We start from the raw sequence: 51,239 nt of genomic DNA, 5'->3' as shown, positions 1-51,239 counted from the left end.
GGTGGGGTGGCCGGGCCACCCGGGGCGGGATCAGCCGGAGATCTTCAGCCGGGGGAAGACCGTGCGCGCGTTGGTCTCGAAGATGGCCTCGCGGTCGGACCCGCTCAGGAAGTCCATCGCCTCGATGACCGGCTTGAGGTCGTCGAAGGACGCCCCGGTGTCCGGGTTGATGGCCGAGCCGCTGCCCGGCTTCTCGGTGCCGAACAGGCACCGGTCGGCACCCACGGTCTTGAACAGCAGCTCGAGCGAGAGCGGGTTGTGCAGCACGGTGTCGAAGTAGAGCTGGCGCAGCCGCACCTCGAAGCGGGTGCCGTTCGGGTCGCCACCGAGGTTCGGCGACAACGCCTCGGCCTGCCACCGGCCGATCTGGTAGGGCACCGAGCCGCCGCCGTGCGAGACGATGATGCGCAGCCCCGGGAACCGGGCGAACACGTCGCCGCGCAGCAGGCCGAGGATCGCTATCGACTCCTCCGTGACGAAGTGCTCGCTGTAGCTCTCCCGGCCGTTGTTGCAGCCCGAGGAGTGGATGAGCGCGGGCACGTCCAGCTCGACCATGCGCTCCCACAGCGGGTACCAGTACTCGTCGTCGAGTGCGGGGGAGTCGCCCCGGCCCTCGTACGGGTCGGGGTTGAGCGACACCCCGACGAAGCCCAGCTCGTTGACGGCGCGGTCCAGCTCCGGCAGGGCCTCGGTGACCGGGCTGCCGGCGCACACGGGCAGCCCGGCGACCCCGGCGAACCGGGTGGGGTGCATGGCCACGGTGCGGGCGATGAGGTCGTTGTTGGCCTCGATCCACCAGTGCACCACCCGGTCCGGCTTCTCGGACTGCATCTGGTGGAACGGGCGCGGGCACAGCAGCTGCACGTCGGTGCCCACGCTGTCCATGGTCTTGACGTTGCTGGCGGCGGACGCCGCGAGGGCCTCGTCGCTGATGCCAGGGTTGCCCTTGTAGTAGCCGCCGGAGGCCAGCAGGTTGGCCCGGTAGCCGTAGAAGGCGGGTGGTGCGACCAGATGTGCGTGGCTGTCGATGATCACGCCTGTCTCCCTTTGCGTCGAAGTCCGTCGCGCCGAGGCGTCGGCGAGGGCGCTGCCTCGGTGTCGGCGAAGCCGCTACGGCGGCGCGGTCGGCGGGGCCTGGCGATCGGCGGTGCGCCGCTCGCGCGGTTGGCGCCGACGGACGCTGGCCGGCTTCGGCGCCGGCCGCGCGGTCGACCAGCCGGTCGGACCCGCGGTGACCGTGGGGCGGCGCGGTGCCGACCGCGAACCGAGGCATCGTCTCCGATGTCAACTCCCTCTATAGGCTACAGAGCAATGGCGGAAGGTCAATGGCCCCGTGCCGTGGATTCCGCCGCCACCCGCGGGAAACCGTCGCGTCCGGGCGGTGGCCGTCGCGGGCGGCGGAAACCGGCCGTGAGCTGCCAACCGGGCTCGTCGCGCCGGCGCGGCGCACGGTACGGGCGACGGGTCGTTACAACCCTTGCGCACAAAGCGGTTCTAGATAGCCACAGGTGAACTGTGTAGACTATACGGAACGAGAGCCCCCGATGGCTCTCGCCTGAGACGCGCGGGTGGCTCGCACACGACGAGCCCGGCCCCGGACTGTGCGATGTGAATCTGTGAACGCCCGCAGCCAGACGTCGGAAGGGTGGTTACATGCATATCTCTGCGGAGCTCAACAAACGCCTGACCCAGGTGGGACCCGGCACCCCGATGGGTGAGGTGTTCCGCCGCTACTGGATCCCGGCCTGCCTCTCCTCGGAGGTCGGCGAGCCGGACGGTGCGCCCATCCGGGTTCGCCTGCTCGGCGAGGATCTCGTGGCATTCCGCGACTCCGCGGGCGACGTCGGCCTCGTCGACGCGTACTGCGCGCACCGGCGCGCACCGCTGTTCTTCGGGCGCAACGAGGAGTGCGGCCTGCGCTGCGTCTACCACGGGTGGAAGTTCGACACCCTCGGCAACTGCGTGGACATGCCGTCCGAACCGCCGTTCAGCAAGTTCCGGCTGCGGGTCTCCATCAAGGCGTACCCGACGCACGAGGCGGCCGGCGTCATCTGGACCTACATGGGCCCGACCGAGCTGATGCCGCCGCCACCGGACTACGAGTGGATGCGGGCCGGCGCGGACTACTTCCGCATCGACAAGACCGGGGAGCCCTGCAACTTCCTGCAGGCCATCGAGGGCGGCATCGACACCGCGCACTCGTCGTTCGCGCACAACAACGACCTGTCGAACCCGCGGCTGCTGCGTACCCTCGACCCGCACCCGCGGCTCGAGGTTGACGTCAAGGACTACGGGTACACCTACGCGAGCCTGCGCAACATCAGCAAGGACACCACGTACCTTCGGGTGTACCAGTTCATGATGCCGTTCCAGCAGTTCCGCGGCGGCCTGCTGGACATGGAGGGCAACAGGCCGAAGGTACCGGCGATCAACGGCCACATCTGGGTCCCGATCGACGACACGCACACCTGGGTCTTCAACTGGATGTACGTCGCGGACTCCTCGGTCAAGGTCACCGACCAGTGGTGGGACGACCACGAGCACGCGATGGGCCGTGGGCCGCAGGACTTCGTGCCCGGCACGTTCTGGTTGAAGGCCGCCCCGGAGAACGACTTCTTCATCGACCGCGAGGTCCAGCGCACCAAGACGTTCACCGGCATCGAGGGCGTGAACACGCAGGACTACGCGGTGCAGACCGGCATGGGCGCCATCGTGGACCGCAGCAGGGAGGCGCTGGGCAGCACCGACCACGCCATCCAGGCCGCACGCCGGCTGATGATCGAGGCCATGGAGGACGTCGAGGCGGAGCGCCCGCTGCGCGGCACCGACCCCACCACGTACCGGAAGGTGCGCGCCACCGACATGATCGTGCCGCGCGGCTCCGACTGGCGCGACGTGTCCAAGGAGGCGGTCCAGGCGTACTGGTGAGGCACGGTCACCGGCCGGCCGCGTCAGGATGGGCGCGGCCCACGCCGGCGACGGCCCGCCCCGAGGTTCCGACAACTCCCGCACCGGCACGGGAGCATCCGCCCGGTGCGGGTGGCCCATGCCGTCCGGACGGCCCCGGTGGCCGCCCGAGTGACGAGTCGTGAAAGGAAGCGCATGCCCGATTCCGTTGACAAGGAAGGCATCCTCGCCGGCAAGGTCGCCATCGTGACCGGCGGCACCGAGGGCATCGGTCGCGGCATCGCCGAGGCGCTCGGCGCCGCCGGCGCCGGGGTCGCGGTGGTGTCCCGGCGTGAATCGGCCGTCGCCGAGGCGCAGAAACAGCTCGCCGAACTCGGCATCGACGCGCTGGGCGTGGCGACCGACGTGCGCGACGTGTCGTCCGTGGCCCGGATGGTCGACGCCGTGCGCGACCGGTTCGGCGGCATCGACATCCTGGTGAACTCGGCCGGAGGCAGCTTCGGCGACTCGTTCGAGCGCGGGCCCGTCCTCGACCTGCGCCCCGAGGACCTGATCGAGGGGTACCGGCTCAACGTCGTCGGCACCTTCATCTGCACCAAGGCGGTCGTACCCGAAATGCGGGCGCGCGGCGGTGGTTCGGTCGTGAACATCGGGTCGATGGCCGCCTACTCCGCCGCCCGCGGCATGGCCTCCTACGGCGCGACCAAGGCCGCGCTCAACAGCCTCACCAGGTCCATGGCCCGCGAACTGGCGCCGGACATCCGGCTCAACGTGGTCGCGCCCGGGCACATCGACACCCCGCGCACCAACGGCCGCCGGGACGAGGCCAAGCGGGCCCGGCAGCTCGCGGAGACGCCGATGGGCCGCTACGGCACCCCCGACGACGTCGCGGGTGCCGTCCTCTACCTGGCCTCGCCGGCCGCGTCCTGGGTGACCGGCGAGGTCATCCGGATCGCCGGCGGCATGGGCGGCGAATGAGCCCGACCCGGCCGCCGGGACGCGATACCGCCGTTTCCTCAGCAACAAATTTTCCAACCACGACAGGCAGGAGCCGGCATGGCTGAGACGTTCTACGACAAGTGGCTCGGGCTGTGGGACAAGGCCGAGCAGGAGCGCAGGGACGGGCGCCGCAGCATCCACGAGGAGGATCTCGACTGGGTGGAGACGGTGCAGGATCAGCGCGCCGCCCTGCTGGTCTCCCGCGACACCGGGTTCCGCACCTGGGGTGGCACCACCATGGTGGCCGAGATCCCGCCGCACTCGCACACCGGCGCCCACAAGCACGGTGAGGAGGCCATCTTCATCATCCGGGGCACCGGCTTCAGCATCGTCGACGGAGTCCGCTACGACTGGGCCGACCACAGCGTGGTCGCCATCCCGTTCGGCTCGGTGCACCAACACTTCAACACCGGTGACACCGTGGTGCGGTACCTGTCGGTGCTGACCGTGGACCTGGAGCACTACGCCGGGCTGCACCGCACGATGCAGCTGGAAAACTGGGGCCCCACCATCACCGAGCCCAAGGCCGAGGTGTCGCCCGACGGGATGGCGCCCGATGGCCAGTGGCGGGTCGTGCTGCGCGGCGAGGACGCCATCATCAAGCGCGGCGAAAACGACGGCGTACCGGTGCTGCCGGCGGACATGCCGGAGTTCGACCCCGAGCACCCGCTGATTCTGGGCGACGTCGACGGCATGCACGCGCTGCCACCCGGCTTCCACAAGTCGGAGACCCGCAACTACATGCGCATCAACAAGGACATCAACGACTTCAAGCTGAACACCGTCGAGGTCAGCGGCCTGCTGATCGATCCGCCGCACGAGTTCGGCGGCATGCACGCGCACATGGAGGCGCACCTGTACATCATCCAGGGCCACGGGTACTCGCTGGTCAACGGCGAAAAGGTGCCGTGGAAGCCCGGCACCTGCTTCCAGGTGCCCGGTCCGCAGACCCCGCACCGGCACGTCAACGAGTCCGACGAGCAGGCCATCATGGTCCGGGTCGCGTACGGGTTCCGGTACTTCTGGGAGAAGGCCGCCAAGCGCGAGTTCCCGTACCTCTACCTCTCCCCGCGCCAGGGCGTGATGGAGCGCAGCCGCAACGTCTCCGGATCGGGGGCCCGGTAGGGATGAGCATGGACCACCAGCACTCGCACAGCAAGGTCGGCGAGGCGATGGCGGTGACGCCCGCCCGCGGCGACCAGCAGCTCAAGGACAGCTGGGAGCGCATCGTCGTCGACCCGGCCATCAAGGACCGGCTGCTCAACCACGCGCTGATGTCGATCAGCCTGCGCAAGGCGGGGATCAGCGGCATCAGCCTGCCGCTGCACGGACTGCTGCTGCTCAACGGCCTGCCCGGGGTGGGCAAGACGACGCTGGCCCGCGGGCTGGCGTACGCCGTCGCCGAGCAGCTGGCCGACCGGTACGGCATCGTACGGCTGGTCGACGTCAACATGCACCTGTTGCCGAGCGAGCTGCTCGGCCGCACCCAGCGCAACGTGGTGCAGCTGTTCCAGGAGGAGCTGCCGGCGCTGGCCGAGGACGGACCCACGGTCGTCGTCCTCGACGAGGTCGAGGTACTCGCGGTGTCCCGGTCGGAGGCCTCGCTGGACATCAACCCGGCCGATGTCTTCCGGGGCACGGCCGCGCTGCTGTCCGCGCTGGACTGGATCTCCCGTGAGGCGCCCGGGGTGCTGGTGGTCGGCACCACCAATCTGGCCGGGGCCCTCGATGACGCGGTGGTGTCCCGGGCCGACCTGGTCATGGAGTTGCCGCTGCCCGGCCCCGCGGTCATCCGGCAGATCCTCGCCGACACGCTGAACGACCTCGGCCGGCACTTTCCGGCCTGCCGCGAGCTGGCCACCGACGACCAGCTCGCCGAGGTCGCGGAGCTGCTGGGCGGCATCGACGGGCGCCAGGCGCGCAAGTTCGTGGCCGATGCCCTGGCGTCGCATCGCGAAACGGCCATCGACCCGTCGGGGCTGCGGATGGGGACCCTCATCGAGCTGGCCAAGACCCGCAACTGAGCCGGGCGGCGGGCACGCGGACGCCCCGGGTGGCAAGCCGCCCGGGGCGCCCGTGGATCGGCCGCGCCGCCCTGGGTTAGCGGGAGGCCGGTGCGTTCAGATCAGCGTCCGCCGGGCCAGCTCCGCCAGCTCGACGTCCCGCTCGGGGGTGTTCCCGCCGACCGCCACCCCGCCGAACCACTCGTCGCCGATCCTGACCTCGACGCCACCCGGCAGCCCGGTGAGCATCGGGTCGCCCCAGTCGGCCAGCGACTTGCCCAGCTCCGCGTTCTGGTCGCGGAAGAACAGGGTGCTGCGGTGCATGGTCGCCGCCGTGTACGCCTTGCGCATCGCGTGCGTGAGCACGCGGGCGTCGCAGTTCTCCATGCGCTCGGCGTAGATCAGGGCGGCGGCCTCGTCCACCACGGCGATGGCCATGTTCCGGCCGTCGGCGCGCGCCGCCTCGAAGACCAGACGGCGCGCCTCGTGAATCCGGTTCAGCGGCAGGCGATTGATCATCACGCGCCCCCCGCCGCACCGTTGGCATTCGCCGCACCGTTGGCATCCGTCGTAGCGTTGGCATTCGTCGTAGCGTTGGCTTCTGCCGTGCTGTTGGCCTGTGCCGTTTTCGCGCCGGATGGCGGGATGCCCTTGGCGATGAACTGGACGAGGTAGTCCCGGGCGACCAGGCCCAACTCGGTCACCTGCAGGGTCGGTGCGGCCGCGGGGTTGGGAAACGCGGCGGCCCAGACCTCGAGAAGCTCGTCGGCGTAGCGCTGCTGCCCGACCAGCGCGTCGACGTGCAGCAGGTCCGCGTCGGTGGTGCCGGCGGTGGCCATCAGGGTGCGCAGGTTGGTCAGCGCCTGCCGGGCCTGCGGCCCGACGTGCCGGGGCACCCGGCCGGTCGCCGGGTCGCGCCCGTCGATCCCGGAGGTGGTGAAGGTGCCCGCCGTCACGGCGCCCATCGGGATGGGGTCGCGGTGGCCGAGGCCGTCGATTTCGAGATTGCTCCGGTCTCCGCCGATGACGCCGTCGCAGTGCAGCTGGATCGACACGCTCGGATAGTAGAACGTCTTGCGGGAGGGCCGGCTGTGCTCGTCCGGGAACGTGGCCACCCAGGTGTCGACCATGTCGTCGTGGATGTCCCAGCGGCCCAGGTAGACCGAGACGTGCGAGACGTCGCGGGTGGTGGCGCCCGCGGCGGCGAGGAGCGATTCGAGGTTGGTGAAGGCCTGGCGGATGGCCGCGATGTCCTCGGGCTGCCCGCCGCCGGGCAGGTCCGGGACGATGGCCGAGGAGAAGAGATACTCGTCGAGCCGCGCGCCCATCGGCAACGGATCCTTGTGGCGGATGCCCTCGATCTCCAGAGCGGTGCGCGTGGCGCCGCGAACCCCGGCCACGAGCAGTTCGACGGCCACGCCGGGCGGCAGCGCCAGGTGGGTGGTCCGGCGGGCGGGACGGTTGGCTTCCGGGAACATCGCCAGCCACGGCTCGTTGATGAACTGCCGGTACGACCGGTCGGGCGCCAGCACGGTGACGCGGCCGACCTCGTCGGGGGACAGGTCGTGCTCGGCCAGCAGCCGACCGAGGTTGCCGAACGCGTTGTGGAACTGGGCCTGCGCCGATGCCGGCAGTTCGCCGGTCGACGGATCGTTGCCGCGCAACGCGGCCACCGAGAATTGGCGGCCCCGCTCGGCGAAGGCCGCGATCTCCACCTGCTGCATGCTGCTGGCTCCCTGCTCGTGTCGTTGACGCGGAAGATGGCCCACCGACGGCGAACCGCTGGACCTGGACGCGGGATGGGACGGGCCCGGATCGGGCTTCGTAATGGGGATTCGCGCTTCGCGGGTCGTCGCGGGTCGCGTGGCGCGCCGGAGCCGGTGCGTCGTCGTTGGACGGTGCGTTCCGCCGTAGGGTTTGGCGACCTCGAGGTGCGGCGCCGAAGCTGTGCTAAGCCTTGACAGATCCTACTAGCGGTAGAGTATAACCTACAGAATACCGCATCTGAAGTCGTGAAGATCTGAGCCTCGACGAGGGATCTACTGGCTAGGGCCGCTTACGGCCGAGTCGCCGTGACCGGCGAGAACTGCGGAATAAGGAGTGAACGCACGTGCGTGTTGGTGGGTTCAGCTAATGACGACCGTGACGCCGAACAAGCCTCCGGAAACCATCACTGCGAATGTCTTCGACGATGACGACGACGCCGCACCGCGCGGCTTCAAGGAGTTCCTGCGCAAGCGGCAGCGCATCCTGCTCGGCACCCTCGGTGCGGTGGTCGTGCTGGCGGCCTGGCAGGTCTGCTCCGACCTGAGCATCGTCAACCCCGCCTTCGCCAGCAGCCCGTGGGAGATTGTCAAGGCGGCCAAGGACTACTTCGACGGCGGCGGCGGGTGGTACGCACTGGAGATCAGCGCCATCGAGTTCGGCCTGGGCTTCGCCATCTCGTTGGTCGTCGGCCTCCTCGTCGGCATGGCGATGGGCTGGTGGCGGTGGTGCGAGTTCCTGGTCGATCCGCTGGTGAACTTCGGCTACGCGGCCCCGCGTATCGCGCTCGTGCCGCTGCTGGTCATCTGGTTCGGCATCGGTACGCCGTCGAAGGTCGCCGTGGTGTTCCTGTCGTCCGTGTTCCCGATCATCATCAACACCATGTCCGGCGTGAAGATCGCCGATGCCTCGCTGGTGCAGGTCGCCCGCTCGTTCAAGGCGAGCCGGCTCCAGCTGTTCCGCACCGTCGTCATACCCGGTGCGGTGCCGTCCATCGTCACGGGCATCCGGCTGGGCATCGGGCAGGGGCTCATCGGCATGGTCGTCGGCGAACTGCTGGCGTCCACCGCGGGCCTCGGGTACACCATCGAGACCGCCGGCAACAACCTCCAGTCCTCGACCATGTTCGTCGCGGTGTTCCTGGTCTCGGGCATCGGCGTGCTGCTGACCCAGTCGATCCGGGTGGTCGAGCACCGGCTCGAGCGCTGGCGCCCCAAGGCGAGCGGGTAACCGCGGCATCGCCGACAGGCTTCGTGCCCGACAGGCTTCGTGACTGCCAGCCGGCAAGGGACCCCCTCGACGTCCGCCCTATCGCTTCCCCCGGCAGACCCCGGCGCCCCCACCAGTCTTGGAGACGGAATGTCCGAAGTAATCGAAGCGAATCAGAAAGACGCGCGCAACGCGGGTGCGGCGACGGACCGGGCCCGGTCAGGCTCCGGATCCCTGGTGATCGATCACGTGGGCATCACGTTCACCGCGCGGCGCGACAACAAGCGCTACCGAGCCATCAAGGACGTCTCGTTCGAGGTGCGGGAGAACGAGTTCTCCTGTGTGGTCGGGCCCAGTGGCTGCGGCAAGTCGAGCCTGCTGCTGGCGGTGGCCGGGCTGATCCCCATCTCGCACGGCGCGATGTCGTTCGCCGGTACGAAAATCGTGTCGCCCGAACGGGATCGGGCGGTGGTGTTCCAGTCATCGTCGCTGCTGCCCTGGCGCACCGTCCTGGCCAACGTGACGTACGGGCTGGAGATGATGAAGGTACGCAAGCGGGAGGCGCGCGAGCGCAGCCACCGGGTCATCGAGCTGGTCGGGCTGAAGGGCTTCGAGGGCCACTACCCGCACGAGCTGTCCGGCGGCATGCAGCAGCGGGTGAACCTGGCCCGGGCGTTGGTCGTCGACCCGCAGCTGCTGCTGATGGACGAGCCGTTCGCGGCGCTGGACGCGCAGACCCGCGAGGTCATGCAGACCGAACTGCTGCGCATCTGGGGGCAGATGCGCAAGTCGGTGATGTTCGTGACGCACCAGATCGACGAGGCCGTGTTCCTGGGCGACCGCGTGGTGGTGCTGTCCAAGGGACCCGGCACGATCATCGACGACATCGTCGAGGTGAACTTCCCCCGGCCCCGTACCGACGAAATCAAGCGCACGCCCGAATTCCTGGCCCTGGTCGACCGGATCTGGGACTGCATCCGCGGCGGTGCCTCGGTCAGCCCCTGACCGACCGACTCCTGACCGACCGGCGGCGGCCGGTGGCGGCCACCGGCCGGCGGGCGGCACGGTCGCGCGTGGCCCGGTCGCGCGTGGCCGCCCGGGCCCGCGTGGCGCCCGCGACGAATCCGCACCCGATCCCGGTCGCCGGAGCATCCGCGACCTTCTTGTCCCGTCCCATCCGGGCGCATTGGAGAACTCACATGTCTTTGAAACGTGGACGGATTCTCGGTGGCGTCGCCGCGTTGGCGGCGCTGGTGGTGACCCTCGCCGCCTGCGGGTCGGGCGGGGACGACTCGGGCGCCAAGACCATCACCGTCGGCACCTCGGGCGCCACCGGCGTGTACCTTCCGCTGTACGTGGGCGTGCAGACCGGCATCTTCAAGAAGTACGGCCTGAACGTGAAGCTCCAGACGTTGACCCCGGCGGCGGTCACGGCGGCGGTGCTCTCCAACAACATCAACATCGGCTGGGACGGCCCGGGGCTGGTCTCCGGCATCATCACCAATCCCTCGGCGAAGGTGATTTTCACCGCCGGCCCGACGGTGTTCTACCTCTACGGCAAGAAGGGCCTGACGTCGATCAACGACCTCAAGGGCAAGTCGGTGGCGGTCACCACGCCGGGCGGCGCCATCGACGGAGCGGTCCGGGCGGCCATCACCAAGGCCGGCATGAAGCCGGGCGTCGACGTGAAGGTCGCCTACCTGCAGACCAACTCCGCCGCGCTGGCCGCCGTGCAGACCGGCTCCGTGGCCGCGGCCGGGGTGTCCCCGCCGACCAGCATCCAGGCCGACGAGAAGGGGATGGTGAACCTGGAGGACATCACCGCGCTGGCGCCGCCGTCGGTGCTCGCGGTCAACGACAAGTTCGCCAAGTCCAACGGCCCGACGGTCACCAAGTTCATCACCGCGTTCAAGGCGGCCGTGAAGGAGGCCGGCTCCAACGCCCAGGCATCCGGCCAGGCGCTGAAGACCTACGTGAAGCTGACCGCGCCGGCCGAGATCGACGGCACGTACCAGGCCTACAAGACGGTGTGGACGGTGGGCCCGTACCCGACGGACCAGATGGACGTGATGCTCCAGCAGTTCAGGACGGCCACCCCACCGGTCAAGGGAGTCGACACGGTCAAGATTTCGAGCCTCGTCGACAACGAGTACGTCAACGCCGCCGCGTAGGGAGCCGGGATGTCCGTGAAGGTAAGGCTCACGGCCGGCCTGGCCGGGCTGGCGACGCTGGCCATGTGCCTCGTCGCCTGCGGATCGGGCGGCTCGAAGGCCGCCGGCTCGGGTGCGGCCGGCTCGATGACGACCATCACCATCGGCACGTCCGGTGCCACCGGAGCGTACGGCCCGGTGTACGTGGGCGTGCAGTACAAGGTGTTCCAGAAGTACGGGCTGAACGTGACGGTGCAGACGCTGACCCCGAATTCGGTGACGGCGGCGGTGCTGTCGGGCAACATCGACATGGCGTTCGACGGGCCGAATCTCGTATCCGGAATTCTCAGCAATCCTTCGGCGAAGATATTCGCCACGACCGGCCCGACGGTGTTCTTCCTCTACGGCAAGAAGGGCACGTCGTCCATCGACGACCTGCGGGGCAAGACCGTCGCCGTGACGACGCCGGGCGGTTCGCTCGACACCGCGGTGCGCGGCGCCATCACCCGGGCCGGCATGCGGCCGGGCGTGGACGTGAAGATCGCGTACCTGCAGAACAACTCCGCGTCGCTGGCGGCCGTGATCGCCGGCTCCGTGGCGGCGGCCGGCGTGTCACCCCCGACCAGCGTCCAGGCGCAGCAGGCCGGGCTGGTGAACCTCGCCAACATCACGAGCCTGGCGCCGTCCGGCCTCACGGCCATCAACACCAAGTTCGCGGCCACGCACCGGGCGGCCGTCACCAAGTTCATCACGGCGTTCCAGGCGGCCACCAAGCTGGCGATCTCCAGCCGGGTCGACAGCGACGCGGTGCTCAAGACGTACGTGAAGATAACCGACCAGGCCCAGCTCGACGGCACCTGGGAGGGGTACAAGGCGGCGTGGACGGTGGCGCCGTACCCACCCGACCAGATGACGGTGGTGCTCAAGCAGTTGGCATCGGCCAACCCGCCCGCCCGGGGCGCGGCCGCCGCCAAACCGTCCGATGTCATCGACAACCAGTACTTCTAGGGCCGCCGGCGGCGCGGGAGGAGTTCGCGGAATGAAAATCGACAGGGTGCGCGCCCGGCTGCTCGAGGCCACGCCCGAGGTGGGCGTGCGGTTCGGGATCGGCGCGTTCACCACGTACAGCATGGTGCTGGTCGAGATCGGGACCGACGACGGCCTGGTCGGGTACGGCGAGGCGATCGCCCGGCGCGGCGGCGGGATGACCGCGACGGCCGTCGAGTCGCTGCTCGCCGAGGTGCTGGTGGGCGAGGACCCGCGCAACGTCGAGGGCCTGTGGGTGCGCATGGTCGACCGGCTGCGCCGCTGGGGGCACAGCGGTGGCGTGGTCGTCGAGGCCATCAGCGGCGTCGACGTGGCCCTGTGGGACCTGGTCGGCAAGGCCTACGGCCTGCCCGTGTGGCGGCTGCTGGCCGGGGCCGGGCGCACCCGGGTGCCCTGCTACGCGTCCTCTGTGTATATCAACGACACCGAGACGATGGTGGCCGAGGCGCTGGAGCAGCAGGGGCTCGGCTTCACCCGGCTGAAGGTCAAGATCGGGCGGCCGGAGGACGACGGTGGCCAGCGCGCCGACCTGGCGGCGCTGCGGGCGATCCGCGAGGCGATGGGCGAGTCCATGACGCTGTACGTGGACGCCAACGGCGCCTACGACGCGGCCGGCGCGATCCGGATGGGCAGGGCGATGGAGGAGCTGGACATCCGCTGGTTCGAGGAGCCGGTGCCCCCCGACGACCTGTCCGGCTACGAGCGCCTGCACTCGATGACGTCGACCCCGCTGGCCCGGGGCGAGACCGACTTCGGCCTGTTCTCCATGCGGGAGGTTATCGACCGCAGGCTCATCGACGTCGTGCAGCCGGACCTCGGCCGGTGCGCGGGCATCACCGGTGCGCGGCAGGTGTGGACCCTGGCGTACGGCGCGAACCTGGCCTTCGCCCCGCACACCGGCTTCTCCGGCGGCCTGTCCCAGCTGGCCGCCCTGCACGTCGCGGCGGCGGCGCCGACCCTGCTGGCGCTGGAGTACATGTACATCGACAACCCGCTGCGGGAGATCTTCGTCGGTGGGTACCCGGTCGCGAAGGACGGGTGGGTGTCCCCGCCCGACGCGCCGGGGCTGGGACTCGATCTCGACCACGACAAAATCGACGCCTACACGGTCGGCTGAGGTGCCTCGTGACGGCCGGGCGCATGACCTCCCGTGGACGAGCCGTGTCCCATGGACAAGCGGTGTCCCGTGGATGGGTCATGCGCCCGGCCGGCGAGCTACTTGCCCTGGGCCAACTGGGTGATCGTGGCGAGCGACTTCTCCATGTGCTCGCGCATCAGCTGGCCCGCCTTGCGGCGCTGGCCCGACTCGATCGCGTCGAGGATGGCGTCGTGTTCGGAACGCGCCGCCTCGGCCGCGGGCGCGTTGCGCAGCACCACGATCCGGTACCGGTCGCTGATGTCCCACAGCGAGTCGAGGATGTCGATCAGCATGTCGTTGCCGCAGGCCTTGTAGACCGCGCTGTGGAACGCCCGGTTCTTCTGCAACCGGGCCAGCGGGTCGTCCTTCTGACGCGGCAGCTTCGCACACCGCCGCATCTCCTTGATCTGCTCCTCGGTGGCGTTCACGGCCGCCAGTTCGACCGCCATCGAGTCCAGCACGATCCGGACCGCGTACGTCTGTTCCAGGGTCTCGAACGACAGCGGTGCGACCTCGGTGCTGCGGTGCGCCCGGCTGACGATGAGCCGCTCGGACTCGAGCCGCCGCAGCGCCTCGCGTACGGGCGTGGTGGACAGCGACAGCATCGCCGCCAGGGCCTCCTGGTCGAGAACGTCGCCCGGAGCGAGTTCGCCGTCGAGAATCATCCGCCGTAGCGACAGGTACGCGTGATCGGTTTTGGTAGGGGCTGGCGCCGCTCCGACCGATCCGCCACTCGCCCAAACGCCAGTAGTCGTCATTTGTTCACCTAATCTCATGCAACGGCACCATGCCATCGGACTTTGACGGCTCGGCCACCGATTGCGCGGGCAATCCGAGCAGGGAAATGGTAGACCCACTCTGTTGCAACGCGAAGACGACCTGCGCTTCGCGCTCCATTCGCTCGGTGCCCAGCCGCAGAACTTCGTCAATCCGGTCGGCCGGAATTGCGACCACGCCGTCGCCGTCGCCGACGACGAGGTCACCGGCGGCGATGGTCACCCCACCGATCGAGATAGGGCCATTGATCGCTCCATCGCCGTCGGGCAGCTTGGTGGTGCCCCGGACGCACAGCCCGCGGGCGAACACCGGCACCCCGATCGCGGTGAGCCGATCGCTGTCCCGGACGCACCCGTCGACCACCACGCCGGCCAGCCCGCGCGACCTGGCACCCCAGGACAGCAGTTCGCCCCAGTATCCGGCCTCGTGGTGACCGCCGACCGAGGCCACCAGCACGTCTCCCGGGCCGGCCATCGCCAGGCCGCGATGCAGCCACAGGTTGTCGCCCGCGGGACCGGAGACGGTGACCGCCCGCCCGGCCAGGGTCAGGCCGGACGTGATCGGGCGGATGCCGGTGGGCAGCGCGCCGAGCCCGCCCGACGCCTCGTGGATCGTCGAGGCGCCCAGCAGCGCGGCCCGGTGCAACCGGCGCGCGTCCTCGGCTCGACCGCTGGCCGCGGCCGTGGTCATCGGCCCGCCCCCGCCCGGGGACGCCCGATCCCCTCGACGCGACCCTGGTGGGCTCCGCCGAGGTCCGACCACCCGCCGGCACGCGGCTGAGCTGGAATGAGTCCGTTCGGGGCGTCGAAGCGGGCGCGCACATCGACGTTGGCCAACGATCGATTATCGTGGTGAGCGCCTGCCTTCTCCGCTTCCATGGAGACCCCTTTCCAGCACTACAGCCTATACCACAAGGCGGCCGCACAGCCCGATCAGACCCTTGACGCGGCCCGGGCAATGCACCCTATACCTCATATCAACTGCGGCACGACCGGACGCGCGTCGTGGTGTTCATCCAACTCTCGTCCCGGCGATCCCCGATGATTGCTCAGCGGCAATGCCGTGGCCGGTCAGGGCACACCCAACCGCCTAGACGTGTACCCCGCGGTGGCACGCGCATCAACCCCAAAAAAATTGGGGGCGGGTGGGATCCGACAACGTGTAGGACAATGATGGCCGCGTGCGGCCGACCCGCCCGCGACGCGACCACCGGGTGCCGGCGGTGACGCGTGCCCGCGCCGAGGCGTGCGTCTGGTGACCGGGAACGCGATGGCGCCGCACGCCGGCACCGGGACAGCCCGTCGCGGTCGGCAGACAAGGTCCCTTGATCGCTGTTCGCGAGCGCCTATCTCCGATAGCCTATGGGGACATCGCGGCTTGGCGGCGTGACCGCCCTTGGCCGCGGCTACCGGAGCCGACGATGCCCGGGAGGATGCCCGTGAGAATTACCGACGTAGGCGCGACGGCCGTGGCGGTTCCGCTGTTGCACCCGGCCCGGATGTCCACCCGGCTGCTCGACCGCCGCGAGTACCTGCTGGTCGAGATCCGGACCGATGACGGCGACAGCGGGACCGGCTACGCGTACGCCGGCACCCGCGGCGGCCGCATCCTCCGGCACATGGTCGAGGACCTGCTCGTTCCGGTGCTCAAGGGGCGGGACCCGGGCGGCATCGCCGACCTCTGGCGGGACCTGTATCAGGAGTCCCTGCTGATGGGGCGTCGCGGCGGCATGCTGCGCGCCATCTCGGCCGTCGACATCGCCCTGTGGGATCTCGCCGGCAAGCGGCAGGGCCTGCCCCTGGCGAGGCTGCTCGGCGGCGCCGCCACGTCGGTGCCCGCCTACGCGTCCGGCGGGTACTACCGGCAACACCCCGACGGCTGGTCGGCCGCGGTGGCCGAGGAGATCACGCACAACCGGCGGACCGGCTTCCGGGACCACAAAATCAAGGTCGGCGGGTTGACCGTGGCCGAGGACGCGGACCGGGTCGCGGCGGCCTTCTCCGTGATGGCACCCGGCGAACGGCTCGCCCTGGACGCGAACAACGCCTACGGCACGGCGTACGAGGCCGCGGCGGCGATCCGCGCGTTCGAGGCGGCGGCCGGTGGGCGGGGGCTGTGGTGGGTCGAGGAGCCGCTGTCCGCCGACGACCTCGCCGGCCACGCCCGCCTGCGTGACATCTTGGACAGCCCGATCGCGACCGGCGAGCTGCACCAGACCCGGTGGGAATTCCGCGATCTGGTGGAGCGCCGGTCGGCGGACATCCTGCAGGTCGACGCCGGCGTGGTCGGCGGGATCAGCGAGTGGATGCTGGTGGCCGGCCTGGCCGCCGCGCACGGCCTGCGGCTCGCCCCGCACTGGCACGCCAACCTGCACGCGCACCTGGTCGCCGCGGTACCGGACGCCAGCTGCGTGGAGTATTTCCCGCTGGAGCGCGACATCTACAACTTCGAGCGCATGCTCACCGGCCACAGCCGGCTGGTGGTCCGGGACGGCGCCATCGCGATCCCGGACCGGCCCGGCATCGGCGTCGAACTCGACGCCGGCGCGGTGGCGGAGTTCAGCATCGACTGACGCAACGAACAGGAGGACTCGCACATGGATGACGTAGTCGCCGGACTGGCCCCGCTCGGCACCTCCACGATCTCGGACGCCCTGGACCGCCTCGGGCTGGTGGGGCAGCTGCCCAGGGTGTACCCCGTACTGCAAGGGATGCGCACCGCCGGACGGATCTTCACCATCGCGTACGAGCCGGTCGACGCCAAGGGCGGCACGGTCGGCGACTACATCGACGACGTACCCACTAAGGACGTGCTGGTCCTGGACAACGCGGCGCGCACCGACGTGACGGTGTGGGGCGACATCCTCACCTCGGTGGCGCACGCGCGCGGCATCCAGGGCACCGTGATCAACGGGGTGTGCCGGGACACCGACCGGATCCACGAGCTCGGGTACCCGGTGTTCAGCGTCGGCCGGTGGATGCGCACCGGTAAGGACCGGGTCCGCATGTCGGCGGTCAACGTTCCGCTCACCCTCGGGGACATCCGGGTCATGCCCGGCGACATCGCGGTGGGCGACGACGACGGCGTGCTGTTCGTGCCGGCGGATCGGGCGACCGAGGTGCTCGACGCGGCCCGGCAGATCGCCGCCGCCGAGGATCGCATCCGCGAGGCGGTGGCCGGTGGCGCCCGGCTGGACGACGCCCGCGGCAACGCGGGGTACCACCGGTTGCAGACCCTGCGGACCGGCTGAGGGCACCGGCACGGGTTGCCACGGGCTTGACGACGGCGTCATGCCGGGCCACGGTGGGATATCGATCGCGGACTCGAGGCGGTGTGATGAACCAGCACCCTCAGGTCAAACAGCAGGCGCCCGACGATCGGCGGGCCTCCGGCGACGTGTTACGCCTCGCCGACCGGCTGCGGGCGCGCATCGGCGCGGACAAGGTACTCACCGACCCCGCGCAGTTGCGCACCTACGAGTGCGACGGGCTGGCCGCGTACCGGGTGCGCCCGGGCGTGGTGGTGCTGGCGGCCGACCGGGACGACGTCGTCACGACCGTGCGGCTGTGCGCCGAGGCCGCGGTGCCGTTCGTGGCCCGGGGCTCGGGCACCGGGCTGTCCGGCGGGGCGATGCCGGTCGCGGACGGCGTGCTCATCGTGCTGTCCCGGCTGCGCCGGATCGTGTCGGTCGACCCGGACAACGCCCGCGTCGTGGTGGAGCCGGGCGTGATCAATCTCTGGGTCACCCGCGAGGCGGCGCCGCACGGCCAGGCGTACGCCCCCGACCCGTCCTCTCAGCAGGTCTGCAGCATCGGCGGCAACATCGCCGAGAACGCGGGCGGGGCGCACTGCCTGAAGTACGGCTTCACGGTCAACCACGTGATGGGCGCCGAGGTGGTGCTGCCCGACGGCGAGGTGGTGCACCTCGGCGGCACCGCGCCGGAGCACCCCGGCCTGGACCTGCTGGGGGCCTTCGTGGGCAGCGAGGGCACGCTCGGGGTGGCCACCCGGATCACGCTGCGCACGATCCAGGCGCCGGAGTCGGTGCAGACCATGCTCGTCGGCTTCCACACCGTGCACGACGCGGCCGGTACGGTCAGCGACATCATCGCCTCGGGCATCCTGCCGGCGGCCATCGAGATGATGGACGCGTTGGCCATCGAGGCCGCCGAGGCCGCCGTGCGGTGCGGGTACCCGCCGGGTGCGGTGGCCGTCCTGGTGATCGAGCTGGACGGGCCGCGGGTCGAGGTCGACGAACAGTTCCGCCAGGTGCGGGGGATCGCCGAGGCGAGGCACGCGTTCGAGACGCGCATCGCGCGCGACGACGCCGAGCGGGCGCTGATGTGGAAGGGGCGCAAGTCGGCGTTCGCCGCGGTGGGCCGGATCAGCCCGGCGTACTACGTGCAGGACGGGGTGATCCCGCGCACCCGATTGCCGGAAATCCTCGACGAGATCGGGCGCCTGGCCGACGAGGCGCAACTGCGGGTCGCCAACGTCTTCCACGCCGGCGACGGCAACCTGCACCCGCTCATCCTGTTCGACGACGCCGCCCCGGGCGCGATGGCGGACGCGGAGCGGCTCGGCTTCGCCATCCTCGACGCCTGCATCGACGCCGGTGGGTCCATCACCGGGGAGCATGGTGTGGGGTTCGAGAAGAAGTCCAAGATGGCCCGCCAGTTCACGGCCGAGGACCTGGACACCATGCAGCTCGTCCGGTGCGCGTTCGACCCGGGTGGGCTGGCCAATCCCGGCAAGCTGTTCCCGACGCCCCGGCTGTGCGGCGAGCGCCCGGGCGCCCGCACCGCCGAGGACGCTCCGGACCCGGCCTTCGGTGAGGTGTTCTGATGGGCGCTTCCCAAGGAACGGTTCGGGGCGGAGGCGAGCGCCCCGCACGCGGCGACGAGCCGGCGCCGGAGGCGGTCACCGTGGCGGGGGTCCGGCCGACCGAGGTGGTCCGGCCGTCGAGCGCGGGCGAGATCGCCGACATCCTGCGCACCACGACCGGCACGGTCGTCGCGGTGGGCGCCGGCACGAAGACCGGCTGGGCGCCACCGCCTGGCTCCTGCGATCTGCTGCTGCGGACCACCGGCCTGAACCGGATAGTGGAGCACGCGCCCGGCGATCTGGTGGTCGTCACCGAGGCCGGGGTGCCGCTCGCGGATCTGCGGCGAGCGTTGGCCGAGCACGGCCAGATGCTCGCGCTCGACCCGCCCGAGCCGGACGCGACGATCGGCGGCATCATCGGCGCCAACGCCTCCGGGCCGCGCCGGCTGCGCTACGGCACCGTGCGCGACCTGCTCATCGGCGTCACCGTCGTGCTCGCCGACGGCACCATCGCGCGGTCCGGTGGCAAGGTGGTCAAGAACGTGGCCGGCTACGACCTCGGCAAGCTGTACACCGGTGCGCACGGCGGCCTCGGCGTCGTGGTGTCGGCGACATGGCGGCTGCACCCGCTGCCGAAGGCTTCGGGAGCGGTCCGGGTGCCGGTGGGCGATGCCGCCGAGGCCGGCCGGCTCGCCGCGCTGATGGCCCGCTCGACGCTCACGCCCAGCGCGGTCGAGCTGCGCTTCGGCCCGTCCGGCGGCGAGTTCGTCGTGCTCTTCGAGAGCATCGAGGAGTCGGTCGAGGCCCAGTCCCGGGCCACCCTCGCGCTGCTCGGCGCCGGCACCCGCGAACCGGCCCCGCCGCCCTGGTTCGGCCGCCGGCCGGACGGCACCCTGGTGCTGCGGCTGGCCTTCGAGCCGTACGCCCTTCCCCGGGTGCTGGACGCGCTGCCGCCCGGCGCCTCGGGTACCGCGTCGGCCTGCACCGGGGTCGCGTACGCGGCCGTACCCGAGGACACCGACCTCGCCGCGCTGCGGGCCGCGATCCGGCCCTACGACGGATCAGCGGTCGTCCTCGCCGCGCCGGAGGGTGCTCGCGCCACGCTCGACCACTGGGGGCCGGTGCCCGACTCGTTCGGCCTGATGACCAGGGTCAAGGACCAGTTCGATCCGCGGCGACGGCTGTCGCCCGGCCGGCTGCTCGGAGGTCTGTGAGATGACCGCATCACCGATCGGAGCGACGCCGGCCGCGAACCCACCGGCCGCGAGCCAGCCGGCCGCGAACCAGTTGGGCGGGCGGCGCCCCGGCCCGGGCAGCCGCGGGGAGTGCTCGCCTTTGCCACAACCCGGCGCCGGCTACGCTTCCCAGGGCGGCCCGATCGCGGCCAGCGCCCCGGCCGCCACCGTCGGGCTGGGCCTGCCGCGCGTCCGGCCGGCGTCCGGCTCCGCCTTCGACGCGCACCATCCGCCGGACGCCGCGCTCATCAGTGACTGTGTCCACTGTGGATTCTGCCTGCCCAGCTGCCCGACCTACGTGCTGTGGGGCGAGGAAATGGACAGCCCGCGCGGTCGCATCGACATCATGAAGGGCGCACTCGCCGGCGACGCCTTCGACGAGAGCAGCGTGCGGCACCTCGACCAGTGCCTGGGCTGCATGTCCTGCGTGACCGCCTGCCCGTCCGGCGTGCGGTACGACCAGCTCATCGAGAGCACGCGGGCGCAGCTGGAGCGGCGGGTGCGGCGCTCGGCCACGCAACGGCTACTGCGCGGCCTGATCTACCGGCTGTTCCCGTACCCCCGCCGGCTGGGGCTGCTGCGCGGGCCGCTGCGCGCCTACCAAGCGAGTGGGCTGGGTCGCGCGCTGGCCCGCGGCGGGCTGCTCGCCCGGCTGCCCCAACCGTTGCAGGCCATGGAGTCGCTGGCGCCGAGGCTGGGTCGGGTGCCGCGGCTGCCCGCGCGCACGCCCGCCGTGGGGTCCAGGCGCCGCACGGTCGGGCTGCTCACCGGGTGCGTGCAGGGCACCTTCTTCCCCGACGTCAACGCCGCCACGGTCCGGGTGCTGGCGGCCGAGGGCTGCGAGGTGGTGGTGCCGTCCGGGCAGGGCTGCTGCGGCGCGCTGTCCGCGCACGCCGGCCGCGAACCCGAGGCGCTGCGGTTCGCCAGGTCGGTCATCGAGACCTTCGAGGCGGCGCGGGTCGACACCATCGTGGTCAACGCCGCTGGCTGCGGCTCCAACCTCAAGGAGTACGGCCACCAGTTGCGCGACGAACCGGGCTGGGCGGCGCGGGCCGAGGCCCTGGCGGCGAAGGTCAGGGACATCTCGGAGCTGCTCGACGAACTCGGGCCGGTGGCGCCCCGGCACCCGCTGCCGATGACCGTGGCGTACCAGGACGCCTGCCACCTGGGCCACGCCCAAGGCGTACGCGATCAGCCGCGCCGGCTGCTGCGCGGCATTCCCGGCGTCGAGTTGAGCGAGCTGGCCGAGCCGGAGATCTGCTGCGGCAGCGCCGGCACCTACAACCTGCTGCACCCCGGTCCGGCGCGGGAGTTGGGCGAGCGTAAGGCGGCGGCGGTGCTCGGGACCGGCGCGGACATCATGGTGACCGCCAACCCGGGGTGCTGGATGCAGGTGGCGACCACGCTGGCCCGCATGGGTCGGCGGATGCCGGTGGCACACACGGTGCAGGTGCTGGACGCCTCGATCCGGGGCGTCGGCGCGCCGGAGTTGCTCGCCCGGGCGCTCGACGGACCGGGTACGGTCGTGGCCGGCGCCCGCCCCGGAGCGGCGGGCGCGTAGCCGGTCAAACATCGATTGTCCACTATCTTTCAACGGTCTTTCGCGCTGGTCGATCCCGAGTAGCGTTCCGGGCAACCGCGTCCGGCAAGCCCTCCGAGGGAGGGCAGGCGTTCCGAGGGGAGAAGGCCGTGCCCACGAGACGACTGCTGCTGACCACCGGGGCCTCGGCCGCGGCGCTGGCGCTGACCGGAGCCTGCCACGGGTCGTCTCCGGCCGCGTCGCGCTCCACCGGGCCGCCCGTCAAGCGGCGGGTGCTGACCGTCTTCGGCGTCAACGCCCGCGAGGAGTACTGGCAGGTGCCCATCGCCCGGGGGTATTTCCGCGACGCCGGGTTCGACGTCACCGTGCTGCCCGGCCAACCCGCCGACTACAACGTCACCACCCTGGCAGCCGGCCAGGCCGACTACGCGGTGCTGGAGTATGCGAGCGCGCTGTTCCTGAGCGAGAAGTACCAGCGAGGCTTCCGGATCGTGGCGGCCGTCCACCAGAGCACCACCCTCGCGATGGTCAGCGTGGGCGACGCGGTCAGGCAGCCGGCCGACCTGATCGGCCGGACCGTGGCGACCGCGGCGGGTGCCGCCACGCAGACCCTGTTCCCGACCTACGCCCGGCTGGCCGGGATAGATCCGAAACGGGTGAAGATCACCAATGCGAACACCATACAGCTGCCGCTGATGCTGAAGTCCGGCCAGGTGTCGGCGATCGGTGAGTCCAGTTTGGACGCACTGAGCATGGTGGTGCCGGGCAAGCCGACGAACGTGCTGCCGTACAACAGGTACCTGAGCGACCTCTACGGGTCCGTCATCATCGCACCCACCGACCACGTCAACTCGCGGCCCGACGAGCTGCGCCGGTTCCTCGGGGCTCTGATGAAGGGCCTGCGCGACGCGGTCACGAACCCCGAGGCAGCCGGAGGGTTCATCCACTCCGCCGTGAACACCGACGCGGCCGACCTGTCGGCCCGGACCATGGCCGCGCTCAAGCCGTTCGTCTTCTCGGGCCGGCTGGACGAGGCGAAGGTGGCCCGGGGCATCGCGCTGCTGCGCGCCTCCGGCCTGATCAAGACCGACCCGAGCCCCACGGACGTCGCGCGCTTCGACCTCGTACCGGGGGAGTGACGCCGGTGCGTGGATCCGGCGCTCAGGGGGCCGCCGCGCCGAGCAGTTCGCGGACCCGGGGCGCCACCTCGGTGCCGAAGAGCCGGAGGTTGTCCAGGACGGCGGCGTGCGGCATGGGGCCCATGCCGTACTTCAGGTCGAAGCGGTTGGCGTCCAGGGCGGTCATGGTCCTGGCGATCCGCCGGGCGACCGTGTCCGGGGAGCCGACGTACAGCGAGCCGTACTCGAGTTCGTGCGCGAAGTACTCGCGGGTGATGGGCGGGAAGCCGCGCTCCCGGCGGGCGTCGAGCATGAACGTCTCGTAGGTGGGCCAGTACTCCTCCTGGGCCTGCTCGTCGGTCGCCGCGACGTGCCCGGGGGAGTGCACCCCGATCGGCAGCGGATCGAAGCCGGCCTGCCTGGTGGCTTCCCGGTAGAGCTGGGAGAGCCGGGCGAAGCGCACCGGGTTGCCCCCGATGATCGCGAGCATCAGGGAGAACCCGTACCGCGCGGCGCGTACCACCGAGGCCGGGTTGCCGCCGACGCCGATCCAGGTGGGCAGCGATCCCGAGGCGGTGTGCGGGTAGACCGGCAGCCCGTTCAGGGACGCTCGGGTGGTTCCCGACCAGGTGACCGTTTTTTCCGCGCGTACCCGGGCGAACAGTTCGACCTTCTCCTCGAACAGCCGGTCGTAGTCGGCGAGGTCGAACCCGAACAGCGGGAAGGATTCCTTGCTGGAGCCGCGGCCGAGAATCACCTCGGCCCGCCCGGAGGACAGGGCGTCCAGCGTCGCGTACCGCTGGAACACCCGCACCGGGTCGTCCGAGCTGAGCACCGTCACCGCCGATCCGAGGTGGATCCGCGAGGTGCGGGCGGCGACCGCCGCGAGCACCAGGTCCGGCGCGGACAGCGGCATCTCCTCGATGTGGTGCTCGCCCAGGCCGAAGAAGTCGAGCCCGGACTGCTCGGCGAGCACGCCCTCGGCCACCAGCTCGCGGATGGTCTCCGGCTGGGGCAACGGTGCGCCGTCACCGCCGGTGGTCACGTCCCCGAAGCTGTCGACCCCGATCACGACCGGGCGTCCGGTAAGGCTGGTCGCCATCACACTCTCCCCAAGCCAGCTGACTGACATGCCAGGTGATTGACGCGCCAGGTGATTCGCCTGCCATGTGATTGACGCGTCATTATTGACGCGTCAATGATATGGGTGGCTATGATTGACGCGTCAATGAAATGAGGTGTGGGTCATGTCTGGTGGCGAACGGCCCGGCGGCGCGGTGGCGCGCCGCCGGATGACCTCGGCCGAACTGAGCATCTGGCGATCCTTGGTGGATACCACCACCGAGCTGCGCCGGCTGCTGGGCGCGCAGCTGTCCCAGGACTCGAACCTCTCCCCGGCCGACTACCAGGTGCTGCTCGCGCTGAGCGAGGCGGAGGGCCGCCGGATGCGCTCCTCCGTGCTGGCGGCGACCATCGACTGGGAACGCAGCCGGCTGTCGCACCACCTCGCCCGGATGGAACGGCGCGGCCTGATCCGCCGCGACGACTGCGCGACCGACAACCGCGGCGCCGAGGTCTTCCTGACCGACGAGGGCACGGACGCCTTCCGGGGCGCGACCCTGCCACACACGAGGGCCATCAAGCGACACTTCGCCGACGCCCTTACCTCAGAACAGTTCGACGCGCTCGACGGCATTCTGCGGTCGCTGCGCGACCACCTCCACCCCGAGCAGGTGGAGGCGCCGAAGCGGGAGGGGCGCCGATGAATGGCGGACGGGCGCTGCCGCGCATCGCCGTGCTGGGTGCCGGACACACCGGCCCGGTGATCGCGCGGGTCGCCATGGATGCCGGATACCAGGTGTCCATCGCGGCCTCCGGCGATCCGGAGCGCATCGCGCTCATCACCCAGGTGCTGGCGCCCGGTGCCGAGCCCCGGTGGGCGGCCGACGCGGCCCGCGAGGCCGACATCGTGGTGCTGGCGATCCCGCTGCACAGGTTCGGCGAGTTCGACCCCGTTCCGGTGGCCGGCAAGCTCGTCGTCGACACGATGAACTACTGGCCGCCCATCGACGGGGTCCAGGAGCTGTTCGAGGAGCCCGGGCGCGGCAGCAGCGAGATAGTGGCGCACCGGCTCGCCGGCTCCACCGTCGTGAAGACCCTCAACCACATCGGCTACCACGAGCTGGAGGAGGAGCGCCGTCCCGGGGGCGCACCGGACCGCCGGGCGCTCGGGGTGGCCGGCGACGACCCGGGGGCCGTCGCGCCCGTGGCGGAGTTCATTGACCGCCTCGGGTACGACGCCGTCCGGCTGGGCACGCTGGCCGCCGGCCGCCTCCTCGAACCCGGTGGCCCGGTCTTCGGCGTCCCGTTGCGTCGGGCCGAGTTCGAGCGGGCTCTCCGCGGCGCGCCCTCACCCTCACCGAACAGATAGGCAGGACCGATATGACCACCCCAGCGACACCCAGCACCCCGGCCGGCACCGGCGGGCCTGCGACCTTCCCCCTCGTACTGGGTCTGGACACCTTCGGCGACGTGACCCACGACGATCAGGACCGCCCGCTGTCCCACGCCCAGACGATCCGCGACCTCGTCGAGGAGGGTGTGCTGGCCGACCAGGTCGGGCTCGACTTCTTCGGCATCGGTGAGCACCACACCGGCGACTTCCCGCTGTCGGCCGGCGACGTGGTCCTCGCCGCGATCGCCGCGCGGACGACCCGCATCCACCTCGGCTCGGCGGTCACCGTGCTGAGCTCGGACGACCCGGTGCGGGTGTTCCAGCGGTACTCCACGCTGCACGCCGTCTCCGGCGGCCGGGCGGAGGTCATCCTGGGACGCGGCTCCAGCATCGACTCCTTCCCGCTGTTCGGTTACGACCTTGCCGACTACGAGGAGCTGTTCGAGGAGAAGGTCCAGCTCTTCGCCGAACTTCTCAAGGGGGGCCCGGTCAGCTGGCACGGCAACACCCGAGCGTCACTGCGCGACCAGGATGTCGTGCCGCACACCGAATCCGGGCCCTTCCCGGCCTGGATCGGGGTGGGCGGCAGCCCCCAGTCGGTCGTGCGCGCCGCCCGGTACGGGTACTCGCTGATGCTCGCGATCATCGGCGGCTCCCCGGCGCGCTTCGCGCCCTTCTCCGAGCTGTTCCGCGAGGCGCTGCGGCGGCTCGGCCGCCCCGCCCTGCCGATCGGGGTGCACTCGCCCGGGCACGTGGCGGCGACCGACGAGCAGGCGCGCGAGGAGTTCTGGCCGCGCTACCTGGAGGTCATGCGCCGGGCCAGCAAGACCCGGGGATTCGCCGTGCCGACCAAGGAGTCCTTCCTGAACGAGCTCGGGCCGCACGGCGCGCTCTACGTTGGGTCGCCGGAGACCGTCGCACAGAAGATCGCGGCCAACCTCAACGTGCTCGGCGCCACCCGGTTCGACCTCAAGTACGCCATGGGCGGGCTGTCCCACCGGGCGCTGATGGAGAACATCGAGCTGTACGGCACGAAGGTCGCCCCGCGCGTGCGCGAACTGCTGGCCTGAGGCCGAGTAAAGGCGGACCGCCGGGGCCCGTGGTGTGGGCGGGCCCCGGCGGTCGACGCGCGCGTCGCTCAGCTCACGTTGAGGGCGGTGTCGTCGATGACGAACGAGGTCTGCTTGGTGTAGTCCTCGCTGCCGGTGAACCGCAGCGTGACGGCCTGCCCGGCGTACGCGGACAGGTCGAACACGCGCTGGGCGTACCCGGTGTTGTGGTTGGCGTTGGAGTAGGTGGCCAGCGTGCCGAGCACCGTACCGGAGCCGTTCAGGACCTGCACGGTCAACGTGTCGTACGCGGTGGTCGTGGTCTCGGCCGTGTCGATGTGCAGCCAGAAACCGAGCTGGTAGCTGGCACAGCCTGCCGGCAGCGTGACGGTCTGGGACAGGGTGTTGGTAGTGGTGGTGCCGTACCCGTCGAGCCAGCCGTACCAGGAACCGGCGTGCGGCGCCTCGTTGCTCCGGTTGCTGATGACCCCGCTGCTGGCGGTCCACGGCGACGCCGTGCCGGTCTCGAAGCCGGGGTTGCCGAGCAGCTGAGCCGAGGAGCAACCACCGCCGCCACCGCCACCACCCGTCGAGGCGATGGTCCAGGTGAAGGTGGTGCTCGCGCTGGCGCTGCCGTCGGTGGCGGTGACGGTGACCGTGGCGGTGGTGGCGGTGGTCGGGGTACCGGAGATGAGGCCGGTGCTGGCGCCGATGGTCAGGCCCGCGGGCAGGCCGGTCGCGCGGTAGGTCAGGGTACGTCCGCTGGAGTCGCCGGCCTGGATCTGGAGGCTGGCGGCGCTGCCCACCCGGCCGGTCTGGTTGCCCGGGTTGCTGATCGTCACCGGGGTCTTGGCGAAGTCGGCGTTGAACGTCGCCTCGACGCCGTTGAGCACGGCGGAATCGTTGAGGATGATGCCCAGCTCCCGGTTGTGGTTGAGCGAGTTGTCGGAGAAGTTCTCCGAGCCGGCGAACACCTTCGCCGTGGCGGTGCCGTAATCGGCGACGATCGCCTTGGCGTGGACGTAGAAGCCGGTGCTCGACGAGTACGAGGTCACCGTGCCGCCGGCCGCGGTGACCTGGTTGAGCTGGGTGGTGTACGACGACGGGTCCTCGACCACCACGCGTACCCGCACCCCGCGCCGCGCGTCGGCGACTATCGCGTTGACCAGAGCGGTGTCGCTGAATTCGAGCTGCTCAACGTCGAGGGTGTGCTGCGCCCCGGTGATGACCGACAGCAGCCGGGTCTGCGAGTCGGTGGGCGACCACACCAGGTTGTCGCCGTCGGTCGGCGTGATCGACGTCTTCGCGTAGTCGGCGTTGAAGACCCGCTCGATGGCCGCGACGTCCGCGGCGTCCGGGTCGAAGACCGCGTAGTCGCGCGACGTGGAGTAGTAGGTCGAGTCGAGGTTGCCGGTCATGACGAGGGACCGGGTGCCGTCCACCGTGATGGTCTTCTGGTGGGTGTAGACGAACGCCGACGACGAGTACGTGACGCCGACCCCGCCGGCCCGCAGCGTGCTGTACGCGGAGGCGTTGACGGAGGTGTTTGCGGCGTCCAGGATCACCCGGACGGTCACGCCGGCCTTCTCCCGGCTCACCAGGTCGTTGACCGCCGTCGTGTCGCGCAGCTCGTACATCGTCATGTCGATGCTCCGGGTCGCCGAGTTGATGAAGCTGTACACGGCGCCCTGGCCCTGATCCGGGAAGATCAGCAGCGAGTAGGTTCCGGCGGCGTAGGCGGACGCGGGGGACAGGGCGGTGGCGGCGGCCGTGACGCCGGCGAGCAGGACGGTGCCGAGGCGGCGTACGAGGGTGCGGGACATGGGGCCTCCTGACTGAGAGGGTGCCGTGCGACCGAAGCATCGCGGAGCGGCGAGAAATCGGCGTACGCATAGATGATGTTGAAATTGCCAATTATTGAACGGCCGGTGGCGGGTCGTACCCTCGCCTCATGAACATCGTTTCTGCGACCCCCGCCCCCGATCTGGCGCCGGAGGGCACCCTGCGGGCCTCCATCAATCTGGGCAATCCCGTGCTGGCCCAGGGCACACCGCAGCGGCCAGCCGGCATCACGGTCGACCTCGCGCGGGAGATCGCCGCGCGGCTCGGCGTGCCGGTCGAGTTCGTCTGCTTCGACGCCGCCCGCAAGTCGTACGAGGCGATGGCGTCCGGTCGGGCCGACATCTGTTTCCTGGCCATCGAGCCCGCCCGGGAGGCCGAGGTCGCGTTCACCGCCCCGTACGTCGTGATTGAGGGCGTTTACGCCGTGCCGAGGGAGTCGGCCCTCACCACGGTCGCGGGCGTCGACGGCCCGGGCGTGCGGATCGGCGTGAAGCGCGGCTCCGCCTACGATCTGTTCCTGTCCCGCACCCTGGCCCACGCGAGCCTGGTGCGCAGCGAGGGGGACCCCGACGAGCTGCGGGCCCAGGGCCTGGAGGTGCTGGCCGGCATCAGACAGCCGATGACCGAGTACGTGGCGGCACACCCCGAACTCCGGCTGATCGACGGCCGGTTCATGCAGATCCGGCAGGCGGTGGGCACGACCAGGTCCCGGAGCCCGGAGACCGTCCGGTTTCTCGGCGACCTCATCGAGGAGCTGAAGGCCAACGGGTTCGTCGCCGAGGCCCTGCGGCGCTCGAACCAGACCAGCGTCGAGGTCGCCCCGCCCCGGGCGTGAGCGTCTCCGGACCGCCCTAACCACGACGCTCGTCACTGTCAAGCGATGCTGTGAGTGCTGTGTGTCACATTGATACGTCGAACTGTATCAGCATGTTGTCCGTGCCTCCGTCTGTGACCCGCCGGCGGCGATGGCCGCCGGCCGTCGGAAGAAGGAGTGGCTCATGCAACGGCTCGAACGCCTACGAGGACCCGTGGCCTCACTGTTCCGGATCGTCGTCGGCCTGCTGTTCGTCTGTCACGGCGCCGCGTCGCTGTTCGGTGTGTTCGGCGGTGCGGTGGACACCCACCGGGCGATCCCGGTCGGCACCTGGCCCGACTGGTGGGCAGCACTGATCCAACTGGTCGCCGGTCTGCTGGTGTTCGTCGGCCTGGGTACCCGGCCGGCCGCGGTACTGGCCTCGGGCTCGATGGCATTCGCGTACTTCACGGTGCACCAGGAGCGCGCGCTGTTCCCGATCCAGAACGGCGGGGAACCCGCCGTGCTGTTCTGCTGGTCGTTCCTGCTGATCGCGCTCAGCGGCCCGGGGCCGTGGTCGCTGGACGCGCTCGCTGGCAACTGGCCGCGGCTGTCCCGGCTGCTGAACCCGGTCGTCGGCGGCGACCTGGAGCGCGACCTCGACGCAGGCTGACCCGGGCCGCCCGACAACGGCGTCGGGCGAACCCTTCCCTCGGTCAGGAAGGCAGCCCGACCAGCCCCCAGCCGCGACTGTCGGCCTCGCCGACCACCTCGCCCCAGCAGTTGAGCACGTCGGCGAACTCGTCGAAATCTCTGATCCATTGCTCGGTCGGGCGCACGGCGTGCGCGTCGAACGGCTCCCGAAGCTCCCCGATCCGTGGCTGCGCCTCGACCCAGGACTTGACCAGTACGGGCATGTCGTCGGGCGGGTAGGACAGCAGCACCCCGCGGCCCCTGCCGACCTTCTCCGCGAACAGCCCGCCGCGCACGTGGGTGGCCTCGTCGTCGGGGTTCGGCCCGTACCAGAACAGCCCCGACAGGAACCGGTCCAGCGTCGCGCGCAGGTCGGCGTCGGCGGCGTCACGCATCTTCTCCCACGCCTGGCCGGTGCGGAAGTGCGCCTTGTACGAGCCGGACGTGCCGCGGAACACGTACCGCGCGAGCCAGGGCGCGTCCGTCCCCGACTGCCACACCCACCCGCACTCGGGATCCGGCACGTCCCATCCCTCGTCCGGAAACGCGGCGTCCATCAGCAGGTCCAGGCGCTGGTCGGGTGCGGCCTCTCCGAGGTGCGCCCAGTCGGCGATAAGAACCGTGATGTCCATCCCCATGCCACTAAAGATTAGGTGCCACGGGGCCGGCGCGCCCATCGGGGTCCGTGCGCGCCGGTCCCGCGGCGATGCTGCCCGAAACCGTGCCGAATCAACGGCGACGGCGGTGGTCAGGAAATCTTCGCCCCCGACAGGACGACGATTTCGGCGTCCCCGGCGAACGTGGCCGACGGAAGGTCGACCAGGTACTTGCCGTCCAGGTAGGTCTGATCCTCGGTCTGGATGTTGATCCGAGTGTCGTCGATGCTGGCGCCCTCGGTCTTCTTCCCCGCGGAGGCCGAGAACGTCACCAACTGGAAGGGACTGACGTCGTCCTTCGACGCGACCGTGTGCACGCCGCTGGCGTCCGCGCCGAGAATCGCGATCGAGTCGCCGGGGATCGCCTGAGTCCACAGCTTCTTGCCGCTCGCCAGGTCTATGGCATTGACATTGTTGACGCGCGAGTCGTGGGGGCGCGCCCCCTCGATGTAGAGCGTGTGCCCGTACACCGCGTACCCGTGGGGTACCTGCTGGCCGCCGTTCTGGTCGGACGGGGTGAACGCGTCGTTCGTGTCATAGTCGTCAAGCTTGACGGTCGTCGGGGTGGTCGAACCGGAACCCTTGGGCACCGAGAAAGACAGCAGCTGCGCGGAGGAGTCCGACGAGTCCGCCACGAACAGGTACCCGTCGGCGGGGTCGCTCCAGAGCGACACGGTGTCCTGGTCTCCCAACTGCCGGATCTGGCCCGTCCAGGTCTTGGCCCCGGTCTGAGCGTTGTAGCCGGTCACGATGTAGCTGTAGTTCAGCCCGCCGCTGGCCGGCGTACAGGTATGGAGCGCGTAGGCGGTGGTCCCGATGACGGACGCGCCCCACAGGTCACAGTCGAGCGAGGCGTCGAAGTCATCCTCCGACTTCTGCCAGAGCTTCTTGCCGGTCGTCAGGTCGTACGCGCCGAGGGTGTCGTCCGGGGCCACGACCGCCATGACATCGCCGTCCACCGCCACGAAGGTCGCTGACGGCGTCGAATGCCCCTTGGGGTCACCAAGGCTGATCGCGTGCGGCCACACCTGTTGGCCAGTGTCGAGCTTGAACGCTACGAGCTGGTCGCAGAACTTCTCTCCGTAGGCGAGCACGCCGATCCCGCCGGCCGTGGTCGTGCTCATGTGGCAGCCGGTGCTCCCCGACGGGACCTGCCAGCCCCAGATCTGGGCGCCGTTCTTGAGCGAGTAGGCGATGACACCGTCGGAGCGGCCGTCGATCACGGAGGTCGGCGTGGCCCAGCTTCCCGCGAGCGCCGTGTTCGTGGACTGCGTGCCCTTGGTCGCGTTCACCGACCAGGCGACCTTCATCGTGGCGCCGGACGACTTGGAGTGGAGCCCGAACCCGACCCCCGCCCCGATGATGACGAGCACCACCACGCCGATGAGCACATTCCGCAGGAGGTGCCCGCCCTTCCGTGGCTGCGCCGGCGCCGCCTGTGGCTGCCCCTGCGGGCCGCCCCATCCCCACTGGCCCGGTCCAGGCTGCCCCGGTCCGGGCTGCCCCGGTCCAGGCTGCGGGTATGGCTGGCCCGGCTGCGGGTATGGCTGGCCAGGCTGCGGGTATGGCTGACCCGGGGCCGCCTGCGGGTACGACTGCTGTCCCGGGAACGGCTGTGGGTATGGCTGGCCGGGCGCCGGTTGCGCGTATGGCTGTCCGGGGGCGGCCTGTGGGTAGGGCTGGCCGGGCGGGGGCTGGGTGAATTGCTGTGCCGGTGCCGGCTGTGCGTATGGCTGGCCCGAGGTGGGTTGCGGGTATGGCTGGCCCGACGTGGGTTGTGGGTAGGGCTGGCCCGAGGTGGGTGGTGCGAACTGCTGCCCGGGGGCCGGAGGCTGGTAGCCGGTCGTTGGCTGCTCGCCGCGTCCGTTCTGGGGGCCGGTCGGTGCCGTCATGCTGTTCCTTCCTGCCCTACGCGCCGATGACCTGGTGGACGAATGCCACCCATTGCGTCCGGAGGTCGTCCAGGGAGATCCCCAGTAGCTGCGAGGCGACCTTCGCTGGGTCGTCGTCGCCGGGGGATCCATTGGCGTTCGCGGCCGGCCGGTAGTTGGCGACCGCGAACCCGATCGCCTTGTCCAGGCCGTACTTCTGCTCGATGAAGTAGAACACCATCGTGCCGAGGCCGTAGCACCCGTCGGCCACGACGAGGTCGTCGCTGTAGACATTGTCGTTGCTGGGGAACGACTTGCCGTCCCACTTCCTGCCCTTGTCGCCCACGGTGGCGTACTGCTTCAGCTCGGGCAGCTTGACGTAGTTCTGCAGGGGGTTCGAGTAGCTCCTGGTGGCCATGAAGTCGGCGAACCCCTCGACGACCCAGAGGGGCATGCTCGGATCGGACGCCGTCATGATGCTGAACGTCATGTTGTGCGTGTCCTCGTGCTGGAACAGGTCCTGGGCCGTCTCTTCGCCGGTACCGGCGTGAAAGAAGTCCGTGGTGAGGTCGGCGACGATCCTCGAGCCGAACACCTGGGTCACGGTCCGGTCTTGGTCCATGCTGTCCGCATTCAGCACGGGGATCGTGAGCGCGGCCTCGTTCCCGTGCTGGTTGGCCTCACCGGAGTACCAGTAGTAGAACTTGTCCCGGTCGCTGGTACCCACGATGAAGGCGCCGGGCGCGAGCCCCGTCGTCGGTGCCCCCGCCTGCTTCCAGACGGTCCTGTTGGTCGCGATCGCTTGGGCGATCACGTCAGCGCTCTTCTTGAGCAGATCGCCGTCGGCGGCGGTCTCGGCCGTGAGCACGACGTTGGGGCGCTCGATGACGACAATGTCCTTCGGGCTGTCCCAGATCGCCGGGTAGTACACGTACTTGGCCTCTCCCAGGACCGACGACGCCCCGTTCACGGCCGTGATGACGACCGGTGCGTCGGTGCCCGAGCGGGACAGAGTCCACTCGTACCACTCGGGCAGCGGCGTCGCGTCGACGCCCCTAACCTGGTGCACCAGCGCGATGTCCATCTTCACGGAGGACGCCCCGCCACCCGCGTTGAACAACCGGCCGCCCTGGCCGATCACCTGGTACTCGAGCTTGTCGAAGGTGAACTTGCCGATGTTGTCGAACATCCTCCCGGCCTGGGTGGCCACCGCGCCGGGTGTGTGCCGGGAGACGAACGACGCCTTGTCCCGCTTGGTCAGCGCGGTATTGAGCACGCCGAGCAGGGCGTTGACGTCGTCGGTGGAGATTCCCCCGCTGTTCGCGGCGGCGCCGGGCAGGGGGGCGAAGTCGTCCGAGTCGTCCGAGCCGCCACCCGCGAGCGCGCGAGCGCCGAAGAACCCGCCGCCCGCGACGACGACCGCGCCGCCGATGATGCCGAACAGGCCGCGCCTGCTCAGCTTCCGCTGCTGGCCGGGTTCCTGCGTGGGCGGCATGCCCGGTGGAGTTCCGGGCTGACCGCCCTGCGGGCTCCAACCGGGCCACGGGCCACCCTGCGGTGGCGGGCCGGCGGGAGGCTGCTGCGGCTGCCCGTACTGCGGTGGCGAGCCGGCGGGGAACTGTTGGACGGCCGGTCCGTACTGAGGTGGTGGGCCGGCAGGGGGTTGCTGTGGCTGCCCGTACTGCGGTGGCGCGTATGGTGCCGGGGGCGCCGGTGGGGGCTGGGGTTGGTTCCAGTGTTGCGGTGGCTGGCTCACATCATTCCCTGCGATCGGCTGGTCCTTTACTCCCGAACCGCCAAGCAGGTTAGCAATCGTCCGCTACCGCAGGACTTGACCCCCTCTGCCGAACAGGGAGTGAGCACCGTGTTGTACGGGCGGTAAGGCACCCCGAACGCTCGGCAACGGCCTGTCCGTGACCGCGCCACCCCGAGTAGTGTGAACGTTAACAATGTAAATACCTAAATGGCTGGGAGAGACTGGAACCTTCGCCGGCTCGCCGCGATTACTCCTAGTCATGGGCCGAGGTAGCGGCGCCTTGACCCGGGCCTCCGAATCGTCCGTGACTCCAGTGCGTGACGGCTCCGGGCCGGTGTGACCGGGCCCGGGCGGGTGCCACCCCGCGGTGCCACCCCGCGGTGCGTCCCGCGGTGCGCCCGCGCGACGCGGTCGCACGTCGCGGCGCCGGCCATCCGCCGGAGATCCCAGGGCCCCGAACCATTCGTGCGGCTCCATGGACTCCATCCATCCAAGCTCTTGACACTATCTATGTGATCGCTAACATCTCTGCACAAGGCCATGTCGAGTCATCGATGGGTCGAGGCCCGTGTGGCACATCAGCATCGGAGAAGGAGGCTCACCACGCCGGCCGTCCCGGTTGCGAAACGCTAACAGCTCGTGGAGAGGAAGACCGAGGCCCGGCCTCGCCACTGCCCGTCACACCCCATACAGAAGGGCACAGCAATGAAGACGAAGTACCTCGCCGTCGCGACGGCGATCGCCGTACTGGTAGTCGCCGCTGCGTGTTCGAAGAACCCCGGTGGTTCGTCGGGGTCCGCGCCGGCGGCGAGCACCCCGCCGCTGCAGGGCACGGTGGCGTTCAATCAGGACAACCTCACCAAGCTCGACGGGGAGCTGAAGTCGGCCATGGCCGGCAAGGACCTGTCCGGCGTGAATATCGCGATGGTCGTCAACGTCGCCGCCGACTACTGGAAGGCGGGGCAGGTCGGGTTCCAGAAGGGCTGCACCGACCTGGGGATCGCGAAGAACAAGTGCACCTACTTCGCGCCGCCGAACGGGAAGCTGACCGAGCAGACCTCCGAGCTGGAGACGCTGGAATCGCAGGGGGTGACCGGATACTCCATCTCGGCGATCGACCCGACCTCGGCGGCCGGCACCATCCACAACGACGTGAGCAAGGGCGTGTTCGTGCTGGCGGTCGACTCGCCCCTGCCGGACACCGATGCCGCCGGACTCTACCTGGGCACGCCGAACTACACCGCTGGGCTGCAGGCGGGCCAGGCGATGAAGCAGGTACTGGGTGGCAAGGGCAAGGTGGCCATCCTGGTGGGTTCGCTGACCGCGGCCAACGCCACCCAGCGGATCCAGGGCTTCGAGGACGGGCTGAAGGGCTCCAGCATCACCGTGGCGCAGAAGGTCAACGACAACCTGCAGGCCAGCACGGCGACCTCGGACGCGGAGACGATCCTGGCCAACAACCCGGACATCACCGGGCTGTACGGCGTGTACTCGTATGACGGTCCGGCGCTGGCGCAGGCGGTGCAGTCGGCCGGCAAGGCGGGGAAGGTGCACATCATCTCCGACGACTCCGACGCGCAGACCATCGGCTTCATCAACTCGGGCGTCATCTCCGGCACCGTCGTGCAGATGCCCTACGAGCAGGGCTACACCGGCGCGTACATCATGGCCGCGGTGAAGGTGCTGGGTAAGGACGCCACGATGGCGATCGTCAAGCCGTACCTGGAGACCGACGGCACCACGCTCAGCTCCGGCGTGGGGCTGCTCACCCAGTCCGACCTGAGCCAGTACCAGGCCCTGGAGAGCCAGCTCGGGATCGGGTGAGCGATGACGGTACCGGAAGGTGCCCCCGGCCGCGCGGTCACCGCGCGGCTGCGGGGCGTCCACAAGTCGTACGGCCCGGTCCGGGTGCTCGACCTGCCGACCCTGGACCTGCACGCCGGCCAGGTGATCGGCGTGGTGGGGGAGAACGGTGCCGGCAAGTCCACGCTGATGGGCACCCTGGCCGGGTCGGTGCACCGGGACGGCGGCACCGTCGAGATCGACGGCGTGCCGCTGCCTCCGGGCTCGACCGAGGCCGCCGGCGTGGCCGGCGTGGCCATGGTGTCCCAGGAGTTCCCGCTCGTCGGCCAGCTGTCCGTGATGGAGAATCTGCTGCTGGGTCGGCGGCCGAGGCAGTCCCGGCGGCGGGTACTGGTGGACCGGCCGGCTCAGCGGGCCGAGGCCGAGGCGATGCTGCGCGAGATCGGCCTGTCGCCGAAGGCGATCCCGGTGCACCGTAAGGTGCGCACGCTGCCGGTGCCGACCCGTCAGATGATCGAGATCGCCAAGGCGTGGGGGCGCGAGCCGCGGCTGCTGATCCTGGACGAGCCGACCTCCTCGCTCGGGCCGGTCGAGGCCGAGATGGTGCTGGGCCTGGCCCGGCAGCTCGCCCAGCGCGGCGGCACGGTGCTGTTCATCGGGCACCGCCTGGACGAGGTGCGCGCGGTCAGCCACCGCGTCATCGTGCTGCGCAACGGCCGGCTGGTCGCCGACCTGAAACCGGCCGAGGCCACCGAGGACCGGCTGATCCGGGAGATGGTGGGCGGCGAGATCGGGCACGCCGAGGGCAAGAGCCGCCCGCCGGAGGGCGAGGTGGTGCTCGGGGTACGCGGGTTGACCGCGGCCGGGCTGGGCCCGCTCGACCTGGACGTGCACGCCGGCGAGATCGTGGGTGTGGCCGGGCTGATGGGTTCCGGGCGCAGCCGGCTCATCCACACGGTGGCGGGCGCGCAGCCGGCCACGGGTGGGCAGCTGTCGCTGGCCGGGCAGCGGTACGCGCCGCGGGGTCCGGGCGACGGCGCGGCGGCGGGGATCGCGCTGATCCCGGAGGACCGCAAGGAGCAGTCCCTGGTGACGTTCGCGCCGATCCGCGCCAACGTCACGGTCTCCATCCTCAAGCGCATCAGCACCGGCGGCCTGCTCGGCACCCGTCGCCAGCGCGAGGAGGCGAACCGGATCGCGCAGAGCGTGAAGGTCCGGATGCGGTCGGTGGAGCAGCCGATCGGCGCGCTCTCCGGCGGGAACCAGCAGCGGGCGGTGTTCGGCCGGGCCTTCGCCATGCGGCCTCGGCTGCTGCTGCTCGACGAGCCGACCCGCGGGGTCGACGTGGGCGCGAAGGCGGAGATCTACGACCTGATCGACCGGGCCGCGAACGACGGGACGGCGGTGCTGGTGGCCTCCTCGGAACTGGAGGAGCTGCTGTCGATCTGTCACCGGATAGCGGTGATGAACCACGGCCGGATCGTCGCCGTCTTCGACCACGCAAGTGCCACCAAGGAACGCATCATGACCGCCGCCGCCGGCACCGGTCACAGCCCGGACGCCGCGACCTGACCACCGTGTGACCTGACCACCGTGAGATCCGAGCATCGTGAGAATCCACCATCGTGAGGCCAGACCACCGTGAGGAACGGAGCCGCACCATGAGCGCGCAGAACACGCTCGTCCCGAAGGAGACCACGCCGCCGGCGAAAGCGGCCTCCTCCACCGTGGGCCGCCTGGCGCGCAGGCTCGCCGAGTCGCCGGAGGCCGGCGTCATCATCGCCTGCGTGGTCGTCTTCGCCATCATCGCCGCCAAGGCACCGACCTACTCCAGCACGGGCAACCTGCAGGTGATGGGGCGGGACCTGGCCCAGGTGGGCATCCTGGCGGTCGGCGAGTCGCTGGTCATCATGACCGGCGGCATCGACCTGTCCGTCGGCGCGCTGGCCGGCCTGGCCGGCATCCTCGCCGCCTGGTTCAACGTGAACCAGGGCATGCCGGCCGGGGTGGCGATCCTGCTCACCGTGGTCGTCTGCGCCGCCGTCGGGCTCTGGCACGGGACCATGGTCACCCGGCTGAACGTGCCGCCGTTCGTCATCACGCTGGTGACGTACACCGTCGCGCAGGGACTCTCGCTGGCCATCACCAGCGGTACCCCCATCAACGGCATCTCGTCGGTGTTCGGCAACCTCAGCGCCTACTACATCGATCGGGTGCCGGTGCCGGCGCTGTTCTTCGTCGCGGTGGTGCTCATCGCCTGGTTCGTCATGGAGCGCACGTACGTCGGCCGGCAGATCTACGCGGTCGGCGGCAACCGGGAGGCCGCCCGGCTGGCCGGAATCCCGGTGCGCCGCCGGATAGTGGCCACCTACGTCGCCAGCTCGGTGCTCGCCGCCGTCGTCGGTGTCCTGGTCATCGGCCGGATGAACGTCGCCGACCCCTCCGTGGGCGCCGGCTGGGAACTCATCGCCATCGCCGCGGCCGTGGTCGGCGGCGTGTCCCTGTTCGGCGGCGAGGGCCGCATCACCGGCATCGCAGCCGGCGCGATCCTGCTGGAGTTCATCGCCAACGGGCTGCTGGCGCTGCACGTCAGCCCTTACTACCAGCAGGTCGTGCAGGGCGGTGTGCTCGGCGTCGCGATCCTGCTCGACCGCCTGAGAGCCAGCTACTTCGGGCGCGGGCGCCGCTGAACCCTCATCGACGCCCGGGCTGCGAAGACCGGACGGCCGCCCCGCGTGGGGCGGCCGTCCGTGGTGTGGTCGGGACCGTGCCGGTGACTATCCGCGCGGGTCGGCGCAGGCGATCGAGGCGTTGACGGTACCCGTCTTGCCGGCCGCGCTCACCGTGATGGGCGCGGAACCGGTCCAGCCGACCGGCGGCTTCACGTTGGTCACCACCGCGCTGCCGTTGCCCTTCGCTCCGGTGCGGAACGTGACGGGGGTGCTGATCCCGCCGCCGTTGACCGTGTAGGAGGTGCTCGGCATGCCGGCCGTCACGGTGACCGTGACGTTCGCGCCGAGGTCGTTGCACGCACCCAGTGCCTGGGCCGCGATGAGCTGACCCACCGGCGTGCTCACCGCGCCCACGGGACCCGAGAAGTACTGCGGGAACAGGTCGCCGGTCGGCCAGGAGGTCACCGCGTCGGCCGCCGTCCACAGCGCCGAGTCGATGGCCGAGTACGTCGACCCGGTCGGGTCCGAGGGGTCGTCGCGCTGGTTGAACAGCGCCGCCCAGCTCCACCCGTTGTACGTGCGCACCAGCCACGTCCAGGTGCCGTCGAGGGCCCCGTTGTGCCAGGAGTTGTACCCGACGCCACCCGCGGTCGGCCGCACGTCCCAGCCGTAGCCGTAGTACCACCCGTCGGCGTTGACCCCGGTCTCCGGCTTCGCGAACGTCGCGGTGACCGACGCCTGGTTGAGCACGTTGGTGCCGGCCGGCAGGTCGAAGATGGTGGCGAAGCGCACCAGGTCCACCGCGGTGGCCAGCCAACCGCCGTTGGCGTTGTGGTTCTCCAGGTTGAACTCGCCGCCGTACGGGGTGGGCACGATCGTGCCCGACGGGTCGAGCACGGTGACCGCGGTCTTCGGGTCGTAATAGGGCGACTCGGTCGGCAGCGCCAGATCCGCCGCGGTGCGGCCGAGGCGCATGTCGGTGATGCCCAACGGGCCCAGCACCGCCTGCTGGACATAGTCGCCGTAGGACTGGCCGGTGATCGCCTCGATGACCCGCCCGAGCAGCATGTACCCGTAGTTGCTGTAGCCGTAGGCGGTACCCGGTGCGTGGGTCAACGGCCGTCCGGAGTTGTACTCGATGATCTGCTGCTGGCTGACCGGCAGCGGGGTACCGAAGAACTGGCTGATGGTCCGGTCGGCGAGCATCGGGTCGAAGCCGGTGACCGTTGGGTCGCCGAAGCCGCCGAGGTGCTGCAGCACCCGGCGGATCGTGGTCTGGGCCAGTCGAGAGTCGGCGGTCTGTCCGGGCGGCGGGGTCAGGTCGACCAGCTGCCCGATCGGCTGGTTCAGGTCCAGCCGGCCGTCCTGCGCCAGGCGGCTGATCGCGGTCGCCGTGATCGGCTTACTGATGCTCGCGACCCGGAACAGGGTGCTCGGCTGGATCAGCTGCCACGGCTCTGGCTCCTGTAGGCCGTAGTTGACGCTGTAGCCGGTCGCCTTGACGAGCCTCCCGCCCGTGGTGACCGCGAGCGACCCGGAGGTGATGCGGCGGTCCTCCATGAAACTGACCATGGTGTCGTCGAAACTGTCCATGCCCGGCGAGGCCGGCCCGGACATGTGCACCTGCTGGCGCAGCGAGCCGGCGGTGCCGCTGCCGGGCGGCCAGGGCATCGCGGCGGCCCGGCCGGCGGGTGCCAGCGCCGAGGCGACCCCCGCCGCGCCGGCCGCGACGCCCGCCGCGCCGGCCAGTTTCATGAAGGAACGACGGCGTACTCCGGTCATGCGGTTTCCTCCCCAGGATTCATTGATCATTAAGGTATACCCGACGGCGCGGACGAACCGGACGCCGGGCGCCCGCGCGGTACCGCGAGCAGAGGGATCAATCGATGGGGGCGGCGTGTTCGATCGGGCAAGCTGGCAGCGGTGGCGGGGGCTGTTCGACGCGCTGCGCGAATCCGACCCGGGCGGGTGGGAGGGCGACGTGCTGCTGCCGTGGGTCGAGGCGAACGCGCCGGCCGTCGCGGAGCTGCACCGGATCGGACACGCGGACAACAGGTCGGTCGTCGTTCCCAGGGATCCGACCCACCACACGCCGCTGGAGACCCTGTACGTGCTGAGCAGGGTGCTGGACCTGCTGATCGCGCCGCCCGTCACCGGCGACCCGGGCCCGGTGGGCTCGGTCCGGCCCCACCCCGGCTACGGGGCGTTCGGTGCGGCGCTGGGCTGCCGCCGGATCGAGGAGGAGGAGTTCCACCCGTTCCTCCATGAGATCGTGGAGGTGCTTCCGGCCGGTGACCCCGACGAGCCCGTACGGCTGGTGGGGCAGCGGTGGCCCGGTCTGTTCGCCGGGTCGATGCTGGTGACTCGGGCCGGCGTGATGGTTCGGGCCGGAGCCAACCGGCTGGTACCCGAGGTCGCCGAACGGTCCACTCTGTACTGGGCGTGGCGGCGGCATCACCGTCCGGTGCTCGACCTGTCCCACGCCTGGGGAAGCAACTCCCAGTGGGGCACGGATTTTCGGCGCGACTACTGGGCGGACGGGCGGCTGTACTACAACGTCGACGCCGGCCACCGGCGGCCGATCGACCACCCGGAGTTGAGCCGCGAGGCGGCGCACGACCTCCTGCGGTACCGGTGCGGGACGACCGTCGACGTCGGTCGCGACCAGTGGATCTGGGATACCGGCCTGGTGGAGCCGGCACCCCGCTGACCCACCGGTCGCGACCGTGCCGTCAGTTCGACGGGTACTGGTAGTAGCCGCCGTAGAGGTCCACGAGCAGGTCGACGGTTGCTCCGCCGCCGTTGTAGAGGTCGATGGATCCGTTGGCGCCGACCGGGACGATGGCCATGTTCGCCACAGTCTGGCCGCCGGCGAAGTCCACACTGGACGTGGTCGGTCGCGCGGCGCCGTGCGGGTAGGCGGTGATGTAGCCGGGGGAGGATTCGTTGGTGGTGGTCAGGTTGATTTCGACGGCGGAGACTCCGGCGGCCGGGGCGTTGACGTGTGAGGCGACCGGCAGGGTGATGGTCTGACCCGGTTGCAGTTTCGCGATCTGACCATTGGACCCGAGCCCGGATCGGGTGTCCAGCAGCCGCTGCGGCGCAGACGGTAGGAAGACCGACGCGTCGCCGTACTGGTTGTAGTAGCCGACCAGGTCGGCGAGGAAGTCGGCGGTGCCGGGTCCGGAGTTGTAGAGCGTGACCTTGCCGTCGGTCAGTGGAATCACGACCAGGGAACAGGCGGTCTGGCCGGTGGTCCAGTCGGCGTTGGAGATGCCCGGTCGCGTGGTGCCGTGGGCGTACGCGGTGAGGAACCCGGCGGACTTGGTGTCGGTGGCGGTCAGGTTCATCACCACTTCGGCGGCGTCGGCCGGTACGCCGTTGGTGCCGGCGACCTGGAAGGTGACGGTGTCCTTCGAGGCGACCGCGCCGGCCGGAGCGCCCAGGCCGCTGCGGGTGTCCAGCACCCGGACGGGGCCGGCGGGCTGGTAGGTGTCCCCGACCTCTCCGTGGGTCTGGAAGCCGTAGGTGTCCACGATGAGGTCGACGGGTCCGGTGCTGTGGTTGTAGAAGTCCACGATGCCGTCGCCGCCGGCCAACGCGAGGGCGTGGTTGGCCACGGTCTGCCCGGCCGCGTAGTCCACATTGGAGGTGGTCGGGGTGGGGGTGCCGTCGGGGTACACCGCGATGAACCCGGAGGACTTCGCGTTGGTCACCGTCACGTTCACCAGCGCGCCGTCCGCCTCGCCGAACCCGGCGTTGAGCTGGTCGAGAGACAGCTTCACAACCCCACCGGCCGGCACCTTGTCGACCCCACCACCGCTGCGGCTGTCGTAGACCCGCTTCGGATCGTCGACGGTGCGTGAGAAGGCGTCTCCCGCGGTCGCCGTGCCGCTGGCCGTCGAGACGCGGCCGAGCCGGTCCGTCACCGTCAGCGTGACGGGGTAGCTGCCCACGACCGAGTACCCGTGGCTGATCGAGATGGTGGCGGTATCCGTGGCGAGGTCAGAGGTGGCGCCGTCGCCCCAGTCGATCACCGCGCTGCTCACCTCCCAGGGTTCCGAGACGGTGACCGTCCCGCCCGCATAACCCGGCAGGATCTCGGTCTGGCCGAGCGCCGGATTCGTGAACGTCTCCGCTCCCAGGGCCATGGTGACCTTCGGCGGAGCGACGGTGCCGACCGTCACCGTCTGCGTGGCGGTTGACCGGGTGCCGCCGGTGTCGGCGGCGGTCGTGGTCTCGGTGTACACGCCCGGGGTCCGGTACGTGTGGGAAAGGACATCGCCCGACGCCACCGGCATGCTGCCACCGCCGTCGCCGAAGTCCACCGTGTAGGAGACCGGCTCGTTCCAGGGGCTGGTGCCGCTCGAGGTGACCTTGAACGTCGTGGCCAGCGGCGCCAGACCCTCCACCGGAGTCATCGCGACGACCGGGCCAATCAGATCCTGCCGCTCGTACGGGCCCCGGTCCGCTGCCGGCGTCCCGATGCCGGTGTCGGCCACCAGCGGGTCATCGGCCCGCGGGTTGCCGTTGAAGTCCGTGGACAGTTCGCCGGGTGCGTTCGCGTCCGCCGAGTCGAGCAGCGGTGAGTTCTCCGGAGGTATGGACCCCGCGGCCGTGCTCAGATCGAGGTCGTGCGCTCCCTGCCCGGTGGCCGTCTGGAAGGCGGCGGCGGTCGGGTAGGTTGTGCCGCCCCAGTCATCCTCGACCGCCGGGGCCAACGTGCGGTACGCGTTGTAGTCGGCGTGCACGCCGGCCGCTGAGTCGGCGTCTACCGAAAGCCCTACGGTCGGCGACGGACAGCCGGTCCCCGTTGTGACGTTGGACACGTTGTTCTCCACCGTCGCCGAGGCCCCGCCGTCGATGGTGATGTAGCCGCCACATCCGGCGGTGAACGCGTTGCCGGTGACCGCGGCGTCCACCGCACCGTGAATCGCCACGCCCCCGGATCCGTGAGCCTGTAGGACGTTGGTGGTCACCGTGACGTGTAAGGCGCCCGGGTCGACCCGAACGATCGGGCCCTGGAACCCCTGGATCTCACTCTTTGACACCGTTACGCCGGACGAGTCGCCGTCGATGGTGACGCCGCTCGCCGCGGTGTTTCCGCTCGCCGGCTGCAGGAGCGCCCGGTCGATCGTCACGTCGGTCGAGCCGGTCACCCCGATGGCGGCCGTGCCGCCAAGGCCGATCACCTGGATCCCGGAGAACGTGACGTCGTGCACGCCGGCGAGGCTGACGGCGCCGAGCAGGACGGGCTTCTGCTTGCCGATGGAGGTGAACGTGATCGGCGCGCCAGGCGTCCCCGAGCGCGAGATGGTCACCGACCCGTACTCCGCTGGCGAAGGGGCGACCACGATGGTCTGCCCCGCGACCGCCTGGTCGGCGGCGGGCTGAAGGTTGCAGAACGGCAGGTCCTCGGTACCGGAACCGGAGTCGTCGCACGTGACGCCGGAGTTCACGTACACGGTGGACGGTGGGTCGGCGGACGCTGCCGCAGCCGGTGCCACCAGGGTTGTGGTCGCCACCAGCATCAAAGCGAGCGCCAGTAATCGACGGGACGGACGCACGGTGCCTCCTCGGATCGGGCGGAGGCCGCTCGGTAGCGCTGTCACGTCCCCGATCCCCCGCCAACGCGGGATCCTACTGATCGGCGAGCACCACAGGATGCCGCCGTGCGGATGATCCGCCGGATCGCCCGAACGGTTGGAGCTACCTCTATTCAGGCCAGATCCGGGACCAGCGGGCGGCGCCCAGTGGTGCCGCGCAGAAGTCGTACCGCGCCCGACCATCGCCGAGCGCGACCAGGCTGGCCGACGTGGAGCCGTAGTCCCGCCCCGCGAACGCGCGCCCCACCAACAGCGCCCTCGGGTCGGCCGGATCGAGCCCGTCGCCACCGAGCAGCCGCACCCAGTCGCCCCAGAAGTCCACGGTGGACAGGCCGGCCAGCTCGCCGGAATCCGCCGCGCCACCGACCTCGCCCATCGCGCGCAGCAGCGGCAGGAAATGCGCCACCGTCGGCTCGTCGTCGTACCCGACGCCCCGGTTGACGATGATGTGGTCGCCCGGCGGCAGCGACCGCTCCCACAGCCGCCGCCCGTCCCACGACCACACCCGCACCTCACGCGGCGTGCCGCGGACCAGGTGGAAGCCGTCGTACCCGTCGCCCTCCGGAACCCGGCGCCGCAGCGCGTCCAGCGGGAGCGTGCCCCGGGTGGGCCGGTCGTCCCCGGCCGGGCGGGGCAGCCGCACCCCGTTGAGCACCGCGGCCACGCCCGGCCCGGACGGGTCGACCGCCAGCCAGGTGCCGCCGGCGCTCCGGTCGCGCCCGCCGAGCAGCCGATCCTCCCAGTACCGGCCCGGAGGGTCCCACGACCGGTCGACGAACTCGTCTCGCACGGCCGCCAGCAGCAGTGGCCAGGCCGCACCCGGCGCGAACCTCAGCAGGACGGTGCACACGAGAACTCAGCCTACGCGGACCTCGGGGGGCGCCGGGCCGCTCGCCCGCGCCCCCCGAGAGTGCCCGGAGTCACCCGCCGTAGGTGAGCCACACCCCGGCCGGGCGCTGCTGCTGCGGGCCGGGCCGCCGGTAGTCACACACCCCGGTCGGGAACGCGGAGCGCAGCTCCGCCTTCTGCGCGGCGGTGAACGCCACCGGGTAGTCGCCGAAGTTCAGCGGCCGCAGCGCGCACTTGAGCACCGGCATGGACAGTGGCGCACCGGAGACCAGCCGGGTGTTCGAGGCGACCGGGAACAGGCTGGCGCACTGACCGGAGCCGCCGTACGACAACCGTTCGTGGATCAGCGTCCCGTCGTCGCGGAAACAGCCGTCCGACACGTCGACCGGCCGGTCCATGCGCACCTTCGCCGAGCGCGACCGGTGAGAGCGGTCCGCGTCGATGGCGGTCAGCCAGCGGTCCATGGCGGCGAGTTCGTACACGCTGGCCGCCGCCGCGGTGGCCACATTGTTCTCGATGATGACCTGATTGGCCGCGGTACCGGCGGCGCTCATCCGGGCCCGCATGATGTACGACCACTCGGTGGTGTGGATGTCGTTGCCGAAGCCGGCCAGGTCGAGGTCGATGCGCTGGTCGATGACCGGGGTGTCGGCCAGCCCGAGCCCGCCGCTGTTGACCAGGTCGTCCCGGTAGGACGCGGCGAGCGCCCGCGAATCGGCCTGGCTGCGCTGCGGCACCGGACGGCCGGTGTAGTCGAAGCCGCCGATGTTGGCGTTGAGGTCGGCGAACTGCTGCGCGTTGATCTGCCCGCCGAGCAGGGCCGCGAGGCCGTACTGGACGCCGGTGTTGTCCACCGGGCTGTTGGCGAAGCCGGTGCGCGGGTTCCGGCCGAGCTGGTCGACCAGTTGCTCGGCCGCGGAGCACTTGACCCCGGTCGGGTTGGTGACCGGGTCCCAGCGCAGCGACACCGGGATCGACGAGTCGCAGCTTCCGGTCGCGGTGATCCGGCTGGCGAACGTGGCGTCCCAGGACCGGCACGTGTCGTAGGAGCGGTAGCCGGAGACGGCCTGCTGCTGCGCGGCGGTGAACGCGCCGCCGGCCGCGGCGAAGTAGCTGTCCAGCAGCCGGCAGTCGGCCACCGGTCCGGTCGTGGTGAACGGGTCGGTGAACGAGACGCCGGGCACGATCCCGTCGAGGATGCCCGGGTACGCGTCGGCGATGTCGTACTGCTGGATCGCGCCACCGGAGCCACCCCAGCCGATCGTGTGCGCGACCGGCCCGTACACCTCGATGAAGTGCTCCTTGACCATCATCGCGGCCTCGGCGGAGATGATGGGGCTGCAGTTGTTGTCCAGCACGTTCAGCGTCGACGACGCGACCGCGTAACCCTGCGCCAGGAACAGGTCGTTGACCACCCCACCGGTCGAGGTGCCCTGGTGGAAGCCCGCGTCGCAGCCGCCGCCGAAGGTGTAGACCAGCCTCCCGTTCCAGCTCGCGTCCTGCCGCCACGGCACCGGACCGGTGCCGTCGTAGAGGGCGGCGATCTGGTAGACCGCCCGGTCGATGGTGCCCTGCTCGAGCCGGACGATGTACGGCACCGTGCGGCCGCCCACCCGCGCGGTGGCCAGGTCGGCCGGGCGCGAGGCCGGGTCGGTCAGGGGCAGGAACGCGCCGGCGGCGTTCTTGTACAGGTACGAGACCTGGGTGGGCGCCGCGCAGTTGGGCGGGGTGGCGGCCGGAAGCCCGAAGGCTTCGGTCTGACAAATAAAGGGTAGTTGTTGCGTGCCGGCGAATATTGGTCCATTGACGCTGTGGTTGTCCACGGTCACGTCCGCCCGCTGGTGACCGCGCACGGCGGTGACCCGGTGCCGGCCGCCGGCCATGCCCGTGACCAGGACCAGCCACGAGCCGTCGGGTTGGCGGTGTGGCACCGCCTTGTTGGACCTGCCGTCGACCGCCAGCGCCGGAGCGCCGCCGGAGCCGGTGACCCGGACGAGGATGTCTCCGCCGCTGACCAGGGTCGGGCGCGGGTTGGACACCGGTGTGACGGCCAGCCGATCGGAGTGCGAGTCCGGGGCGGCGAGGGCCGGCGCGGCCGGCCCGGTCAAGGCGATGCAGGATAGGGCGGCAACGGCGACGACGCCGGCGGATCGTCTCATCGGGGGGCTCCCTCTCGAGTCGCTCCCTGCGACCCTACGACCGGGCAACATTCCTGTCGATAGTCTGCCGTCGATGGTGAATAGCGGATATGCGGCGGGTCAGGCGGATTCGTGTATGCGGGCAACCAGCGCCGGTACCCAGTGATTCCCGTACATTTCTCTCAGCTGTGGCAGTCGCCAGTCGTCCCCGGTGATGGTGCCCCGGCAGAGGACGGAGCCGCACCGGCACGCCATCCGGAAGTCGGGGCTCGCGGTGCTGGTCGCGTAGTCGTTGGTGAGCTCCTCGCCGCGCTCGATGCGGCGACGCGCCACCAGGGTGTAGGCGTCGACCCACCAGAGGTTCGGGTCGCAGCCGTGGTTGCCGTAGCCGTTGGGGCTGCCGGGCGGAAGCACGAGGTTCACGTCCTCGGTGACGGCGATGGTGTCGATGTAGGGGCGTCGCGGGTCCCGCGCGGCGGCCGCGAACAGTTCCCGCAGCCGCTGCCAGGTAACCAGCCGGCCGCCGAGCCGGGAGACCGCCGTTCCGGCCCGGATGGGCACGCGGGCGAAGAGTCCGAGTCCGGCGATCGGCGACGGGCCGACCTCGACGCCGGAGTGCAGCCAGCACTCGGCTAGCGGATCCTCCAACGCGCGCACCTCCTCGCACGAGGTGACCGCGGCACGAGCGGGACAGCCCCGTCGCCCGCCGTTTCCGGCTGGTACGACTGTAAAAGAAGGCGCGGGACGACGCCAGCGGTTCGGGTGGCCGGGCACCGACGACCCGGCGGATACCGTTCTCATCCAGCGCGGTAACTGGTTTGGCGGTCGGTGACATGATGTCCGCGTGAACGAGACATCGGGGGATTCCACTCCGGGGCCGGACGACAGCTACGACGACAGCTGGCGGAGCGACGACAGCTGGCGGAGCGATGACGGCTGGCGAAGCGACGACGGGTGGCTGACGCCGCCGCCGGTGGCGCGACCGATACCGCCGTTCCCGCAGCCGCCGCCGTTCCCGCAGCCGCCGTATGCGCAGCAGTCGCCGTATGCGCAGCAGGCCTTCCCGCAGCCGTTCGGGCAGCCGCGGCGATCCCCCGTGGGACGCCTGACAATCCTCGTGGCGGTTGTGGCCGTCGCGCTCACCGTCGGCCTCATCGGCCACCGGTACCGGGAGGAGCCGGACGCGATCCTCGGCCCGCAGCCGGCGCTGGCGTCGCAACCGCCGGCGCTGGTCCTGCCGGCGCTGCCGTCGCTTCCGCCGCTCATCCACGGCTCGCTCGGCCCCCCGGTCCACATCGGGCAGCCGATCCGGGACGGATCGCTCGAGTTCGTCGTCGCCTCGGTCGACTATGGCGCGAGCCGGATCGGCACGACGCTGACCGCCGTCGCCCATGGCCAGTTCGCCGAGATACACCTGCGCGTCACGAACGTCGGGACCGCCTCCAAGGAAGTCTTCAGTCTCTTCCAGGAGGCGTACGGGCCGGACGGACACCAGTACGGGGAGGCCATGGAGGCCGACCTGATGCTCAAGGGCAACCTTGAGGCGTGGGAGAAACCCATCGCTCCCGGCGCCTCGGTCACCGGCGTGCTGGTCTTCGACATCCCGAAGGGTCAGCGGCTCCACGCCGTCCACCTGCGTGAGGAACTGCTGTCCGCCGGCGCGCTGGTGCTGCTCGACTGACCCGCACGCGCCGGGTTCGACGCGGCGGCCGGCCCCCGGCGGGGCCGGCCGCCTGTGCCTTTCAGCTCTGGCAGGTGAGCTGGGCGCCGGCCCAGTCGCCGTGGTCGCTGTCCGGGCTGCCGTCGTCGTCCACGACCAGGCGCAGCAGCTGCGCGCCGGTCACGTCGGCGGCGAGATGCACCGCCGGGTCTGCGGCCGTCATCGGTCCGCTGTCGGCAACCTTCTTGCCGTCGGCGTAGATCTGGAAGCTCGCGTCCGCGTCGCTGCCGTCCTTCTCGTCGTCGATCCCGACGTCGGTGGTGACGCTGTCGCAGGCGCCGGCGAGGTAGTAGTCGATTTCGCTGGGCGCGTTGGTGCCCAGCCCCTTGGCGTACGTGGCGCCGTTGATGGTGATGGTCGTGCCGTCGCCGGCCGGCTGTTCACCGTTGCTGGTGTCCTTCTCCACCGGGCCCCAGTCGTTGTTCGCCGACAGCCAGGTCAGGTCCGACAGGTAGTGGGTGCCGGCTGCCGGTGGGGTGGCGATCAGGAACGACACGGTACTGCTCGTGGTGAGCCAGGTGCCGGCCTTCCAGCCGTACACCGCGGTCGCGGTGAACTGGTAGCTGCCGGGCGGCGTCCCGGCCGGCGGCGTGACCGTCCACTGTGTCGTGAGCGGTCGATCGGTGGCCAGCACCGCACCGGTCGGGCTGGACTTGATCGCGATGCCCCAGCCGGCCGGAGCGGTCAGGGTCACCGCGGGCTCGGTCGCCGGCGCGCGGCCGTGGTCGGTGAGGTTGGTGGTGACCGCGATCGGCTGATCCGGCTTGACCAGCAACTGGGAGGCGGTCTGCGCGGCATCCGGCAGGTCGATGCCCAGGTCGGTGGCGGGCGGGCTGGCCGACCAGGTGGCACCCGCCTTGGCGATGCGGTACACGACCGTGCCGTGCGCGGGTACCACGGCGCTGATCGTGCCGGCGGTCTCGGTGGTGGTGTTCTGCCACAGGTCGAGTTCGGTGTAGGCGGGAGCCTTCGTCAGGCCGGCCGCCGCGGCGGTGGTACCGATCCGGGCCGCCACGTCGTTCTCGTTGTACAGCGCCACCGCCATGTCACCGTTGCTCAGCGGCTTGGCCAGCACGACGTGCCCGTCGCTGTCGCTGATCGGCACGGCCTGCTTGGCCAACGGGTCCTGGTCGACGGCGATGAGGTTCTTGTTGGTCAGGATGGCCATCGTGGCGGCGCTGGCCTTGCGCAGATCGGTGCCGATCAGCAGCGGGGCCGACAGCATCGACCAGATGGCGAAGTGGGTGCGGTACTCGGTGTCGGTCATCCCGCCGTTGCCGACCTCCAGCATGTCCGGGTCGTTGAACGCGCCGGGCTTGGCGTCCGGGTACAGCGGCAGGTTCTGCTCGATGATGGACTTCAGGCTGTTCCAGTTGTCGGAGATGTCGCCGGTGGTGCGCCACAGGTTGCCGACGTCGGCCCCCCAGGTCCAGGGCTGGTTGACGCCCCACTCGCACAGCGAGTAGACGATCGGCCGGCCGGTGGCGGCCAGCGCGTCGCGCATGGTGGTGTACCGCGTGATGTACTGCTGCTGGGTGGTGCTCCCGGCGTTGTTGCAGTTGTCGTACTTGAGGTAGTCAACGCCCCAGTCGGCGAAGGTCTGCGCGTCCACGGTCTCGTGGCCGAGGCTCCCCGGGTACCCGGCGCAGGTGGCGGTGCCCGCGTCCTCGTAGATACCGAGCTTGAGCCCCAGCGAGTGGACGTAGTCGGCGGTGCCGGAGATGCCGTCCGGGAACTTCACCGGGTCGGGCACGAGGCGGCCGGTCTGCGGGTCGCGGGTGTGCGTCATCCAGCAGTCGTCGATGTTGACGTACTGGTATCCGGCGGCCTTGAGGCCGGAGGAGACGAAGAAGTCGGCGGTTTGCTTGATGAGCTGTTCGCTGACGTTGCAGCCGAAGGCATTCCAGTCGTTGAAGCCCATCGGAGGCGTGCGGGCCAGCCCGTTGTCGAGAGCCAGCGCGGGAGCGGGCCGTACCGAGTCGACGGTGATGCCGGCCACCCCGCCGGCCAGCGCGGTAGCGCCCAGGACGAGCCCGGTGGCGGCGGACAGCAGCCGGCGTGGCCGGCCGGCCGGGCGGGACTGGGGGCGGGGTTGCGGGTGGGACGGCGGGCGCGTCCCGGAGGCAGCGGGGGTGGATAGCGTCGATGGTGCGGATGGTGCGGATCGGTCGGGGACGGACCTGGCGGCGACGGGTGGGGGAGACGGACGCTTCGCGGTTCTTCGCATGGCGACCCTTTCGCGAGCGAGCGGAATGGCGCGAAGCCACGCGGGCGGGCGCGACCGTGCGCCTTAACGCCCGGTCCGGCTCGGCGCGTGTGACGCCACGCGTCGACCCAGATCAGTCGTCCGATGCCGCCGGCGGCTGCCATGGCCGCTTGTCGCCCATGCCCGCGGAGCACGCAGTTATAAACATAAACATCTAACTTTCCTCGACACAAGGGCTAACAACCACTCAACCGCGCGTGGGTTTATGGTCGTTCGACGGGCCGCACACGCGGGGCGGGCGCCGGCCGGCCACCCGACAACGGGGGCCCGGGGCGAAGGAGGTGGCCGGCCGTTGGCACGGCGGCGGCCACCGGCCGGTGCCGGGGACGCCGACACAGCGGCGGCCGGCGGTGAACACC

The 51,239-nt window shown here is 70.5% G+C and carries 42 protein-coding genes; 26 read left to right on the top strand and 16 right to left on the bottom strand.

Annotation, left to right across the window (positions count from 1 at the left end; translation table 11 throughout):
* Positions 1-30: 30 nt before the first annotated feature.
* The gene (locus tag ABEA87_RS40450) at positions 31-1,035 is read right to left on the bottom strand and encodes an amidohydrolase family protein (RefSeq protein ID WP_345639020.1); all 1,005 of its coding nucleotides are present in this window, start codon (positions 1,033-1,035) and stop codon (positions 31-33) included.
* 618 nt (positions 1,036-1,653) lie between these two features.
* Here ABEA87_RS40450 and ABEA87_RS40445 point away from each other — a divergent pair.
* The 4 genes from ABEA87_RS40445 to ABEA87_RS40430 all read left to right on the top strand — a co-directional run bounded on the left by ABEA87_RS40445 (position 1,654) and on the right by ABEA87_RS40430 (position 5,930).
* Entirely contained in the window at positions 1,654-2,928 is a 1,275-nt protein-coding gene (locus tag ABEA87_RS40445; RefSeq protein ID WP_345639018.1) for a Rieske 2Fe-2S domain-containing protein, read from the top strand.
* Between the two features lie 174 nt (positions 2,929-3,102).
* The gene (locus ABEA87_RS40440; protein WP_345639016.1) at positions 3,103-3,885 is read left to right on the top strand and encodes an SDR family NAD(P)-dependent oxidoreductase; all 783 of its coding nucleotides are present in this window, start codon (positions 3,103-3,105) and stop codon (positions 3,883-3,885) included.
* 78 nt (positions 3,886-3,963) lie between these two features.
* A complete protein-coding gene (locus ABEA87_RS40435) occupies positions 3,964-5,031 on the top strand; it encodes a cupin domain-containing protein (RefSeq protein WP_345639014.1) in 1,068 nt (355 codons plus the stop codon).
* An 8-nt stretch (positions 5,032-5,039) separates the two neighbouring features.
* Positions 5,040-5,930 (top strand): AAA family ATPase, encoded by an 891-nt coding sequence (locus ABEA87_RS40430; RefSeq protein ID WP_345639012.1) that lies wholly within the window; start codon positions 5,040-5,042, stop codon positions 5,928-5,930.
* A 96-nt stretch (positions 5,931-6,026) separates the two neighbouring features.
* On the opposite strand, the gene ABEA87_RS40425 is transcribed toward ABEA87_RS40430, so the two are convergent.
* Positions 6,027-6,428, bottom strand: coding sequence for a GlcG/HbpS family heme-binding protein (locus ABEA87_RS40425; RefSeq protein WP_345639010.1), 402 nt, complete (start codon positions 6,426-6,428; stop codon positions 6,027-6,029).
* Positions 6,428-7,633, bottom strand: coding sequence for a RidA family protein (locus tag ABEA87_RS40420; protein ID WP_345639008.1), 1,206 nt, complete (start codon positions 7,631-7,633; stop codon positions 6,428-6,430). Before ABEA87_RS40420 ends, ABEA87_RS40425 begins: the two co-directional genes overlap by 1 nt.
* A gap of 409 nt (positions 7,634-8,042) precedes the next feature.
* On the opposite strand from ABEA87_RS40420, the gene ABEA87_RS40415 reads away from it, so the two are divergent.
* The 5 genes from ABEA87_RS40415 to ABEA87_RS40395 all read left to right on the top strand — a co-directional run bounded on the left by ABEA87_RS40415 (position 8,043) and on the right by ABEA87_RS40395 (position 13,196).
* Positions 8,043-8,903 (top strand): ABC transporter permease, encoded by an 861-nt coding sequence (locus tag ABEA87_RS40415; RefSeq protein ID WP_345639006.1) that lies wholly within the window; start codon positions 8,043-8,045, stop codon positions 8,901-8,903.
* A 216-nt stretch (positions 8,904-9,119) separates the two neighbouring features.
* Positions 9,120-9,887, top strand: coding sequence for an ABC transporter ATP-binding protein (locus tag ABEA87_RS40410; protein ID WP_345639004.1), 768 nt, complete (start codon positions 9,120-9,122; stop codon positions 9,885-9,887).
* Positions 9,888-10,081: 194 nt separating this feature from the next.
* Complete coding sequence (locus ABEA87_RS40405; RefSeq protein WP_345639002.1) at positions 10,082-11,053, top strand: ABC transporter substrate-binding protein; 972 nt, start codon at positions 10,082-10,084, stop codon at positions 11,051-11,053.
* Positions 11,054-11,062: 9 nt separating this feature from the next.
* Complete coding sequence (locus ABEA87_RS40400; protein WP_345639000.1) at positions 11,063-12,040, top strand: ABC transporter substrate-binding protein; 978 nt, start codon at positions 11,063-11,065, stop codon at positions 12,038-12,040.
* A gap of 31 nt (positions 12,041-12,071) precedes the next feature.
* Positions 12,072-13,196 (top strand): mandelate racemase/muconate lactonizing enzyme family protein, encoded by a 1,125-nt coding sequence (locus tag ABEA87_RS40395; protein WP_345638998.1) that lies wholly within the window; start codon positions 12,072-12,074, stop codon positions 13,194-13,196.
* 98 nt (positions 13,197-13,294) lie between these two features.
* On the opposite strand, the gene ABEA87_RS40390 is transcribed toward ABEA87_RS40395, so the two are convergent.
* Both ABEA87_RS40390 and ABEA87_RS40385 read right to left on the bottom strand, forming a co-directional pair.
* Complete coding sequence (locus tag ABEA87_RS40390; protein WP_345638997.1) at positions 13,295-13,975, bottom strand: GntR family transcriptional regulator; 681 nt, start codon at positions 13,973-13,975, stop codon at positions 13,295-13,297.
* A gap of 4 nt (positions 13,976-13,979) precedes the next feature.
* Positions 13,980-14,684 (bottom strand): RraA family protein, encoded by a 705-nt coding sequence (locus tag ABEA87_RS40385; RefSeq protein WP_345638994.1) that lies wholly within the window; start codon positions 14,682-14,684, stop codon positions 13,980-13,982.
* Positions 14,685-15,432: 748 nt separating this feature from the next.
* Here ABEA87_RS40385 and ABEA87_RS40380 point away from each other — a divergent pair.
* The 6 genes from ABEA87_RS40380 (at position 15,433) to ABEA87_RS40355 (ending at position 22,732) form a co-directional block, all read left to right on the top strand.
* A complete protein-coding gene (locus ABEA87_RS40380; RefSeq protein WP_345638993.1) occupies positions 15,433-16,566 on the top strand; it encodes a mandelate racemase/muconate lactonizing enzyme family protein in 1,134 nt (377 codons plus the stop codon).
* Between the two features lie 24 nt (positions 16,567-16,590).
* On the top strand, positions 16,591-17,244 hold the full coding sequence (locus ABEA87_RS40375) for an RraA family protein (RefSeq protein ID WP_345638990.1): 654 nt from the start codon (positions 16,591-16,593) through the stop codon (positions 17,242-17,244).
* A gap of 86 nt (positions 17,245-17,330) precedes the next feature.
* Positions 17,331-18,839: an FAD-linked oxidase C-terminal domain-containing protein gene (locus tag ABEA87_RS40370; RefSeq protein WP_345638988.1), complete on the top strand. Its 1,509-nt coding sequence runs from the start codon at positions 17,331-17,333 to the stop codon at positions 18,837-18,839.
* Entirely contained in the window at positions 18,839-20,032 is a 1,194-nt protein-coding gene (locus tag ABEA87_RS40365) for an FAD-binding oxidoreductase (protein ID WP_345638985.1), read from the top strand. The genes ABEA87_RS40370 and ABEA87_RS40365 overlap by 1 nt, the downstream gene beginning before the upstream one ends.
* A gap of 1 nt (position 20,033) precedes the next feature.
* Positions 20,034-21,614 (top strand): (Fe-S)-binding protein, encoded by a 1,581-nt coding sequence (locus ABEA87_RS40360; RefSeq protein WP_345638983.1) that lies wholly within the window; start codon positions 20,034-20,036, stop codon positions 21,612-21,614.
* Between the two features lie 128 nt (positions 21,615-21,742).
* Positions 21,743-22,732, top strand: coding sequence for an ABC transporter substrate-binding protein (locus tag ABEA87_RS40355; protein WP_345638981.1), 990 nt, complete (start codon positions 21,743-21,745; stop codon positions 22,730-22,732).
* Positions 22,733-22,754: 22 nt separating this feature from the next.
* On the opposite strand, the gene ABEA87_RS40350 is transcribed toward ABEA87_RS40355, so the two are convergent.
* Positions 22,755-23,813 carry an LLM class flavin-dependent oxidoreductase gene (locus tag ABEA87_RS40350; RefSeq protein ID WP_345638979.1) on the bottom strand — a complete coding sequence of 353 codons (1,059 nt, stop codon included), beginning with the start codon at positions 23,811-23,813 and terminating at the stop codon, positions 22,755-22,757.
* Positions 23,814-23,958: 145 nt separating this feature from the next.
* On the opposite strand from ABEA87_RS40350, the gene ABEA87_RS40345 reads away from it, so the two are divergent.
* Genes ABEA87_RS40345 through ABEA87_RS40335 form a run of 3 tightly spaced genes read left to right on the top strand, consistent with a single transcriptional unit; the run spans position 23,959 to position 26,236 of the window.
* Positions 23,959-24,477 carry a MarR family winged helix-turn-helix transcriptional regulator gene (locus tag ABEA87_RS40345; protein ID WP_345638977.1) on the top strand — a complete coding sequence of 173 codons (519 nt, stop codon included), beginning with the start codon at positions 23,959-23,961 and terminating at the stop codon, positions 24,475-24,477.
* Entirely contained in the window at positions 24,474-25,142 is a 669-nt protein-coding gene (locus tag ABEA87_RS40340) for an NADPH-dependent F420 reductase (RefSeq protein ID WP_345638975.1), read from the top strand. The genes ABEA87_RS40345 and ABEA87_RS40340 overlap by 4 nt, the downstream gene beginning before the upstream one ends.
* A gap of 11 nt (positions 25,143-25,153) precedes the next feature.
* Positions 25,154-26,236, top strand: a complete 1,083-nt coding sequence (locus ABEA87_RS40335) for an LLM class flavin-dependent oxidoreductase (protein WP_345638973.1) — start codon at positions 25,154-25,156, stop codon at positions 26,234-26,236.
* 68 nt (positions 26,237-26,304) lie between these two features.
* Here ABEA87_RS40335 and ABEA87_RS40330 read toward each other — a convergent pair whose 3' ends face one another.
* Complete coding sequence (locus ABEA87_RS40330; protein ID WP_345638971.1) at positions 26,305-28,038, bottom strand: phospholipase D-like domain-containing protein; 1,734 nt, start codon at positions 28,036-28,038, stop codon at positions 26,305-26,307.
* Positions 28,039-28,166: 128 nt separating this feature from the next.
* On the opposite strand from ABEA87_RS40330, the gene ABEA87_RS40325 reads away from it, so the two are divergent.
* The gene (locus tag ABEA87_RS40325; RefSeq protein ID WP_345638970.1) at positions 28,167-28,892 is read left to right on the top strand and encodes a transporter substrate-binding domain-containing protein; all 726 of its coding nucleotides are present in this window, start codon (positions 28,167-28,169) and stop codon (positions 28,890-28,892) included.
* A 163-nt stretch (positions 28,893-29,055) separates the two neighbouring features.
* Positions 29,056-29,523: a DoxX family protein gene (locus ABEA87_RS40320; protein ID WP_345638968.1), complete on the top strand. Its 468-nt coding sequence runs from the start codon at positions 29,056-29,058 to the stop codon at positions 29,521-29,523.
* Positions 29,524-29,566: 43 nt separating this feature from the next.
* On the opposite strand, the gene ABEA87_RS40315 is transcribed toward ABEA87_RS40320, so the two are convergent.
* Together ABEA87_RS40315 and ABEA87_RS40310 are read right to left on the bottom strand one after the other, a co-directional pair.
* A complete protein-coding gene (locus tag ABEA87_RS40315) occupies positions 29,567-30,181 on the bottom strand; it encodes a hypothetical protein (protein WP_345638967.1) in 615 nt (204 codons plus the stop codon).
* 110 nt (positions 30,182-30,291) lie between these two features.
* Positions 30,292-31,590 carry an outer membrane protein assembly factor BamB family protein gene (locus ABEA87_RS40310; RefSeq protein WP_345638965.1) on the bottom strand — a complete coding sequence of 433 codons (1,299 nt, stop codon included), beginning with the start codon at positions 31,588-31,590 and terminating at the stop codon, positions 30,292-30,294.
* A gap of 12 nt (positions 31,591-31,602) precedes the next feature.
* Here ABEA87_RS40310 and ABEA87_RS40305 point away from each other — a divergent pair, with 12 nt between their 5' ends.
* Positions 31,603-32,121 (top strand): hypothetical protein, encoded by a 519-nt coding sequence (locus ABEA87_RS40305; RefSeq protein WP_345638964.1) that lies wholly within the window; start codon positions 31,603-31,605, stop codon positions 32,119-32,121.
* Here ABEA87_RS40305 and ABEA87_RS40300 read toward each other — a convergent pair.
* Entirely contained in the window at positions 32,108-33,565 is a 1,458-nt protein-coding gene (locus ABEA87_RS40300; RefSeq protein WP_345638962.1) for a hypothetical protein, read from the bottom strand. The two genes, ABEA87_RS40305 and ABEA87_RS40300, sit on opposite strands and share 14 nt — an antisense overlap.
* Positions 33,566-34,531: 966 nt before the next feature.
* Here ABEA87_RS40300 and ABEA87_RS40295 point away from each other — a divergent pair.
* The 3 genes from ABEA87_RS40295 (at position 34,532) to ABEA87_RS40285 (ending at position 38,319) form a co-directional block, all read left to right on the top strand.
* Positions 34,532-35,650: a substrate-binding domain-containing protein gene (locus tag ABEA87_RS40295; protein WP_345638960.1), complete on the top strand. Its 1,119-nt coding sequence runs from the start codon at positions 34,532-34,534 to the stop codon at positions 35,648-35,650.
* 3 nt (positions 35,651-35,653) lie between these two features.
* On the top strand, positions 35,654-37,201 hold the full coding sequence (locus tag ABEA87_RS40290) for a sugar ABC transporter ATP-binding protein (RefSeq protein ID WP_345638958.1): 1,548 nt from the start codon (positions 35,654-35,656) through the stop codon (positions 37,199-37,201).
* A gap of 89 nt (positions 37,202-37,290) precedes the next feature.
* Complete coding sequence (locus tag ABEA87_RS40285; RefSeq protein ID WP_345638956.1) at positions 37,291-38,319, top strand: ABC transporter permease; 1,029 nt, start codon at positions 37,291-37,293, stop codon at positions 38,317-38,319.
* An 87-nt stretch (positions 38,320-38,406) separates the two neighbouring features.
* On the opposite strand, the gene ABEA87_RS40280 is transcribed toward ABEA87_RS40285, so the two are convergent.
* On the bottom strand, positions 38,407-40,083 hold the full coding sequence (locus ABEA87_RS40280; protein WP_345638954.1) for a serine hydrolase domain-containing protein: 1,677 nt from the start codon (positions 40,081-40,083) through the stop codon (positions 38,407-38,409).
* Positions 40,084-40,198: 115 nt separating this feature from the next.
* On the opposite strand from ABEA87_RS40280, the gene ABEA87_RS40275 reads away from it, so the two are divergent.
* Positions 40,199-41,011 (top strand): hypothetical protein, encoded by an 813-nt coding sequence (locus ABEA87_RS40275; protein WP_345638952.1) that lies wholly within the window; start codon positions 40,199-40,201, stop codon positions 41,009-41,011.
* 22 nt (positions 41,012-41,033) lie between these two features.
* On the opposite strand, the gene ABEA87_RS40270 is transcribed toward ABEA87_RS40275, so the two are convergent.
* From ABEA87_RS40270 to ABEA87_RS40255, 4 genes are all read right to left on the bottom strand, one after another.
* A complete protein-coding gene (locus ABEA87_RS40270; protein ID WP_345638949.1) occupies positions 41,034-43,868 on the bottom strand; it encodes a PKD domain-containing protein in 2,835 nt (944 codons plus the stop codon).
* A 148-nt stretch (positions 43,869-44,016) separates the two neighbouring features.
* Complete coding sequence (locus ABEA87_RS40265; protein WP_345638947.1) at positions 44,017-44,757, bottom strand: NRDE family protein; 741 nt, start codon at positions 44,755-44,757, stop codon at positions 44,017-44,019.
* A gap of 70 nt (positions 44,758-44,827) precedes the next feature.
* Positions 44,828-46,915, bottom strand: coding sequence for a DUF6351 family protein (locus tag ABEA87_RS40260; RefSeq protein ID WP_345638944.1), 2,088 nt, complete (start codon positions 46,913-46,915; stop codon positions 44,828-44,830).
* 99 nt (positions 46,916-47,014) lie between these two features.
* Positions 47,015-47,542 (bottom strand): SET domain-containing protein, encoded by a 528-nt coding sequence (locus tag ABEA87_RS40255; protein WP_345638942.1) that lies wholly within the window; start codon positions 47,540-47,542, stop codon positions 47,015-47,017.
* Positions 47,543-47,738: 196 nt separating this feature from the next.
* On the opposite strand from ABEA87_RS40255, the gene ABEA87_RS40250 reads away from it, so the two are divergent.
* Positions 47,739-48,575, top strand: a complete 837-nt coding sequence (locus ABEA87_RS40250; RefSeq protein ID WP_345638940.1) for a DUF4352 domain-containing protein — start codon at positions 47,739-47,741, stop codon at positions 48,573-48,575.
* A 61-nt stretch (positions 48,576-48,636) separates the two neighbouring features.
* Here ABEA87_RS40250 and ABEA87_RS40245 read toward each other — a convergent pair whose 3' ends face one another.
* A complete protein-coding gene (locus tag ABEA87_RS40245) occupies positions 48,637-50,841 on the bottom strand; it encodes an NPCBM/NEW2 domain-containing protein (RefSeq protein WP_345638938.1) in 2,205 nt (734 codons plus the stop codon).
* Between the last annotated feature and the right edge of the window lie 398 nt (positions 50,842-51,239).

The sequence above is a fragment of the Rugosimonospora acidiphila genome (assembly GCF_039543385.1).
Taxonomy (GTDB): domain Bacteria; phylum Actinomycetota; class Actinomycetes; order Mycobacteriales; family Micromonosporaceae; genus Rugosimonospora; species Rugosimonospora acidiphila.
Note: the sequence above shows the minus strand (reverse complement) of the source record. Positions and strands in the feature narration are given on the sequence as shown.

Coding starts and splice junctions, on each gene's coding strand:
- ABEA87_RS40445 (WP_345639018.1), top strand. CDS start 1,654: ATGCATATCTCTGCGGAGCTCAACAAACGCCTGACCCAGGTGGGACCC.
- ABEA87_RS40440 (WP_345639016.1), top strand. CDS start 3,103: ATGCCCGATTCCGTTGACAAGGAAGGCATCCTCGCCGGCAAGGTCGCC.
- ABEA87_RS40435 (WP_345639014.1), top strand. CDS start 3,964: ATGGCTGAGACGTTCTACGACAAGTGGCTCGGGCTGTGGGACAAGGCC.
- ABEA87_RS40430 (WP_345639012.1), top strand. CDS start 5,040: ATGGACCACCAGCACTCGCACAGCAAGGTCGGCGAGGCGATGGCGGTG.
- ABEA87_RS40425 (WP_345639010.1), bottom strand. CDS start 6,428: ATGATCAATCGCCTGCCGCTGAACCGGATTCACGAGGCGCGCCGTCTG.
- ABEA87_RS40420 (WP_345639008.1), bottom strand. CDS start 7,633: ATGCAGCAGGTGGAGATCGCGGCCTTCGCCGAGCGGGGCCGCCAATTC.
- ABEA87_RS40415 (WP_345639006.1), top strand. CDS start 8,043: ATGACGACCGTGACGCCGAACAAGCCTCCGGAAACCATCACTGCGAAT.
- ABEA87_RS40405 (WP_345639002.1), top strand. CDS start 10,082: ATGTCTTTGAAACGTGGACGGATTCTCGGTGGCGTCGCCGCGTTGGCG.
- ABEA87_RS40400 (WP_345639000.1), top strand. CDS start 11,063: ATGTCCGTGAAGGTAAGGCTCACGGCCGGCCTGGCCGGGCTGGCGACG.
- ABEA87_RS40395 (WP_345638998.1), top strand. CDS start 12,072: ATGAAAATCGACAGGGTGCGCGCCCGGCTGCTCGAGGCCACGCCCGAG.
- ABEA87_RS40390 (WP_345638997.1), bottom strand. CDS start 13,975: ATGACGACTACTGGCGTTTGGGCGAGTGGCGGATCGGTCGGAGCGGCG.
- ABEA87_RS40385 (WP_345638994.1), bottom strand. CDS start 14,684: ATGACCACGGCCGCGGCCAGCGGTCGAGCCGAGGACGCGCGCCGGTTG.
- ABEA87_RS40375 (WP_345638990.1), top strand. CDS start 16,591: ATGGATGACGTAGTCGCCGGACTGGCCCCGCTCGGCACCTCCACGATC.
- ABEA87_RS40370 (WP_345638988.1), top strand. CDS start 17,331: ATGAACCAGCACCCTCAGGTCAAACAGCAGGCGCCCGACGATCGGCGG.
- ABEA87_RS40365 (WP_345638985.1), top strand. CDS start 18,839: ATGGGCGCTTCCCAAGGAACGGTTCGGGGCGGAGGCGAGCGCCCCGCA.
- ABEA87_RS40360 (WP_345638983.1), top strand. CDS start 20,034: ATGACCGCATCACCGATCGGAGCGACGCCGGCCGCGAACCCACCGGCC.
- ABEA87_RS40350 (WP_345638979.1), bottom strand. CDS start 23,813: ATGGCGACCAGCCTTACCGGACGCCCGGTCGTGATCGGGGTCGACAGC.
- ABEA87_RS40345 (WP_345638977.1), top strand. CDS start 23,959: ATGTCTGGTGGCGAACGGCCCGGCGGCGCGGTGGCGCGCCGCCGGATG.
- ABEA87_RS40340 (WP_345638975.1), top strand. CDS start 24,474: ATGAATGGCGGACGGGCGCTGCCGCGCATCGCCGTGCTGGGTGCCGGA.
- ABEA87_RS40335 (WP_345638973.1), top strand. CDS start 25,154: ATGACCACCCCAGCGACACCCAGCACCCCGGCCGGCACCGGCGGGCCT.
- ABEA87_RS40330 (WP_345638971.1), bottom strand. CDS start 28,038: ATGTCCCGCACCCTCGTACGCCGCCTCGGCACCGTCCTGCTCGCCGGC.
- ABEA87_RS40325 (WP_345638970.1), top strand. CDS start 28,167: ATGAACATCGTTTCTGCGACCCCCGCCCCCGATCTGGCGCCGGAGGGC.
- ABEA87_RS40320 (WP_345638968.1), top strand. CDS start 29,056: ATGCAACGGCTCGAACGCCTACGAGGACCCGTGGCCTCACTGTTCCGG.
- ABEA87_RS40315 (WP_345638967.1), bottom strand. CDS start 30,181: ATGGGGATGGACATCACGGTTCTTATCGCCGACTGGGCGCACCTCGGA.
- ABEA87_RS40300 (WP_345638962.1), bottom strand. CDS start 33,565: ATGCCGCCCACGCAGGAACCCGGCCAGCAGCGGAAGCTGAGCAGGCGC.
- ABEA87_RS40295 (WP_345638960.1), top strand. CDS start 34,532: ATGAAGACGAAGTACCTCGCCGTCGCGACGGCGATCGCCGTACTGGTA.
- ABEA87_RS40290 (WP_345638958.1), top strand. CDS start 35,654: ATGACGGTACCGGAAGGTGCCCCCGGCCGCGCGGTCACCGCGCGGCTG.
- ABEA87_RS40285 (WP_345638956.1), top strand. CDS start 37,291: ATGAGCGCGCAGAACACGCTCGTCCCGAAGGAGACCACGCCGCCGGCG.
- ABEA87_RS40280 (WP_345638954.1), bottom strand. CDS start 40,083: ATGACCGGAGTACGCCGTCGTTCCTTCATGAAACTGGCCGGCGCGGCG.
- ABEA87_RS40260 (WP_345638944.1), bottom strand. CDS start 46,915: ATGAGACGATCCGCCGGCGTCGTCGCCGTTGCCGCCCTATCCTGCATC.
- ABEA87_RS40245 (WP_345638938.1), bottom strand. CDS start 50,841: ATGCGAAGAACCGCGAAGCGTCCGTCTCCCCCACCCGTCGCCGCCAGG.